This is a genomic window from Vibrio sp. VGrn 2, assembly GCF_009361695.1.
Taxonomy (GTDB): domain Bacteria; phylum Pseudomonadota; class Gammaproteobacteria; order Enterobacterales; family Vibrionaceae; genus Vibrio; species Vibrio diabolicus.
In genome coordinates this window covers 57,672-115,342 of the sequence record NZ_RBWD01000003.1, presented here as the reverse complement: position 1 = coordinate 115,342, position 57,671 = coordinate 57,672, and the positions used below count along the sequence as shown (strand labels likewise).

The following is a 57,671-nucleotide window of genomic DNA, read 5'->3' as shown; positions in this document are numbered from 1 at the left end:
AAAAACGACCCGCTTAACGCGGCTATGCAGTAAGGCTCCGGCACACATTGGGCATGGCTCAAGTGTTACATACAAAGTCGTATCCAGAAGGCGGTAATTTTCTATCTTTTGGCCTGCTTTACGCAGTGTTTGAATCTCAGCATGTGCGGTAGCGTCATTAGTACCAATAGAGCGATTCCACCCCTCAGCGATAATTTCACCACCTTTGACAAGCACTGCGCCGACAGGTACTTCCCCCTCAGCTTCTGCTTGCTCAGCAAGCACCATCGCTCTGCGCATAAACAATTCATCTTGAGGGGTAAACGGATGGTTAGACAAAGGAGGCTCCAAAGAAACAAAAAACGATTGAATTCAGGAATTTTAGCACCAACTTCGGTTTCACTACAGCAACACATCACGGGACAAAGTTTGCAACTCCAAAAAACCTAGTTACAAGACCTATCGATGTTCGTTTTGCGAGAACAAAAAAGCGCAGATCGAAGACCTGCGCTTTTTGGCTGCCAATTAGCGGCTTTCACACCCTACACGTTTTTACATTGTGTAAGTGTAAGGAGCTTGAATGCCTAGCGGGATACCTACCATCCAATAAGCAACTAGGAAGATAGACCAACCGATCAGCATTGCGATCGAGAATGGCATCATTAGTGACGCAAGCGTACCGATACCAGCCGACTTCACATAACGCTGACAGTAAACCACTACAAGAGGGAAAAATACCATTAGAGGTGAAATGATGTTCGATACTGAGTCACCCACACGGTAAGCCGCTTGAGAGAGCTCAGGCGAGATACCAACCGCCATTAACATTGGCACTAAGATTGGACCAATTAAAGCCCATTTTGCCGATGCCGAACCAATAAGTAGGTTTACAGACGCAGTTAGAAGGATCATACCAATGATGGTCACTTCACCTGGTAGGTTCATCGCTTTTAAGCCTTCTGCGCCATACAACGCTAGCATCGTACCGATGTTTGACTGAGCAAATGCAGATAGGAACTGAGCACAGAAGAACGACATTACAATGTATGCGCCCATGGTCGACATAGTATCAGCCATCGCTTTGATAATGTCGTTGCTGGTCTTGAACGTTCCAGACACTTTACCGTAAACGTAACCAGGAATGATAAACAGAATAAAGATCAACGGCACGATAGACTTCATGATCGGTGCTGAGAAGGCAGTAATTTCACCTTCAGGCGAGCGAAGTGCTGATGTTTCTGGAATTAACGCTGCAACAAGTAAAGCAATACCCGCCATCATTGCCCAACCTGCATAACGGAATGCTTTTGATTCCAGTTCAGTAAATGAACCTAGGTTTGGCGCGGTTTCCGCATCGTCATCAATTGGCATTTTTGACAAACGAGGCTCGATGATTTTCTCTGTCACGTACCAACCAATCGCTACAATAATGATGGAAGATAGGCCAGTAAAGAAGATGTTTGCTAATGGGTTAACCACGTATTCAGGATCAAGAACCTGCGCCGCGGTTTGCGTAAAGCCTGCAAGTAGTGGATCGATACCAGAAGGGATAAAGTTTGCAGAGAAGCCACCAGATACACCTGCAAATGCTGCCGCAATACCCGCTAGAGGGTGACGACCTGCCGCATGGAAGATAATACCGCCCAGAGGAATAACCAGAACATAGCCTGCATCTGCCGCAGTATGCGACACAATAGCAACCAAAATCAGCATTGGAGTAAGAAGCTTAGCTGGCGTGAAGTTCAGCATCTTCTTAAGACCCGTCGTAATAAAGCCCGAAGAATCTGCAACACCCACACCTAGCATTGCGACAAGTACGATACCCAGTGGCGCAAAACCAGTAAAGGTAGTCACCATGTTCGCAAGGAAACTTGCTAGCGCTTCGCCCGTAAGTAAGTTGGTGATAGTAAGAGCTTCGCCCGTTCGAGGGTTTGGAAGATCGAATGATACATTCGACAAAAGTGCTGACGCCGCCCAAGTAATGATCAATGCCCAGAAGAACAAAATCGCAGGATCAGGGATTTTGTTACCTGTCCTCTCGATAAAGTTTAAAAAGCGCTCCATCCCGCTCGGCTTCGATGATGGTGCCTTATTTACAGCTTGGTTACTCATGGTAACTCCATAGTGAATGATGTTGGTGCCAAGGCCTATTTGAGTAATTATGACGGCCTACTATCCAACGAGTATTCTAGTAAACACTAATGGAGAAAGCACAAGGTTCTATATTTTTTTTCATAATTGGAGACATATTTTGCAAAAACACCACTTCAATTAAACATAATAAAAACAGTAGCACATCAACTCAATTAACAGTTCAAAAACCATTTATTAACCGTGACAAATCCGGTATCAAACAGGAATTACACCCGCATTTGTCTCAGCCCATGTATGCAATTGAACTTAGTTTTCGAATTCACTGTATTGTGAGATCATCGTTTTAAGCTGAACTGATCGCGTCTCGCCGATTCTATCCTTCCAGCTAGAGGTAATAGTGATAGTTTTCAGTGTTCCTGAAACCGTGGCAGCTGGAACTTCCCACTCGACGACATAAGATCCAGTAACAGAAGAGCCTGTTGCAATAGAAGCAAAATTTGCAGGTGTGATGGTAGACATCGCCGCAGAAGCACCACGCGTCCGGAACCATTCGAGCTGGTTTTCTGCTAGACGCAGTGCTTCAATACTTTTTATGGCATATTCGGATTCGCGTTCGAGATACACGTTTAGCTTTGTTAAACCTAGAGCCCCAACACCGATAAGCAGAAAAGAAATTAGAACTTCAAGAAGGTTAAAACCTTTTTGTTTAGAGATCATTCCAAGAGCCCTTCTTCCATCTAGGAATTGCATGCGCATTCCTTGAATTGTCTATCACATCTTTATTGTATCTAAAGTCCAAAGAATCGAAGAAAACCGCTGCCTGATCTTCACTATCAAAATATTGACCACCAGATACCGTAAAAGAACCATGCTGATAATAAGAAGCTATTGTCCTGTATGAGTCTTCTACAACACTTGGCACATGATTTAGGTGAGCATTGGCTTCGAACCCAACCCAATCCGCTGTTGCCGGAGCATAGTCATGATTGAAATGAAACAAGACCCCTTTAAACTTATTTGATGTAGCGCCGGAGCTCGGTGATCCCATCACGGAGAAAAGACCATCATGAATGAGCACTGTTACGCCATTGGTCGATGACGTAGCATTCACCAAATCATTGTATTCCGATTGCTTGATTTCACAGCTCCCTTCAACCCATAAATGATGCTTCCCTGACTGAATTTCTGCTGTTAAAGCAGCACCACAATTAGGTATGCCACCAGCCACTGAGCCCGTCATAACATGAAATACACCATTATCTCGGACATCGTTATGCTCTTCAGCCTTTACTCCAAAGAAGGATTCAAATGGCTTTAAATCTGTATCTTGAGTAAAATCATCACCAGCACCAACCCCGCCAACACTAGATGAGAGATGACGGTTTGCCGTCGTGTTTGCACAATCTTTATTTGTAGGGTTGTTAAAATCGGCATAGGGAGACTCTCCATGAATTACGCCTTTATTATCAACTGAAGAGGAGTAAAAGCGCTTTTTATACCTTAACGCAATACACTCCCACCCATCGCTGCTCAATTCCCCTGGATCTGGAGTAGAAAACGTTGCACTAGAATGAAAATAAATGTCGGCACTAGACTGCATTGCACCATAGCTCAAGTTACCTCCCAAAATAATCTCCTTACTAATGCTTGTAAATCCAACATTAGAAGTAACCAAATACCCATTGGAAGTACTCGTAAAATTAGGAACCGTCCAAAGCCCTGAGCCACAATCTGTTATTAATGCAGGTACAATGTTACTAACTCTAAATTGCGCCCATGCACATTCAACACCTCCTTCAGCTAACCAATGTGCTTGTCGAGATTTTATTTCGTTTTGCGCAACTTTTATTTGAAAAAATACACCTTTGGATGATGCTAATGATGCAATTAAAGCAAGTAATAAAAGTATAGAAGTCACAAGCAAAGTGGTATAACCGGAATAGCTATATTTAGATGTCATTGCCAATTCCTTTGTTTGATAGAAAACTCCGCGACTTCACTAAAGACTCCATCAATCGTTTGCAAACCTAACTTAACGTTCGTGACCGAACTTACATTTCCTCCATTAGTCACTGTTTCTGAACTAACGATGAATTGGGTGACTTGGAAAATATCATCATCAAATAGAGAACGACAAAAATCTATACCATCAAAAGATAATATTTGTGTTTGAGACACAACGCCTTTTTCACATATAAAAAACCGAGTATCTCTCTTCTCATACTTAATATTTCGATAGTCTTCATTGGCAGCTGAGTCTTCTTTAAAATACACAAAACCAACAGAAGAGGCGCCGCTCAGCATTATGGTTCCTGTAGCTCCGGATAATTTGAGTGAACTACCGTTCCCACCATCATAACCTGCTCTTTGAATATCTTCTTTCATAACAGATAAAGTGATATTAAGACCTTGCAATAAATTTAGCTCTAAGCTTTTTTCTTTTGCTGTTTTTTGTAAAGTCAAGAATATAGAGCCCACTACACTAAGAACAATTAACCCAATTAAAGAACTAATCATTAATTCAATTAAAGAGCTACCTATTTGATAGCGTTTGTTAGCACTGATGGTAATCATATAACTTCGCTCCAGAATTACTACAAATCTTAATCCTCCCAGGAGGGTTTGAGAGCTTTGCTTGTAGTTTTATGTTTTGAGCATTGGTTGGGAAAAACTCTATATTTCCTCCTTGGGGCCGTCCACGGACCTCATCGAAGCTTATTTTTTGATTATCGTAACTGTGCTTCAAAGATAATTCAGAGTATGCGGAGCCGGAAAGGTTTAAGATTACTCCCCCTGAGCCGCTAGATGAGTCAGTTAACTGTAGAGACCATGCGCCTTGACTGACAACAACGTTTTTAGCCATGGAGAAATGTATATATAACTTTTGATTTCTCATTACCGCCTCGGACTTACTTTGGCTTAGAAAACCAGCTAATTCAGTTGCCAATCGCTGCATTTGCACAGTTTGTGAAACACGGCTAAAGCTTGGAGCTGCAAACGCCAATATAATACTCAGTACAGCCACAGTAATAAGAAGCTCCAACAACGTAAACCCGCGAGGCATTTCCCAAATTCCTATGTAAACGGCAAAAGGGCCGTAATTCATCTTGCACAGATGCTATCACCTGCCAAAAATAGGCGGAAAAGTGAAAAGGAAACTACTCGTGATGATTCGAATTTCTCGCTGTAACAGCTACAAAAAAAGATTGGGAGGGATGACATTGATCGAATTACTGATAGCCGTAGTGATTGTCGGGATCATTGCGGCTGTCGCCTACCCTTCTTACACCAATCATGTAATCAAGTCTCATAGGACGGTTGCCTTGAGCGATCTTAGTCGAATTCAGCTAGAGCTAGAGACAACTTATGATGGTGGGTACGACTGGAGTCATATTATCTCTGGAGGCACATGCACTCTATGTGATTCAGACACAGATAGATTTTCTTTCAATATTGCGAGCTCTGCAAGTACGGCCTATACCATTACAGCAACAGCAAAATCGGCTCTTGGACAAGACGACGACGAGTGCTTAACTGGCGCTAAAACGATTACTTTAACGTCAACAAATGTCGAAGAACCAAGTGATTGCTGGAATTAGAAAGAACACCGAGATGCAAAAAGGCCTGCATTTTAGCAGGCCTTTGTATTTGTGCTTTTCACTAACGTCTTAGCTGGTTAAATCATCAAAGAACTTTTTCACACCGTTGAAAAAGCCTTCTGATTTAGGCTTGTGCTTTGTCGCCGCTTCACCACCACAAGACTCTTCAAACTCTTTGAGCAGTTCTTTTTGGCGTGAGCTTAGGTTTACTGGTGTTTCAACAACCAACTTAACAATCAAGTCACCGATACCGCCACCGCGAACGCCTTTCACACCTTTACCACGCATGCGGAACATACGACCTGTTTGCGTTTCTGAAGGCACTTTTAGGCTTACGCGACCATCTAGAGTTGGAACTTCAACTTCACCACCTAGAGCCGCCATCGCAAAGCTTACAGGCACTTCACAGTATAGGTTGTTACCATCACGTTCGAAGATATGGTGCTCTTTCACGTGCACTTGTACATACAAGTCACCCGCTGGTGCTCCCATTTCTCCAGCTTCACCTTCACCAGATAGACGAATACGGTCGCCAGTATCAACACCTGCTGGGATCTTAACGTTAAGTGTTTTAGTTTTCTGCTTACGACCTTGACCATGACACTCATTACAAGGGTCTTTAATGATCTTGCCTTTACCGTGACAGGTTGGACAGGTTTGTTGCACTGCGAAGAAGCCTTGGCGCATCTGTACTTGACCATGACCATGACAGGTACCACATGTTTCAGCAGATGAGCCTTTCTTCGCGCCACTACCATCACAGGTATCACAGTGTACGAGTGTTGGTACTTCGATCTCTTTCGTTACACCACGAACCGCCTCTTCTAGCGTCAGTTCCATGTTGTAACGTAAGTCCGCACCACGTTGAGCACGGTGACCACCACCGCCACGACGACCACCACCAAAAATGTCGCCGAATACATCGCCAAAGATGTCGCCGAAATCAGCGCCGCCGCCGCCAAAGCCACCGCCACCGAAACCACCGCCGCCTTGTTCAAAAGCAGCATGACCGTACTGGTCGTACGCCGCTTTCTTCTGAGGGTCGGTCAGAACTTCGTACGCTTCTTTTACTTCTTTAAACTTGTCCGCCGCAGACTCATCACCCTGGTTTCGGTCTGGGTGGAATTTCATCGCTAGACGCTTATACGCCTTTTTGATATCGCGCTCTGAGGCATCACGGCTTACGCCTAATACTTCGTAAAAATCACGTTTTGACATGTTCTTCGTCACCAGTTAATTACTACAAACGGCATCGATTCACCGCTTGGTGTTTGTATCGTTCTAGGTAAGTGCACTTATCCGCAACATACTTAACTAGAAAGACAGCGTTTACAAACAGACGGGCGTAAGAGTTGCCCCAAACGCCCGCACACGAAGTCTTATCGACCCCAGATAGCTTTCAGCCATCTGGTTAAGAAATATTATTTCTTGTCGTCTTTAACTTCTTCGAACTCAGCATCTACAACGTCGTCTTCTTTAGACTGTGCACCGGCGTCAGCACCTTGTGCTTGCTGCGCTTGAGCTTGTTGTTGAGCGATTTCCATCAGTTTTTGAGAAGCTGTCATTAGTGCTTGAACTTTAGCATCGATAGCTTCTTTGTCTTCGCCTTTGCGCGCTGTTTCTAGCTCAGAAATTGCTGCTTCAATCTTCTCTTTCTCTTCTGCAGGCAGTGCTTCACCAGCTTCTTCTACTTGCTTACGAGTACCGTGAATCATTTGGTCAGCTTGGTTACGTGCAGTCGCTAGCTCTTCGAACTTTTTGTCCGCTTCTTTGTTAGCTTCTGCTTCTTGAACCATTTTCTCGATGTCTTCATCGCTTAGACCGCCAGAAGCTTGGATAGTGATCTTCTGCTCTTTACCAGTCTGCTTGTCTTTCGCTGACACGTGTAGGATACCGTCCGCATCAAGGTCAAAAGTAACCTCGATTTGTGGCATACCACGTGGTGCAGGCTGGATGCCTTCTAGGTTGAATTGACCTAGAGACTTGTTGTACATCGCTTGCTTACGCTCACCTTGTAGAACGTGGATAGTAACCGCGCTCTGGTTGTCTTCCGCTGTAGAGAAAACTTGGTTCGCTTTAGTTGGGATAGTTGTGTTCTTCTCAACTAACTTAGTCATTACGCCACCCATTGTCTCGATACCTAGAGACAGTGGAGTTACGTCTAGTAGTAGTACGTCTTTAACGTCACCAGCAAGTACACCACCTTGAACTGCAGCACCCATTGCTACTGCTTCGTCAGGGTTTACGTCACGGCGCGCTTCTTTACCAAAGAACTCAGCAACTTTCGCTTGAACCATTGGCATACGAGTCTGACCACCAACTAGGATTACGTCAGTGATGTCGTTTACTGATAGATCAGCGTCAGCTAGAGCTACTTTTAGTGGCTCAAGAGAGCGTTGTACTAGGTCTTCAACTAGAGATTCTAGTTTTGCACGAGTCACTTTAATGTTCATGTGCTTAGGACCAGTTGCATCTGCAGTAACGTAAGGTAGGTTTACGTCAGTTTGAGAAGTAGAAGAAAGCTCGATTTTCGCTTTTTCTGCTGCTTCTTTAACACGCTGCATTGCTAGTGGATCGTTCTTAAGATCGATACCTTGCTCTTTCTTAAACTCGTCTACTAAGTAGTTGATTAGGCGGTTATCAAAGTCTTCACCACCAAGGTGAGTATCACCGTTAGTCGCTAGAACTTCGAATGTTTTCTCGCCTTCAACTTCATCGATTTCGATGATAGAGATATCGAATGTACCACCACCAAGGTCGTATACCGCGATAGTGCGATCGCCGCCTTTCTTATCAAGACCGTAAGCTAGCGCTGCTGCTGTTGGTTCGTTGATGATACGTTTAACTTCTAGACCTGCGATACGACCAGCATCTTTTGTAGCTTGACGCTGAGCATCGTTAAAGTAAGCAGGTACTGTGATAACTGCGCCAGTTACTTCCTCACCAAGGAAATCTTCAGCAGTTTTCTTCATTTTCTTAAGAACTTCAGCAGAAACCTGAGGAGCCGCCATTTTTTGGCCTTTTGCTTCTACCCAAGCGTCACCGTTGTCAGCCTTAACAATTTTGTAAGGCATGATTTGGATGTCACGCTGAACTTCTTCGTCTTCAAAACGACGACCGATTAGACGCTTAATTGCAAATAGCGTGTTTTCTGGGTTAGTTACTGCTTGACGTTTCGCTGGTTGACCTACTAGCGTCTCACCGTCAGTGTAAGCTATAACCGATGCAGTAGTACGTTCGCCCTCTGCGTTTTCAATTACACGTGGTTTGTCGCCGTCTAATACAGCAACACATGAGTTAGTAGTACCTAAGTCAATACCAATGATTTTACCCATCTGGCTATCTCCGAATAAATTCTATTTTCGTTTGGTTATAACCCCAATGTGGGGGGAGGAGAATCGGGTTTCAACCCTTGCTCACAAACAAAAATAATCAATGTTTGCTTCTCTATGCCACATAGATAAGGGCGGCAAAATGCTTTTCAAGGGCAGAATTAAAAAAAAGCGTCTTTTTTCGAAATTTATGTGTTTCTTTCTGATTAGTTGGGAACTCGTCACACTGCTGTAGCGCAACAAAACACCATTTCTCAGGTAAATGTATTTATGCCCGACTCTTCCTAAACAAAAAAACGAGCTCATAAGAGCTCGTTTCAATATTAGGGTTAAAATAAATGATTCAAGGCATTATGCGTTCGCTTGAGCAGGCTCAGCGTCAACGCCTTCTTCTTTACCAATCTCACCTTCTGTTTTTGCCACAATGGTGTTTACCGCCGTATCACCGACAACGTTAGATGACGTACAGAACATATCATTAATACGGTCAACCGCAGCAATAATTGCCAAGCCTTCAGGTGGTAAGCCTAGTTGGTGAAGCAAAACGCCTACCATTACCACGCCGCCTCCAGGAACGCCACCAGCACCAATAGATAATAGAAGAATAGTTAAACCAAGCGTGAAGATGTCTGCGGTGTTAATTGGCTGGCCAAAAGCGTTCGCAACAAACATCGTTGCTAGAGCAATATAGATAGACACACCAGACATGTTCATCGTTGCGCCCAGTGGTACACCGAAGCCAGCAACCGATTTAGAGACCTGAAGCTTTTCTGTCAGTGTACGCATCGTTACCGGGATAGTCGCGTTTGAGCTCGCGGTAGATAGAGAGAACAGAATCTGCTCACGAGTTGCACGTAGGAAAGTCTTTGGAGAGGTCCCTGTCGCAAGACTTACTGCCATTGGATAGAAGAAGAAGATCCAGAACACCAACATCGCAACCACCAAGGCCACATAACCAGCCACGGACATCAATGTATTGGCGTTTAGTGTTGCACCCAATTGAATCATTAGCGCGAACACACCATATGGCGCAAGACTCATCACTAACCCAACCAGTTTCATCATGATTTCATTTGCCATTTTGAACGTGCGGATGGCAGGACCACCACGAGAATCCAAAGCTTGAATTGCAAGACCTGTCAGAATTGCCATGAAGATGATTTGCAGCATGTCGCCGTTAGCAAACGCTTGTACTGGGTTGCTAGGAACAATGTTAACAACTAGAGAGAAAATGTCCGGCGTTTCTGTCGTCGTCAGCTGTACGGCCTCAGATACCGTTCCTGCCAGATTAGCACCAGCTCCTGGCTGGAAAATCAAACCAACAGTCAAAGCCGCCGTAATCGCAATGATGGTGTTAAGAATGTAGAGGGTAAAAGTTTTTCCACCAAGACGACCAAATGCACTGATGTCTTTCAAGTCAACAATGCCGCATACGATTGAAACGTAAACTAAAGGAACAACAAGCAATTTGATCAGCGAGACAAACATGCCGCCAACGCCTTCTGCTGCTCCAAGTAGGTATGTATCAAAAATCGCAATACCGCTAAATAAGTACTGAATTGCTGTTCCGAGCACAAGGCCGGCAAACAAGCCTATAAAAATCTTACTAGAAAGCGATTTATCCATTATAAATCTCCGATATGTTGTGTTTGCTATTTACATCTTTGTAGTTATATATGCTTACTTTTAAAGCATTAGTCGCAAATCATACACACGAAGGTTACAAAATAAAGTGATAATTTACATTTTTGTTAACGAAACTATTGTAGAAAAAATGACTATCTTTACATTCCTATGCAGGACAAACATTCACACAACGAATAATTACAATTACTTATAGCCCTCTTCGTTCATAAACACGCAGTGAAATGAGAAGAAATCTCCTATAGGAAAATAATTAACCAATAAGAAAAAACATGAAGGGGATCAAACTTCCATTTTATCGATATACAATGAAGCTAATTACAACAACTTACGTTTAAAACAAAAAAGCGCCCATCAAAAAATGATGGGCGCTTTATATTTAAAAACAGGCAGTTAAGGTTATTTAGCAACCATTACCATTGCCGGACGAATCACACGGCCGTTTAGTTCGTAGCCTTTTTGCATAACAAACATAACTGTGTTTGATTCATGATCTGGGCTTTCCTGAATCGACATCGCTTGATGGAACTCTGGGTTGAATGCTTCACCTTCAGGGTTGATTGCTTTCAAGCCAAATTTCGCCACAACGTCGACAAACGTTTTGTGTGTTAACTCAACACCTTCTAGGAACGGCTTAACCGTTTCATTCTCTGTATCTGCCGCTTGAATTGCACGCTCTAGGTTATCAATAACAGGAAGCAACTCTTCGGCAAACTTGTTCAACGCAAACTTACGTGCTTTATCGATCTCTTGCTCAGTACGACGACGCATGTTTTCTACTTCAGCTTTAGAACGCAACACCGCATCTTGCTGCTCTTTTACTTTTGCCTCGCTAGACAGTAGTGCCGCTTCTAGTTGAGCAATCTTAGCGTCTGTCTCATCACCAATTTCTTCAAGCTCAGCTTCAACTTCTTGTGCTTCAGCTTCTACTTTTTCAGCCTCTTCGATGATTTGATCAAGCTCTTCTTCTGTAACTTTGTTTTCTTCGTTGCTCATGATATCTCCAGAATTCAACATAATGCCCTTAAAGCCATGCGCGTTTTTGCGGGCTTTAACCACATAAAAATTCGCATATTTAGGTGACTTGCCATTATTATGGGGATGAAGATTCCTGATTCAAGCCTCTTTAATGCGGAAATGCTATGAAAAATCCATGTAACGTGATCGCGATTATCGGAAAACCAAGAGATCAACAAGCAATTCAAACTCATAAAGAGTTGTACCAATGGCTGACCTCTGAAGGCTATAAAGTATTTATTGACGATCGCCTTGCCGCAATACTGGATGATATCCCGCAGAGTCAATTTGCCAGTTTAGTTGAACTAGGAAAAAATGCCGATCTAGCCATTGTGGTTGGTGGGGATGGCAACATGCTAGGCGCGGCAAGAATTTTATCCCGATTTGATGTACCAGTCATAGGGGTGAACCGTGGAAACCTGGGCTTCTTAACTGACTTAAACCCAGACGAGTTCCAAGCGTCTCTGCAAGCGGTACTCGACGGTGAGTATATTGAAGAAGAGCGCTTTCTCTTAGAAGCGGAAGTACACCGTCACGGGCAAATTAAAAGCCACAACGCTGCGCTAAATGAAGCTGTACTTCACCCAGGGCAAATTGCCCATATGATTGAATTTGAAGTGTACATTGATGAAAGCTTCGCCTTCTCTTTACGAGCCGATGGTTTGATTGTCTCCACACCAACGGGCTCGACCGCATATTCGCTTTCTGGCGGTGGTCCAATTCTTTCGCCTAGCTTGAATGCCATTTCACTCGTGCCAATGTTTCCTCATACCTTGTCGAGTCGACCTTTGGTGGTTGATGGAAAGCGTCGAATTAAATTGGTGGTGTCACCAGAGAACCGAGGAACACAAGAAGTTAGCTGTGATGGACAAGTGTCTCTCCCTGTTTCTCCAGGAGACGAAATCCACATCTATCAAAGTCCAAATGTGCTCAAACTCATCCATCCCAAAGACTACAGCTACTATCACGTTTTACGTAACAAGCTTGGTTGGTCTAGTAAATTGTTCTAACACTTGTTACTCAGGGCAATAACTTCAATAAAAAAGCCAGCAGCTTAATTGCCACTGGCTTTTGGCTTTCTTAGACAAGAAATAGACACAAAGTAGTGAGGCGACACGATATTTGCTGTCATTAAAGAGAAGTTTATAAATTTTGATCCTGTGGGCAAAGTTTACACAAAAGATAGAAAAGCAAATTCAATGATCTATGTCCGGTGATATTCTCACCATGAATAGAGTATTAACTCTATTTCATAAAATCAATAAAGGACATATTATGAAGAAAACCATCATTCTGTCTGTTCTCAGTACATTAGCACTTATTGGCTGCCAATCAGAGGAAACGCAAGTCAACAGTGTATCCAACGCAAAAGCGGAAGATATCACTAAGACGAAGCGTGCCCTCGCTCAACAATTGAGTGAGAACTATGCTGCCATTGAACCCATGTTGAGAAGAGATATTACTCCACAACAGACTAGCGTCTCTGTATCAGCATTTGTTCAACAAAACCCCAACTCCGAGTTTAGCCATCAGCTTGTACAAGCTGACACTCAAATTCGTAGCTGGAAAGGTATTTCTGAATACTCAGATCAGTTGCTGGAAGTTCGTTTAGCGAATGAGAGCATGATAACAGCATGGCAAAGTGGCGAGGTCGAGCCATTATTTGCATTTGAACCAAGTGGTGATGATGAGAATTGGCAATATATCGAAGCATTTGATGTGTATGGCAACATCCATCAACTCGATGTTTACCAACTCCCAGATGTACCTGTACTCGTTGTTGATAACAACAGCTCTGCTGAGCTAAAAGCAGGCTTGCAAGCTATGCAAGCTGAGATGAAAAAACTCGGTCAGCCAGCTTTAGTTCAACCATACGTTGCTGATGAACAACGCCAAAATGCACCGCTATTGTCAAGTAGCACAGTGGGCGAAGCGGCTCCAATTCAAACAACGCAGTTGAAAAAGATCCGTCTAGCCGATGACAAAGAACCTTGGATCTCTGGCAAGGCAGAAATCTACGCTATCGTAACGGGCGTCAATCCAAGTCGTGATGAACCGACTCTCGATTTAGTGGAGCTTCCATACTTAGACTACGATAACCAAGATTACTACCCAAATCAGATCATTATTCACTGGTCTCGTTACCGTTGGGGCGCTGCGGATATCGTGCTCATGGAACAAGATGATGGTACAGACTATAAACAGTTGGCAAAACTCCTCGTTCAAGTTGCTGGAGAAGTGCTGAAAGCGATTCCAGATCCAGAAGTTCAGGCTTACGCAATTATTCCGCAAATCACGAATAAGATCATCGACACGATCCCTGACGGCGTCCTAACGAATGATGATGACTTCGTCGACGTTTACTACACACTAATGCAAGACACATCATACGTGGATCATCCAGGTGCAGGTGTGAATGCAGTAGTCACATTAGAGCCGCTCACGATTAACCCAACTCGTCCGTAACCTGTTCAATTTTAATGAGTCGTTGTAATCACTTCGGCTCATTTTTCCCACTTCATCACAAAAAAGCACCCCACACAGAAATTTTTCCTCACCCGTCTTTACTGTATAAAGAAACAGTATATACTGTTCTCTTATACAGTGTTGTTCAGTTATACAGGTAAATAAAAAATGCTGGCTCATCTAAGTGTTAATAATTTTGCGATTGTTAAGTCTTTACAACTCGAGCTGTCTAAGGGCATGACCACCATCACAGGTGAAACAGGCGCGGGTAAATCCATTGCTATCGATGCTTTAGGGCTCTGCTTAGGCGGACGAGCCGATGCTGGCATGGTTCGACAAGGTGAAGAAAAAACCGAAGTTAGTGCCGCTTTTTTACTGGACAACAACCTACATGCAACGCGTTGGCTAGAAGATAACGATCTGCTTGATGGCAGTGAATGTATTTTGCGTCGCATCATCACAAAAGAAGGTCGCTCAAGAGCCTTCATTAATGGCAGTCCTGTCCCACTATCACAGCTCAAATCTTTAGGGCAACTGCTGATCAATATCCATGGGCAACACGCTCATCATCAATTGATGAAAAGCGAACACCAAATGGCTATGCTCGACCAATATGCAGGTCATCTAAACCTACTAAAAAGCACACGAAGTGCTTACCAGCATTGGCGTCAGGCAGACAATAACCTCAAGCAACTAAAAGAAAATAGCCAGCAAAACCAGGCGCAAAAACAGTTGCTTGAATACCAAATCAAAGAACTAAATGAGTTATCGCTAGGTGAAGAAGAATTTGCAGAGCTCGAGCAAGAGCACAAACGACTATCCAATAGTGGTGAACTCGCCACTACCTGTCAGCAAGCCATCGAACTTATTTACGAAGGTGAAGAAGTCAATGCGCTTGGTATTTTGCAATCGGCCAATCACTCCCTAATTCAACTAGCTGAGTTAGATGAAAAGCTATCTGAGCTACCCAACATGTTGTCAGAAGCGATGATTCAACTGGAAGAAACGAAGAATGAATTACGCAGTTATCTAGATGGCATAGATGTGGATCCTGCTCGTATGGCTTATGTAGAAGAACGTTTTTCTAAAGTGATGTCTGTTGCTCGCAAACACCACGTGATGCCAGAAGAACTATACCAACATCACCAAGATCTTCTGGCCCAAGTAGAAGCGTTAGATTGCTCTGATGAACGTTTAGATGAACTCGCGCAAGAAGTGGAACAAAAGTACCAAAGCTTCCTAAACCAAGCAGAAAAACTACACAAATCACGCAGCCGTTACGCAAAAGAACTGAACAAACTGATCACACAAAGCATGCACGAATTGAGCATGGAAAAAGCGGTATTCAATATCGATGTAAGCAATGAAAACACGCACCCATCACCACTTGGCATGGACAGTGTGTGCTTCTTAGTATCGACCAACCCAGGGCAACCATTGCAACCTATAGCAAAAGTTGCGTCAGGCGGTGAGCTATCACGCATCTCATTAGCTATCCAAGTGATTACCGCTCAGAAAGTGGATACACCAAGCTTGATCTTCGATGAGGTGGATGTCGGTATTAGTGGTCCAACAGCAGCTGTAGTCGGCAAAATGCTACGCAAGCTTGGCGAGTCTACTCAGGTATTGTGTGTCACTCACCTCCCTCAAGTTGCAGGTTGTGGCCATCAACAAATGTTCGTGGCTAAACAAACAAAAGCTGGCCAAACCGAAACACAAATGCACGCATTAGATGAACAACAACGTGTGGCAGAATTAGCTCGCCTACTTGGAGGTAGCCAAATTACAGATTCTACCCTTGCAAACGCCAAAGAGCTCCTCATCGCCGCTTAGCCATGCTCTTTCAAAGATAGAGTCACGAACACTACTCCGTGACTCTACCTCCCCCATCACCATATCAAAGTGCTTGGGTTCTGATTCCCTTTCGAAATAATGGTCAGTGCCACCCCATAGCTCAATAACTTGGCTATTTGTCATTAGTTACCGCTTAAACTGGATAGAAAATCGCTCATCGACATAAACATACATGTGAGAGAATCAATAAATGCAACTCAACTCAAAATTCGTTGTCAGATTTCCTATCATACGACGCATAGCTTTTTACATCTGCGTCGAGCTTGTTTATTATCAGCGCAGTATTTTAAAGGTTACTAAGAAATTATTATGCAATTAAAGAAGTGGTTAGTTGCCGTACCATTAGCAATGACATTGCTGACAGGATGTTCGGTATTGGAAAAACTGGTTTATCGCATTGATATCAACCAAGGCAACTATGTAGAACAAAGTGCGGTAGATAAATTAAAGTTTGGGATGACTAAAGCACAGGTTCGCTTCGTACTAGGGTCGCCAATGCTTATTGAAAACGGCTACCCAAACACTTGGTACTACATTTATCACCATACTCCTGGTCACGGAGATCCAGTGCAAAAAGACCTGATCGTTAACTTTAACGATCAAGGCACACTCGCAGATATCAGTGGTGACTTCCCAAAAAGTGACGCTTTTTACGAACAGATTCAGTAAACGACTTTTGCAAAAAACCTCTCACATGAGAGGTTTTTTATTATCTAGATATCGCGCAATCACACTTTGAATCAATGACGCCATCCATTGGGATTGATATCAAGTCTACTTATTCTTACGTACAGAGCTAGGCTTACCACCGGTGACTGGGTCTGCATTCCCCTCGGCTTTAGCCTGCTCCGCCCGCTTACGACGAATCTCTTTCGGGTCTGCGAGTAACGGACGATATATCTCTATTCGATCTCGATCTCGAACGGTCGCATCTAACTTCACATTACGACTAAACACACCCACTTTATTCTTAGATAAATCAATTTCAGGGTATAACTCTAACACGCCAGATTGTCGAATGATCTCTTCTACCGTTGCGTGATTATTCACCACTAAATTAAATACACGCTGTTCATGAGGAAGAGCATAGACAACCTCTACGTGAATCATATCTGACTCAATACTCATAACACTCGTAGACCTGTTTTGCGCGTTTAGTGAATGCATTTACCATGTTACTGGTAAGCTCGTTAAAAACCTTACCGAAGGCCATCTCAATCATTTTACTTGAGAATTCAAACTCAAGCTTTAGCTCAACCTTGCAAGCTTGCTCATCTAGCGCGGTAAAAATCCAACCACCACGCAATGTCTTAAACGGACCATCCACCAAGTTCATCATAATTGCTTGGCCTGGGATCAGCTCATTTGAAGTAGTAAACGTTTTGCTGATACCAGCCTTCGCCACATCGACAGAAGCCACCATACCATTACCCGAAGACTCAATGATTCTAGAGCCCGAGCAACCAGGCAGAAACTCAGGGTATTTAGCAACATCGTTAACCAGATTGAACATCTGTTCAGCACTAAAAGATACAAGCGCAGAACGGCTGACTTGCTTCATACATACTCCTATCGATACATGTACAGATTTAAAGCTCCTGCCAATTTTACTTTTATTCCACGATTGCGCAAATAAAAGGATTTCCTATCCGATATCCAACCCGTATAATGTCGCTATTATGGCAAAGAAAAAAACGAAACAAAAAGCGGGTAGCAATACTATCGCGCTGAATAAAAAAGCTCGCCACGAGTATTTCATCGATGATGAAATCGAAGCTGGCTTGGAGCTCCAAGGTTGGGAAGTGAAAGCCCTTCGCCAAGGTAAAGCCAATATTTCTGAAAGTTACGTATTTATGCGTGACGGTGAAGCCTTTGTGAGTGGCATGACAATCACTCCTTTAAATCAGGCATCGACACACGTTGTGGCGAACCCTACACGTGTGCGTAAACTACTAATGAGTCGTCGTGAACTAGACAACCTATTCGGACGTGTGAACCGTGAAGGTATGACATTAACGGCGCTCTCTCTGTACTGGTCTCGCTCTTGGGTGAAACTAAAAATTGGCGTAGCAAAAGGTAAAAAGCTGCACGATAAACGTACGGATTTAAAAGAAAAAGACTGGGCAAGAGAGAAAGCACGCGTAATGAAGAGTACACTGCGTTAATCTTGACCACTTAAACGCATAGTACTGGACAGCCAATGCTTTTCTGTTACTATGCGAATATTACCTGGGGCTGATTTAGGATTCGACGGGAATTCAGAAGTCTGAGGTGCATGCCGAGGTGCGGTAGGCCTCGTTAACAAACCGCAAAAAAATAGTCGCAAACGACGAAAACTACGCACTAGCAGCTTAATAACCTGCTCAGAGCTCTCTCGCCCTAGCTTCCGCACGTAAGACGGGGAATAACGAGGGATCAAACCCAAACGCGCTAGCCCGGATTCTCCCGCCTGAGAGATGAACGGCGAATTTTAATTCAGGCTAGTCATTCATTAGCGTGTCGGTTCGCAGGTGGGTGGCGAAATTAAAGATCGACTAAGCATGTAGTACCAATGATGAACGGTTTTCGGACGCGGGTTCAACTCCCGCCAGCTCCACCAAACGTTTGGGAAAGGCCACCTTCGGGTGGCCTTTTTTGTATCTGCTATCCGTACTTATGTTGCAACAGTACACGATCTACTTTTACGATGTTACTTGCTATTAGTGCACGGCTTCTTTTATAGCCTATAGAAAATAAGCAGATGATCTCTAATAATCAACACTTCCAACTTTATAAATATTTTATTCATTAGTAATTTTATGCAGATAATTAAATCTCTTAAAAAATAAAAATGCGAAGCCATTTAGCTTCGCATTTTTATTTGGGTTAAACATGGTTAACAATATTAGAAACGATATTCCACACCTAGCGATGCTTGGTTAAAATCAGTTTTTGTGTTTGCACCATTCGCTACGTTCTCTGCATTAAGTTCTACGTCGTACCACATATATTCTGCGTTAACTAAGAAGTTATCAGTAACTTTAAAACCAACACCGGCACCAGCGAATACACCTTCGTCATCTTTGTTGCCTTGGAAGCCCGCAACGTTGTAATCCGTCGAGTACCACATTTGACCGCCTTTTGCGTAAAGATCGACACGATCAGCAATAGGGGCTGTAACTTTTAGTGCTGCGGTGTAACCGTCCGTTTCGGCATTTGCTAAGTTATTACCATAGCTACCAAAATCAATGTAACCGCCCTCTAACGCTAAGTAAGGGTTAAAACGGTAACCAACCAAACCTTGAATAGCATCACTGTCATCATCAAAGTCATCTTGTCCATCAACTTTTAAGTAACCATAATTGGCGCCGACATAAACACCATGATCTTTGGAGTCCGCTGCGTGAGATAAAGTACTAAACGTTGCTAAAGAAAAAAGGCCAATCAAAGTAACAACATTGCTTTTCATTTCGTTCTCCTAATATAAGTGCCATTGAAAGTTCGAATTATATAAAGCAAATGCAATGCCAATTTTAATTTAATGAAAAACATTTTCTACTTTATAAAAAATTGACATTATTTTGAAATTAGAACAACAAAACTAAAAGTTATACCGTTTTATTTACCTTGAGAAAACAATATTAGATTTGTGTAAATACTAATGATGTAAAACATTCTATTTTATTTGTAGTTTTTTCAAAAGATAGGAGAAATCAATAAACAAACCCCAATCATCAATTATTTACATACCCATTATATTTAGGATTCTTAATTTTTGGTCTGGATTCTTTATGAACGAGTAAGGAAGGTAATCACACATCGGCTTTTTCTCTCTTTGCTTCAATAGGTAAATCTCCTACTCTGTGAAGAGGCTATCTCCATGGGACTGAAGTATGTTAAAAGGCAGTGAGTACCCTTCTATCCGAGCATTGAGGACGTTTGTCGCGGTTGCAAATTACCTCAGCTTCTCTAAAGCGGCGGATGCCCTATGCATTACACAAAGCGCAGTAAGCAAACAAATCGCCGCGCTTGAACAACTAGTGGGCTTACCTTTAATACAAAGAGGCTCGAATGGTATTGAGTTAACTGAGGAAGGAAAACGCTACCTACCGCAAGTCACAGAAGCACTAGAACTTATTCAGAATGCAACCGCTAACTTAATCCAATCAGATTCAAAGCAAGAATTGCTCACCGTGGATGTTACTCCTTCTTTCGCTAGCCTTTGGTTGGTGCCTCATATTGATGACTTCCACCAGCGACATCCCAATATCCGTGTAAGAATCTGTACCGGAGATGGGAACGTCAAAGGTTCAAGCGGTGAAAGCGACTTGCATATTCGTTGTCTTCCATTGTCCACGCATTATGAATACAGCCACTTACTATGCGAAGAAATACTACTATTGGTCGGTTGTACTAACGCTCCTGCACTCAAGAATGTGCACGCTGTTAGCGACTATCCGCTGATACCTCAAATCACTCGTCCTCAGTTGTGGGAGCAATTTAAGGCGGCACATGCAGTAGAATCAACCGTTACCTATCACTCTGTAGGCTTTGAACATTTTTACCTAGCTTACGAAGCCGTCAAAATGGGAAAAGGACTCGCCTTACTTCCTGATTTTATGGCGCAGAATACTATTTTAAGAGGGGATATCCAACGTATTCTTAACCTATCTTTACAGAGTGGTTATGGTTATTACGTGATGATCCCGAATTATCGCCTATCGGCTAAGAAAGTGGCGGCGTTTTACGAATGGTTGAAGAGCAAACTAAGCTAATATTGTTTTCTTGAAATGCTTTTGGTAACCCAAAACAACTCAAAGACTTCAGTATCTGTCTGCTCCAAATTGTGGCATTCTCATTAACACTGTTTCAAAAGGATAAATGGATTGAAAGATATGGACAGCAATTCGCCCAAACTCTCATTACGTACCATTGAGCCAACGGATTACCCTGAGCTTGCAGAACTAATGGACTTAGTGTTTCCTGATGTTGGCGGCTCATGGCCACGGCTGACGATTATGGATCTCATTCATCAGTTTCCTGATGGCCAAATCTGTATTGAGGATAACGGCAAAATAGTCGGTGCAGCATTAACCATTAAAGTGGACTACAACCGCTTTTCTCTTCCTCACCTGTATACCGACATCATTACCGAAAACAACGTCATACAGAATCAAGTAACCGGTGATGCAATGTATGGTCTCGATGTATTTGTCCACCCAGACTATCGAGGGCTACGTTTAGGTCGACGTTTATATGATGCACGTAAAGAGCTTTGCCGTAGTAAGAACTTCAAAGCCATTTTAGCCGGTGGTCGCATTCCTAATTACCACCAATACGCAGATGAACTGAGCGTTGCAGAGTACATCGACAAAGTAAAACGCCGTGAGCTTCATGACCCTATTTTGTCTTTTCAGCTTGCTAACGACTTCGATGTAAAACGAATCATGCGCGGCTACTTACCAGAGGATAGCGCTTCTAAAGGTTACGCGACACTGCTGGAGTGGGATAACTTTTTCTACGAAGAGGATATTCAATCCGTACACGATGTAGAAAAAACGCTGATTCGGATTGGTGTCGTCCAGTGGCAAATGCGCGCGATGAATGACCTGGAGGATTTGCTCGATCAAGCTGAGTTCTTCATCTCTTCTCTTGCGAACTATAAAGCCGATTTCGCCCTATTCCCTGAGTTCTTTAACGCACCGCTGATGGGCTTGCAAAACGACAAAAATTCCGTTGAAGCAATCCGCTTTTTGGCTAGCTTTACAGAAGAGATCAAAAACCGTTTCTCGCAGATGGCGGTCACCTACAACATCAACATTATTGCGGGCAGTATGCCCGTTATCGAAGATGGCAAACTGTATAATGTGGCCTACTTGCTGCAACGAGATGGTGAAATTAACGCTCAATATAAAATCCACATCACACCTCATGAACAAAGAGACTGGGTGATCGACGGTGGTGACAATGTTCAAGTGTTCGAAACCGATGCGGGCAAAGTCGGCATACTTATTTGTTATGACAGCGAATTCCCTGAATTGGGAAGAATGTTAGCAGAACAAGGCGCACAAATTGTATTCGTTCCTTTCTGGACGGACACAAAAAATGGCTACCAACGAGTACGAATTTGTTCCCAATCGCGTGCCATTGAAAACGAATGCTATGTTGCAATTGGTGGCAGTGTTGGTAACTTACCTCGTGTTGATAACGTGGACATCCAGTACGCGCAATCTGCCGTATTCTCACCGTCGGATATCTACTTCCCGCACGATGCGACCTTGACAGAAGCAAGCGCCAACACCGAAATGATGATCTTCGCCGATGTTGATTTGACTAAGTTGAAGCAACTTAATACCGAGGGTTCAGTAACCAACTTACGTCACCGACGCCTTGATTTGTATGGCGCATTTACTAAAGCTAAAGAGTCATAATGGTGTGCCTTATTCGCCGCCACACGGGAGCGTGGCGGCGAATAAAACAAGCAGCAGATTGATTCCGCACAATAATCAGAGGCATGTCAGTTTTTCTCAGCGGTGAGAAACAAGAATTGACCCAGTAGGACATTCGGAGTATCACTCCAACTTCGTTCCGCTTTTATTAGGGGAAAGCTTTTGGAACACATTAACGAACTTCTCATGTCAATGAAGCCTTTGCTCGAGCAATACGGCTACTTGGCGCTGATTGTCAGTATATTTCTAGAAGGGATAGGTGTACCGATGCCTGGTCAATCGCTGATGATCGCGGCATCTTTGCTCTCTTCAGAACAAGTCATGAACCTAAGTATGGTTATGATGGTATCGTGGCTAAGCTGCTTTTTTGGGAATACCTGTGGTTACCTAATCGGGTATTACTTTGAAGGCTGGTTGGATAAAAAAGGCTATATCTCTGGCCCGAAGATGCAAACACTTCAACTGACTATCCAGAAATACGGCCCTACGTGCTTGGTCGTCAGTCGCTTTATTGAAGGAATGAAGCAATTTATGCCTCTTGCGTGCGGTATCGCGAAAATGCCACGTAGAGAGTTTTTGTTCGGTAACGCCCTCGCGGCGACGGTTTGGGTATTGGTATTCAGCTTGTTAACTCACTTTGCATTTGAACATTTAAGCGTGTTGAGCAACCTGTACACCGAATACAAATATCTGGTATGGGCATTTGCTGCTGTCTTATTTACGTGGATGGTTTTAGGTATTGTTAAACGCAAAAAAGCCAAATCAATGCAATAACGACAGCCTCTTCATTGGCGCATAACTAAAGCTCGTGGTATCAGTGAGATACGTAATACGAGCTTTTATCTTTTTCTTTACGTGCAAAAATTAAACAGCCATTTAGACGTCTAGACGTTGACAATGCGTAAATGTGATATTAGTCTGCTCTTCTCTCTTATTATTAACATTGTCGTTTACATGTCCGGTTCCCAACAAACAACTAAAACAGTTGCACCTTCTGCGGTCGCACTGATCCCATTGATTGTATTCCTTGCGCTGTTTATTGGCGTAGGCACTTACTTATCTTTGCAAGGCGTTGAATTTGCCTTCTACCAGCTGCCTGCACCCATCGCGGTATTACCAGCCATCATCATTGCGTTTCTTTTAAGTAAAGAGAAACTTAACCGCTCAATCGAACACTTCATGCGTGGTGTTGGCCACCCAGACATCATCGCAATGTGTATGATCTATCTGCTTGCTGGTGCCTTTGCTGCGGTAGCAAAAGCCTCTGGCGGTGTTGATGCAACGGTGAACCTTGGTTTATCCGCAATTCCAACCAGTATGATTTTACCGGGCATTTTTCTGATTTCTGCTTTTATCGCAACAGCAATGGGCACTTCGATGGGTACCATCGCAGCCGTTGCACCCGTAGCGTTAGGCATTGCTGAATCAGCCGGGATGAGCTTACCGTTAACCGCAGGCGTTGTGCTGAGCGGCGCTATGTTTGGTGACAACCTTTCTATCATCTCTGACACCACGATCGCGGCGACACGCTCTCAAGGTTGTGAGATGAAAGACAAGTTTAAAGAGAACATTCGTATTGCTTTGCCTGCGGCGTTGATCGCGATTGCAGTGTTCGCTTTCAACAGTACAGCGACTCAAGTGCCTGCAACTGGCGATATTGAGTGGCTAAAAGTCTTGCCGTACATCACTATTTTGATCCTAGCGGTATCTGGTGTGAATGTGTTTGTGGTTCTGTCGATTGGTATCCTTTTGGCTGGCGGCGTGAGCTTGGCATCGATTGACAATTACGGACTGACTAATCTAGCCCAAGACGTTTATAAAGGCTTTGGTAACATGCAAGAGATCTTCTTGTTATCCATGCTAATTGGTGGTTTGAGTGAACTGATGCGTCGTCAAGGCGGCCTTGCTTTCCTAACCAATTTCGTTAGCAGCCTTATCCACGCGTTTGGCTCTAGCCACTCTAAGCATGCCAACAGCCGCGCGAGTGAGCTAGGTATCGCAGGCTTGGTGTCGATGGTCAATGGCTGTACGGCAAACAACACCGTAGCCATCATTGTATCGGGCAGCGTTGCTCGCCAACTGGCGGAAGAGAATAATGTCTCTCCTCGCCGCTCAGCAAGCTTGTTAGACATTTTCTCATGCGTGGTGCAAGGCGTGTTGCCTTACGGCGCTCAAGTGTTGCTGCTAGGTTCCGTATTCAACCTATCGCCAATTGAAGTGGTTGCTAATTCTTACTACTGCTTTGCATTAGCGATAGCTGCTGTTGTTGCGGTGTTTATCAAACATCCCGCACGTCAACCTGTAGTGCAAACTGAGAACTAGCGACAAATACCGAAAAGGCTCCGATGGAGCCTTTTTGCTTTCCGTTCTTCTTTATTTTCCTTGCTTCAAACAGATTCACTTTAAAACTGAACGCAAATTTTGCGCACTGTGTAAAGGAATCGCGAAGCGATGCGCCACATCGCGTAGAGCCTCCACCAGAGCCGCGTTACTGATTGCTAATTCGCCTGTCGTATCAAAGTGATTGTTCTCAAAACCAACTCTCACATCAAACCCAAGTAACATCGCACTCGCTAAACAGTCTTGCTCTCGCGCGCCAAAAGCACAAATGGCACATCGAATTTCTTCCTCGACAAAACGCGCCAAATTCAAACCTCGTAAATCCCATGGTGAAGACTGCTGAGCTTGGTGATAACGCCCTAACACCACTAATGCATGCTGATGCGTTTTAGGTAACACGCCCGTATCACGCAGTTGAAAATAACGTTCAATGTCGGTTGTATCGTAGAGAATAATTTGGATCACGATGCTGTTCTCTGCCAACCAATGGAAAAAGGCATTCCCTTCTTTCTCACTTGCGCGATCGGGGATTAACTCCCTCAATGCGAAAGAAGCCGCTTCTGGTTTCACAGCTTTAACTAACGCCATCTGTTGTGACGGAGAATATAAACCCACCGCCTCTGTGGTGAGCTGAACCATCATGTTTTCTCCCACCGCTTCTTTCACGGCATGGTAAATTGCCATGTTGTCGTCGATGTCTAGTGAATGACGTCCGTTAGCGTCCCTAGCATGCAAATGGATCATGGCAGCCCCTGCTGTTTGACAAGCGGTAGCCTCTGCAACCAGTTCGTCTGTTGTCATAGGTAAGTTGGCGTGATCATGCTTGGTTTTTCTTGCGCCGTTTGGAGCCACGATTATAGCGATAGGTTCTCGCAAATATTGGTTTGCTACTTCCATGTCTCCGCCACCTCTTTTAACGTCAGTGAGAGTTTGCCAACTAGCTCATCAATATGGTGAGGCTGAACAATGAAAGGCGGTGCGAGCAAAATATGGTGCCCATTAACACCATCAATCGTTCCGCCCATTGGGTAGCACATTAAGCCATTTTCCATTGCTCGATGTTTGATGCGTTTGTCTGCCAATGTGGTTTTACTCAGCGGCGCCTTGCTTTCTTTATCCGCCACCAGCTCAATGCCAAAAAACAAGCCTTTACCACGAATGTCGCCAATGTACGGTAAATGGGCCAATGCAGAAGTAAGCTCATTACGCAGCAAAACACTTTGCCGATTCACCGCCGTTAATAAGTCATCTTGGAAGATGGTTTCAATTGTTGCCACGGCGGCAGCGCACGCCACAGGGTGTGCCATAAAGGTATGACCGTGTTGGAAAAAACCGCTTCCATCAGCAATAGCTTGATAGACTCGATCATTCGCAACCACCGCGCCAATAGGTTGATAACCCGCACCAAGCCCTTTAGCCATACAAACCAGATCGGGCTCTGCCTCTTCTTGCTCAAACGCAAAAAAACTGCCACTTCGCCCAACGCCACACATGACTTCATCCAAGATCAATAACACATCGTATTGGTCGCATATTTCGCGAATACGTTTGAAGTAACCTTGAGTCGCTGGCACAGCTCCAGCGGTGGCTCCCACAATAGGCTCGGCGACAAAAGCCATTACATTCTCAGCCCCCAACTCAAGAATTTTTGCCTCAAGTTCATTCGCCGTTCGCAATGAGTAATCCAATTCCGACTCATGAGTCTGCTGATACCGATAAGCATAGCAAGGGGCAATGTGATGGCTCGGATGCAAGATAGGCTTGAACGGTTCACGTCGCCATTCATTACCACCGACCGCCAGGGCTCCCAACGTATTGCCGTGATAACTTTGCTGACGCGCGATGAATTGCTTCTTCTCTGGCTTACCTGATTCCACAAAATACTGCCGCGCCATTTTTAGTGCCGACTCCACCGCTTCTGACCCGCCACTTACTAAATACACATGGTTGAACTGCTCAGACATATACTGACAAATCAATTCCGCTAGTCGCTCACTGCTGTCACTAGTAAAAAATCCAGTATGAGCAAACGTCACTCGCTCGATCTGTTCCAACATGGCTTTTTTAACGGCGTGATGACTGTGGCCAAGGTTTGATACCGCAGCACCACCACAAGCATCGAGATACTGTTTCCCTTGTTTATCGAATAGATAAACACCTTCACCTTTATCGATGATTGGCAGCGTGGCATGGCAATGACGGTGAAATAGGTAAGACATTTGAGTCCCTTCCAATGTATAAGGTTTGCACACATCATCAGAAACAAACCCAAACGCGACAAGGGAATAAATTTCACCCACCATGAGCTTTTGGAATACCACAACCCAAAAACACTAAAGATTTTGATATTTAAACAATAAAAAAAAACGGGCCAGCTTTTTTAAAGGCTGGCCTATAGGTAACCAAAAGCTAAAAAAGAGTCGTTTTACGCGTTTAGTGCCTGTTCTAAATCGGCTAGAATATCGTCAATATGCTCAATACCCACAGATAAACGAATCATCTCTGGTGACACTCCAGCTTGTTTTTGTTCTGCTTCGCTCAACTGACGATGAGTCGTCGATGCTGGATGGCAAGCCAATGATTTTGCATCGCCAATATTCACCAAACGCTTAAAGATTTTCAGAGCGTCATAAAAGCGCACTCCGGCTTCATAACCGTCTTTTAAACCAAACGACAAAATCGCAGAAGGCTTACCTTTCATGTATTTTTCGGCGAGGTTGAAGTGTGCTGAACTTGGCAAGCCGGCGTAACTCACCCAGCTGACTTTGTCATGCTGTTCCAAGAATTCAGCCACTTTGAGAGCATTCTCAGTATGGCGTTCCATACGCAGCGGTAACGTTTCTAGCCCTTGCATAAGCATAAATGCATTCATCGGTGATAATGCCGAACCGGTATTACGCAATGGTACGGTACGCGCGCGCCCGATAAATGCTGCCTCACCAAACGCTTCGGTATACACGACTCCGTGGTAAGAAGGTTCTGGTTGGTTGAAAACGGGAAAACGGCCTTTGTGCTGCGCCCAAGGGAATTTACCGGAATCTACAATCACGCCACCCAATGTGGTGCCATGCCCACCAACGTATTTAGTGAGGGAGTGAACGACGATATCCGCACCGAACTCGATGGGTTTGCACAGCACTGGTGTCGCGACGGTGTTATCCACAATCACAGGTACGCCTTGTGCGTGAGCAAGCTCCGCTACGCGTTCTAAATCAATGATATTACCGGCTGGGTTGCCAATGCTCTCGCAGTACACCGCTTTGGTATTTTCATCAATTAACTCGGCCAAACTTTCTGGCTTATCATCTTTGGCAAACTTCACTTGAATACCTTGATTTGGCAGCATGTGCGCAAACAAGGTGTAAGTACCGCCATAAAGTTGCGGCGTAGAAACGATGTTATCGCCTGCTTGCGCTAAGGTCAGAATCGCATAGTTAATCGCTGCACTCCCCGCACTCACGACCAATCCAGCAATGCCGCCTTCTAACGCCGCCATGCGTTTTTCCAGAACATCGTTAGTCGGATTCATGATGCGAGTGTAGATATTACCCGGCACTTCCAAGTTAAACAGATCAGCGCCGTGCTGCGCGTTATCAAACTCGTACGCGACCGTTTGATAAATCGGTGTCGCGACAGATTTAGTGGTAGGGTCAGTTTCGTAACCAAAATGGATGGATAGCGTTTCGTCTTTCATGTTCTTCCTTGAGCGTCATCGAGATAAATCGTGGACTTATCATGCCGACTTTTTAACCACAGAACCTCGTTATGGGTCACATTGCCCAAGTCCAGAAACGTTTATGAAATGGGAAAAGGTAACATTTTTGATATTCATCGATAGGTATAACTTGCGCTTGATTGAAAGTCTTTAATCTTGTTGATAATCCTCCTTCAATATGAACTAAAGTGAATTTGACCTATTGAGTTCTCAAACTCATTGAGATGGGGGCAATAGGCAAAAACCTTACTCTGTATGGAGATGACCGATGAACAAAAACTGGATCCCTATTGCCCTCTCTGGGCTTGCTTTAACGGGGTGTTTTTCTGAAGAAGCGAAAGAAGCAGAAGCCGTCGCCGAGCCGCTAAAAGTAACCGCCGCAGACAAAATTTATTATGGTGGCGAAATCCTAACCATGGCTAGCGATAAGCCAGAGTACGCCGAAGCCGTCGCGACATTAGGCGAGAAAATCATTTATGTCGGCAGCAAAGATGGAGCGATGGAACACAAGTTCGGTAAAACACAGTTGGTCGACTTAAAAGGCAAAACTATGTTGCCTGGCTTTGTTGATCCGCACAGTCATGTGTATGGTGTTGGTCTGCAAGCCATGGTCGCAAACGTGCTGCCATCTCCTGATGGCGAAGCCGATACCGTAGCGAAAATCATCGAAACTCTAAAAAATGCCGAGAACAATAATACGCAACGCCTATTCATTGAGAAAACGGGTTGGATTTTAGGTTTTGGTTACGACGACGCCCAACTGGATTACTACCCTACCAAAGCGGATCTCGATAAAGTCAGTACAGATAAGCCTGTATTGATCATCCACACTTCGGGGCATTTGAGTGTCGCGAACAGTAAAGCGTTAGAGCTCGCAGGCATCACATCAGAATCGGAAGATCCAAAAGGTGGCATTATCCGCCGAATGGAAAACAGCCAAGAACCAAATGGTGTTCTAGAAGAAAACGCGCACTTTGCAATGCTGTTCAACCTCAATAAGTTGATTGATTCTGAGCTTCAAGATCGCATGTTAGAAGCCTCGCAAGGTATGTACGCGAAATATGGCTATACCACGGCTCAAGAAGGACGAGCAACATCAGAAGGTTATGAAGCGATGAAACGCGCGTCGAAAAACGACAAGTTGATGATCGACTTGGTTGCGTACGCCGATATGGTATCGAGCAGTGATTTTATGGACTCGGAATACAACACGCCAGAGTACACCAACCATTTCCGCATCGGTGGCGTAAAGCTGAACTTTGATGGCTCTCCACAAGGTAAAACGGCATGGCTAAGTCAGCCTTACTTCCACCCACCACATGGACAAGATAAAGACTACGCCGGCTACCCAACTTTCGAAGATCAACAAGCTTACGATTACGTAGAAACAGCCTTTAAAAATGAATGGCAAGTGCTGACGCATGCCAATGGTGACGCGGCGATCGAGCAATTTATCAATGCGGTAACCAAAGCAAATGAAAAGCTAGGAAAGCAAGACCGCCGACCTGTTCTCATTCACGGCCAAACCATGCGCCAAGACCAAGTGGATCGCTTAGCTGCGCAAGGCATCTTTCCGTCTCTATTCCCAATGCATACTTTTTATTGGGGTGACTGGCATGTGGACTCGGTACTCGGCCATCCTCGTGCCGATTTCATTTCACCAACTCAAGCGGTGAGAAAGGCGGGGTTAAAATTCAGTACACACCATGACGCACCTGTGGCGCTGCCAAGTTCATTCCGAGTATTGGATGCGACCGTCAATCGCACCACCAGAACTGATAAAATACTGGGTGCAGATCAGCGTGTTGACACTTATACCGCACTGCAAGCCATGACGATTTGGCCAGCTTACCAACACTTTGAGGAGTCGTATAAAGGTTCTATCGAAGTGGGTAAGAATGCGGATTTAATCATCCTCGATAACAACCCGATGAAGATTGAACCTAAGGCGCTAAAAGATCTCAACGTGGAAGAAACCATCAGCAGAGGTGAATCGGTTTATCAACGACAGTAATCCAAAATAAAACACCGCCGTTATCGAGGCGGTGTTTTCTATCTGACTCACCAGGCACTTTATCTATTTGCTCGCCACTTGCTGTAATAACCAAGTACGAAACTTGTTTGTGGACTGGCTTCGTGTGTTCATGATTAAGTAGTATCCTGCATTGGCTGGAACCGGCTGAAAGGGAGAAACTAAACGCTCTGTTGTCAATTCATCCTCAATCAGTGCCATTCGTGCCATCGCAATCCCAACTCCTGCTTCCGCCGCAGACATCGCCATATCCGTTCGATTAAAAAAGTGTCCAACATCGGTTTTAAAGTCTAATCCCATTGCTGACGCCCAATATAGCCACTCATAGTCACGCGTCGCTTTTTCCCATGGCATCGCATCGTGTAGTAGCGTCGCCTCCTGCCATTTCTTCACTGACATTAAGGATTCTTGTTCATAGAAAGGCGCTTTTAGCCAACCATGATCCTCAAGGTACTTCGGACTCATTACGGGCAGCAGTTGCTCATCCAAAATCAACTCCGCGTTAGCATTTCGGTAAGGATGAAGACCATAGTCTATCGCGACGTCATAGTCTTTTATCTCACTATTCACTAACGCACCTTCCGCGAAGATTTGCACTTGGATATCCGGGTTCTCGTGATGAAAACTTTCCAGCTTTGGGACTAACCATTTAAAAGCAAAAGAAGGCGTTAATTTTAAGCGAATCTCATTGGTGTGCTTTTCTACTTTGAGCTCATCAAGCAGTTTGCTCAGCTCGGAAAAGTGAAACTGCGTCGCTTGGTGTAACTGAGTGCCTTTAGCGGTTAAACGAATACCGCGGGAATGGCGTTCAAATAAAGTAAAACCTAATAACACTTCCAAATGAATAATTTGTTGGCTCACGGCTCCCGTAGTGAGGTGCAAAAACCTAGCCGCGCCAGTAAAGCTGCTGTGTTCCGCGACTTGGCTAAACAGACACAAGCCACTTATTAAATTACTTCTCATCCTTGAGCCTATAGTTTTTCTAAACGCTGTATGTAATTTATATCGATTGTTAACAAAAGGTAAAGAAAAGAAACTAACCACTCAGATAAATGTGTGGAGTACATCAATGGAAGTCATCGTATTAGGCAGCGGCGTCATCGGCTTAACCTCTGCTTGGTATTTATCTCAAGCAGGCTATCAAGTTACCGTTATTGACCGTCAACCAAGCAGTGCAATGGAAACAAGTTTCGCCAATGCTGGGCAGATCTCGTACGGCTATTCTTCGCCTTGGGCTGCGCCTGGTGTTCCTGTTAAAGCCATAAAGTGGTTAATGGAAGAGCATGCTCCACTCAAAATCAAGCCAACCCTCAATGCCGATATGATCAGTTGGGCAAGTAAGATGGTGGCCAATTGCACCCTGTCTCGCTATCAAGTCAACAAAGCTCGCATGCTTTCTATTGCTAACCACAGCCGCATGTGTCTGGAACAATTACGTCAAGAACATGCCATTGAATATCAAGGTCGCCAGTTCGGCACCTTGCAAGTATTTCGAACGCCTCAACAGCTGCAAGCCATTGAAAAGGATATGCAGCTTCTAGAGCAAAGCGGGACTCGGTTTGAGTTGATGGACGTAGAACGCTGCATTGAACAAGAACCTGGACTGGATCTTGTGAAAGATAAGCTGGTTGGTGGCTTGCACCTGCCAGATGACGAAACAGGCGATTGCTATCAGTTTTGCCAACAACTCACAGAGCTCGCTAAGGCCCATGGCGTCAGGTTCGAGTTCGATACCGAAGTAAGCAATTGGGTTACAGTAGGTAAAAAGATCATGGGTGTCCAAACGAACCGAGGACAGTTTAAAGCGGACCAATATGTAGTTGCCTCTGGCAGCTATTCTACAGCGCTACTCAAGCAAATCGACATTGAGATTCCTGTCTATCCAGTAAAAGGCTATTCGCTCACCATCCCAATGGAAGATGAGCACTTCTCTCCTCGCTCTACTGTGATGGATGAAACCTATAAAGTCGCCATGACTCGGTTTGATGACAGAATTCGCGTAGCGGGCACCGCAGAATTAGCAGGGTTTGATGCCTCCCTTCCGCAAAAACGAAAAAATACCATCGAAATGGTCATCCGTGATCTTTTCCCTCGCTGCGGCGACTTTAACCAAGCCGAGTTTTGGAGTGGCTTTAGACCAATGACGCCTGATGGCACACCGATTATTGGCGCAACTAAATACGATAACCTTTTTACTAACACCGGACACGGCACTCTGGGTTGGACTATGGCTTGTGGTTCTGGTCAATTACTAGCGAGCATTATGACTGGTGAAAAAGCGAAAGTGATGGATGACACAGAGCTTAACCTTTGCCGTTATGCATAAGGACATATCTGCATAAAAAACAAACAGGCCTTTACTCCACAAAATGCATATTATTTGGCATTTTTAACTCATCAAATGTGCAGCACATTTTAATGACAATGTGCTGCATATTTAATCATCAGACAAATCTTCTACCTCAAAGGAGCAAATAAGCAACAAGAACTAAATTTTAACAATCACTCTCCATTCTGTGTTCACCATCACGCTACAAAGGATTTATAGCCAAAAAAGTTAACAATTGCATTACATAAAGGGTAATGTATTGTGTGAAAAACAACCACAAACACAACTAACAGGGAAAATACTCATGCAGTCATTAGTTGATTTTCTGAATGGAATTATTTGGAGCCCGGTACTGATCTATCTGTGCCTTGGTGCAGGTTTGTTCTATTCAATCATGACGCGTTTTGTACAAATTCGTCACTTCTTTGAGATGTGGCGCTTATTACTTTCAGGGAAGAGTTCAACAAAAGGGATATCATCATTTCAGGCACTTGCCGTTTCACTATCTGGCCGTGTAGGTACAGGTAACATTGCTGGTGTTGCTGCCGCTATCGGTTTTGGTGGACCAGGCGCCGTATTCTGGATGTGGGTCGTTGCCTTCTTTGGCGCTGCAACCGCATACGCAGAGTCGACACTTGCGCAAATCTATAAAGAAGAAGACGAAGGTGAATTCCGTGGTGGTCCTGCTTACTACATTGAAAAAGCAATGGGACAAAAATGGTACGCTTGGATCTTCGCTATCGCAACCATCTTTGCATGTGGTGTTCTACTTCCTGGCGTTCAATCGAACAGCATCGGTAACGCAGTAGAAGCAGCATTTGGCTCAGGTGACATGATTGAAACCGCTATTGGTACCTTCAGTTTTGCTAAAATTTTCACTGGTACGGTTGTCTGTGTCATTCTGGCCTTCATCATCTTCGGTGGCGTAAAACGTATTGCGAACTTTACCCAAATCGTTGTGCCATTTATGGCGCTGGCTTACATCATCACTGCATTTGTCATCATCCTTCTAAACATTGGTGAGGTTCCACGCATTTTCGGCATGATCATTGGTGACGCGTTCACACCAATGGCAGGTGTTGGTGCGGCAATCGGTTGGGGTGTAAAACGTGGCGTTTACTCCAACGAAGCAGGTCAAGGTACTGGTCCTCACGCTGCAGCTGCAGCGAGTGTTGATCACCCAGCTCAGCAAGGTCTTGTTCAATCTTTCTCTATTTACATCGATACACTACTTGTGTGTTCAGCAACCGCGTTTATGATTCTTATCACTGGCGCGTACAACGTAAATGGTGCAGTTGAAGGTACGTTCCTAATTCAAAACCTACCAGCTGATATTGGTGCGAATGGTCCTGTATTTACGCAAATGGCGATCGAAAGTGCACTACCTGGCGTGGGTAAGCCATTCATCGCAATCGCACTCTTCTTCTTTGCGTTTACGACCATTCTGGCTTACTACTACATTGCAGAAACGAACATTGCTTACATTCGTCGTACATTCAAAGTAAATGGGCTGATGTTTATTCTGAAAGTCATCATTATTTCATCCGTGTTCTACGGAACCGTGAAAACCGCCAACTTAGCCTGGGCGATGGGTGATGTAGGTGTAGGTCTAATGGCATGGCTTAACATCGTCGGTATTTTGATCATCTTCTTTATGTCGAAACCAGCTCTCAAAGCATTGAACGATTACGAAGAACAACAAAAACGTGGTGTGACCGACTTTACATTCAACCCTGTAGCGCTAGGCATTAAAGGCGCAGATTACTGGGAAGATAAGTACAAGCGTAAAACGGGTAAGGCACCAACGGCAGACAACAGTACTACAGAAACTGTTGAACAACCATCAACATAGCCTTAACGCATAAACAAGAAAAAGCAGTGGTCCGTTTAAGGGCATAAAAAAGGGGATTAACCATTGGTTAATCCCCTTTTCTGCATTATGTGTAAAAGATTAAGCAGCGACAGCTTCAACTTTACGAGCGATTTTTGCTTTACCTACAGGTAGAACTTCACGACCAAATTCGTTGTTTAGTACTTGTGCCATTGCGAAGTAAATCGCGCTTGCACCACAGAAGATACCTTCGAAACCAGCGATAGCACCGATCACTTCGCTACCAGTGAAATCACGAGCAGCAAGCAAGAAGAACAGGATAGTTAGAGAACCAAATACCACTTGCTTCGCTGTTGGGTAGCATAGAGAACCAATGAACATGAAACCAGTGAAGATGCCCCAAAGCGCTAGGTACCAACCCATAAAGCTTGCTGGGCTTGCAGGAAGACCCATGTGAGGCATTACGATCAAGCCTACTAGTGTTAGCCAAAATAGACCGTAAGAAGTAAACGCAGTTGTGCCGAACGTGTCGCCGCGTTTAAAGCACATGATGCCAACGATTACTTGGCTAAGGCCACCGTAAAAGATGCCCATCGCTAGAATCATAGAGTCAATTGGGAAAAATCCTGCATTATGAATATTGAGCAGAATAGTGGTCATACCGAAACCCATTAGACCTAGCGGTGCTGGGTTAGCCAGTTTTGTCGACATGTACAAATACCTTTTTTCAAAAATGTTGATAAAAAATGCGCGCGAATTTTAATGGGCGCCAGAACAAAAGAGAAAAACTGTTATTGAAAACTTAGATTCCATAAATAAGCAACCGCTCAAATAAAAAAAGACCCCGCTAAAAAGCAGAGTCTTTATAGATGGTTAGACTACTTTTCAATCAACTACAGGCAAGAGATCTCGTCCCAGAACCAGTTACTTTGCGTTGGGCTTTCCCACACTCCTGGGCCGTTTTTTGCGACAAAGCATTTGTTTTGGTACGTCACTTTATCGCCGTTAGCGACTTGCGTTACGCCCGGCTCCCACTGAATAAAATTACCTGTCACTGGTGGTTCTGGCTCGGTTACTGGTGGCTCCGGTTCTGTGACGGGCGGCTCTGGCTCAGTCACTGGTGGTTCAGGTTCCGTTGTAGGCGGCTCTGTCGGAGTGCCTGAGACCAGCTTCCATGGGTCGCCTTTCGTTGGCTCATTACCTTGTGACCACCATTTCGCTTCGTAAACAGCACCTTGGTAAGAGACTTGATCACCAGTGTTGTACACTTTGCTTGCATCCCAAGCTGCCACGCCACCTACAGGCGGATCGACCGGATCTACAGGATCTAACTTGTCAACCACACGAACTTCAGGCCAACCCGCATGAGATTGGTAGAAGTTAGTTACGCACTTCTCGTAATCACCCGCAACTAGCGCAGAGTAAGCCGTTTGGAAACCAACCAACTCACATTCAAACGAATGGCCTCCAGGGCGATCTGAGTAGTATTTCCAGTTACCATCCCAGTTGGTGTAAAGCACGTCTGTCGCACCATTTAGGTTCAGACTGCCGTAAGGCGTCTGCTGCCAACAAGTGTTTGTTTCATCAGCTTCAATTGGAATTTGATAATGGGCGGCAAGACCTTCCCAATAACGAATACGGTTAACAGGTTGACCTTTATCCTTGTTTTGCTCACCACACTCAATACCACCATTGATCACGTTGATGGTGGTACCAAAGCCGTAACCAATGCCAGCATCAAGCTCACGCTGTGAAGGCACCCAAGTACGGTCAATCACATGCAGCATTGCAGGTTTCGGGGCTTGTGGGGTTAGGAAGAACCAGATAGCCGATGCCAAGTTCAGCCATGAATCCGCAACCAAGCCTGGATTTTTTAGCAATACAGATGCATCACCATCAAACATCACTTCAGAGAACGCGCCATAGTTAAAATGGTAAGAAAGCTGTTTAGCACCACGTCCAAAGTAACCTTGTCCTGGTTCACATGGCCAACGCTTGTTTTGCCAGTCATTCTGACCACAACCTGTCGTGTAACCTTCTTGACCTTCTGACCAGCCCATTTCACGCACATGAACCAAAGCTTGCTGCCACTCTTCCAATCCAAGAGGGTTATCCGATACGTTATCAATCGAAATATGACCACCAGTTTCCTGCGCAAAGTGAGCAAAGGCTGTCACGATCGATTTTTTACAAATCGCATCCGAATCTCGACCATCCGTGTACTCACCACAGAATGCAGGGAACTTACCAATTGCACGTAGGAAACGCGTGTAAGTGTATTCAGGTGCCGCCATTTGAGTTAGGAAGTCCCACTCACTTTCAGGGAACACACGCTCTACACGCTTCACGTTTTCTGGATTGGTTGCCGCTCCTGGAACAATCGCCTCCACCACTGAGTTCGGGCGCGTCTCTAATGCTTGTGACCAAATGGCATACATAGGGTCAGAGGTTTTGCTTTGCTCTACGGCTTGAACGTCACCACGAGCAATGACATAACCGTTTGGATTCTGCGGATCGGGCTGGATATTCATACTCGCATTCGCTTGTGCAGCTAGGACACAACTCAATGCAAGAGGAAGATGTTTGAGTGCAAACATGTCTAGTCTCCGGATTTTAACAAAAAAATATACAAGGAATAACTAGACATATAGTGGATCATATATACAAAACGCCGAGCTAAGTGCTTTGATTCTGCGAGACAAAATGAATAAATAAGTCCTCGCACACATTTTGTCACAAGAAAAATGTTACCTTGACTCAAAAGAAAAGCGGAGACCCAATGAGCCTCCGCTTTATGATATTTCTATCTTTATTGTTCTGCCGAAACCATGTCTAGCTTCGCGGTTGATTTTTGTTTAGACAACACAAAATAAACCACACACTGAGCAACAATAGCGGCAAGCACAATCACTGGCGAGGCGTTGATTCCAGCTAAAAGGAAACACCCTAATGCAATCATTCCATTGAGTAATGCGTAAGGCAACTGTGTACGGAAGTGCTCATACTGCTCACACCCTGCCCCTGTCGACGACAAAATCGTCGTTTCAGAGATTGGAGAACAGTGGTCGCCAAACAGACCACCAGATAACACCGCACCAATACAAACCAACAAAGGAGCGTCAATCGCAACAGCGGTTGGGATCACTAATGGCATCATGATGGCGAACGTTCCCCACGACGATCCCGTCGCGAACGAGATAATACCAGCAAGCAAAAAGGCAACCGCTGGCAATAGCCAATAAGGGAAACCGGCTTGAGCTTGTCAGCAATGTATGCTGCCGCGCCCAGCTCTTTTCCAACCGAGCTAAGCGCCCAAGCCAATACCAAAATCACCGCCACTGACATCATGTTTGACATCCCTTTCAGATAAACCTGAATACCATCCGAAAGCTTTCTTACGCCATAAAACGCCATCAGCGCAATTAAAGTGAAGGCCGCGAAGAAGTATGCAGAAGAAAGTGCAGCCCTAAACGTTGAGCCTGCCACTTTTTGAAATGGAAAACCGTGCGGTACGAGGATGGTGCATAGAACCACCAGCATAACGAGCAAAGGCGCCCAGACAAAATTGGATTTTGCATTTTTATGCGTAAACACATTCATCGATTCCTGAACTTTTCCAAAGTCGGAACCTTGTTCAGCTAGCTGTTCGGCCTTTGCCATCGGGCCGAAGTCCAACTTGAAGAAAGAGACAATCGGTACAATCGCAATCGCTAGAAAGGCGTAAAACTGGTACGGAATGGCACCTATGAAAGCATCCCAATCACTCATCGTGACATTTAGAGCCGTAAACTCCTTTTGAATCAAACCCATGATGTAAACGCCCCACCCGATAAAAGGGATCAAGATTGCGACGGGAGAGGAAGTAGAATCGATAATAAAAGCTAATTTTTGGCGTGATACTTTTAACTTATCAAATAAAGGGCGAAAAACAGGACCAACAATCAACGGTGTACCAAGGTCAGAGAAGAAAATAACCACACCACCGAACCATGCGGACAGTTGAGCTTGGCATTTACTCGCCACCCATTGAGTAACCTTTTTAGCAAACGCTACACCACCGCCAGATTTCTCCATCAAGGCAACAAAGCCACCAATAAAGACCAAGAGCAAAATGACGCCCGCATTGTAGCTGTCAGTTAATTGCGGCAGTAGATAGCTTTTCATCAACGCACTAAACGAGTCTAGTGGCCCTTTTTCGACAAATGTCCCTTCGAGCATAGCGACACCACTAACCACACCGGCGAACAAACCAACAACGACATTTCTCGTGGTCAGCGCGAGGAAAAGAGTAATAAGGATGGGAATTAGAGAGGTAACTTCAGCCTGTTCCATAGCAATACCATTTATAATATTCAAACAATTAAAGTGAATATATATTTAATTTTAACGCATGTATATATCCCCTGTAAAAAAGTTGAGTCTCCTATTCACAAATTTGAAGCACAAAAAACCAGCCCGGAGGCTGGTTCTTATAAACTCAACAGTCTAGAGGAAAATTATTCCCACTCGAATATCAACGGGTAAAAAATACATCGAAATAACAGCTAGTTAGAAATGCCACCTTTCTCGATACCATCATCTATACCATACGCAGAATTTTTTTGATTTTTTGCGTCTCGTCGGCGTTTTAGTTCGGCTTTGGCCCAAGCTGAGGATTCTGCCATATCACGACGAAGCTCTTGTATCTCTTCAACACTAAGCCGTCGCGGACCCGAGGTAATTCTATCCATCTTGTGCCTCCAACTTGTCACAGTACATTTGTAAAACGCATCATAAAATGATGAATAATGCTCTAAACCCACTAACCTAAAATGGTCTAGCGTTATTGCTCCTCAAGTATTGCTTTTGACTCTTCCATAAAATTTACACGAGAGTGTGTAAAGCCGAACTTTTCAAACTTATACCTGAAATAAGTAGACATACGGTCTTCATGAGTTGAGATGATTATTTGGTTATCGTTAAAATCAGTACGTAATAAATCAATAAAACCAGCAACATTAATCTCATCAAGAGTTTGTACGGGGTCATCTATTAGAAGCAGGCCATGTTTGGCATAGCGCTTATTTAACGCCAGCTTGAACGACAAAACAAGCGCTGCTAATTGACCTGAACTCATCGAAAAAAGAGCATCATGTACTTGTTCTGGTGTTTCTCTGAAAGCAATAGATTTACCATCATTCTCAATGAAAACGCCCAATCCTTGCTGATTATTTTGCATTAGTCTTCCAGAGTATATGTGAAAGTGAATTTCAATTTCTTTGACAACTTTATCCAAGTAATCCTTTATCTCATTTTCGTAACTAGTCCTCAACTTATTAAGGTGACGTTTGAGCTTTTTAGCTCGATCAAACTTCGATTTCTCTTTAGTATAAGTAGAATGTCTTTCTGAAACTAACACTGACACCGACTCGGATCTAAGCTGTCTGAGGTAAAGAATTTTTTGCTTTACTTCGTCTGGGGTGATCTTCTGAAGCTCTTTAAGGTTGTCATTAAATATTTGCGAAAATATTGTGTCGAAATCACTTTCGATGTTTTCTTGATTTACTGGCTTTTTGAGGGGCTTAATACGTTCGACATACATGGCTGTATCAGGAGATATCTCAATGTTATAGCTATCTAAGAATAAATCTTGATATACCACTCCTTGATTATCTAGTTTAGTCCTCAGGTTACTAAAAACTGCGAGTTGCTCCTCTGATAGATTAACCATCGCTTTCTTGTATAGTATCGATTCCCTATTACTCGTCATAAAGTTGCGCAAAACTTCTTCAATGGGCTCTACGAAGTTTGTCTTAAGTGAAACTAAACCACTAGTGATATTACCATTTGTTTGAGAAGCCATGTGCTCAAAAATTTGAGTTTGTTGCTCAATACTTTCAAGTAATTCTTTGTTTGATTCCCAATCATGTCCACATGTCGGGCAATAAGAATTGGGTTCAGAATTAGACTGATGCTCTATGAAATTACGTAAGTATAGGTCTCTACTAGCTGACAATTGAGCAAGGCTAGATTGATATTGATCAGCGCTTAATAATAATTTTTTGATCAGATCAACTTGACTGTCAAATGCAGCAATAGAAATCTCTTTTGGGAAGACATCTTTGAGCTCAAGAGGAAGTTTCAGCTTATCATTCTTGATCGAAGAAATTAAATCTATGAACAATTCAGAAAGCACATAATGTGCGGCATTGTACTTTTGTACATCGAGTTTGAAAGCTTGATAACTATCAACCCTATGACCAAACTTTAAAAAGAGTTCTAAGACATTAGTATTGGGAATAAGCTGTTTTTTCAACTGCTTGTTGAACAGGTGATTTTCAAAATCTTGTCGGTTGGAGACCAAACTAAGTATACGAGATAATACTCCTTGGTCGTTAAGCCATTGATCGTACTGTTCAGGAGGATGAACACAACTCTCTTCATCCCAAGCATTATTTGAGACACTGAGCAATCTGGCATACGGAACTCTAGTTGCCTCTGGCTGCAGCAACTTCTTGGCTTCTTCCCAGTTGTGGTGAAGTTCCTGCAGTCGGGTGTTCTGTGTTTTATCACAGAGTTTTCCCACCTTACCTTCTAACGCTCTCAAAGTAGATGATTTTTCTTGAATATTACCTATATCAAAAAGATGCGCTATCTGACTTTGTCGTTCAGCACCTTTCTGTTTCAGAAGTGCAGTATTCTCTTCTTGTTCAACGTAGTGAAATAGTTCAAAGTTACGACGATAATCTTCCCCCAGGAGTGAAGACATGAATTGTATATCATTTTCTACAGGCTCCCCTCGCTCAGAGTCTAAACTAGCTAAAGAATATAAGTTGAATGTAGCGTTAGATAAACCCTTTATTTGATCTAAATCTTCTTTAACAGCAGCCCTTTCTAAAAAGAGAGTCTCGTCACCAACTTTTATCTTGGCTCGGACTGATAGCCAATCACCTGGCATAGCTTCATTGTTGAGCAGAGAACATCCTTGACAGAGACTCCTTCGGTCAATAATAGTATTCTCTATATCTTGGTATCTACGCACACCTCCCATGAACAGTAGTTCTAATGCATCGAAAAGAGATGTTTTACCAAAGCCATTAGGTCCATCTAATACCGTTAACTGTGCACCATCAATACGTAAATGTAATGACTTAAATACCTTGAAGTTTTTGATTATCAGCTCCACAATAATCATAACTCATACCCCTCTTGGTCAAGTTTATGAACTAGTGAACTGAATATTTCATCATTTGAAAGTTCGTTTAGCTTAGTTTTTGTATCTACAATTCTATCTAGTGCTTTCAGAAGGTGAGAATCAGGACTGTTTGATATTCGATGTTCTATCTTTTCTTCTAAGTCTGACAGAGAAGCAGTTGATAAGTCACCGATTGATATTAAGGGTAATTTAATAGCTAATCTATAAATCAAACTCTCCCAGCCACCTAAAGATACGTTTGATTTGTATTGAGAAAATATATGCCTGTCGGTCGCTAGTTGAGAGAAAACATTACTAATTCCCTCTTTTTGAATAATCTTACTGAGATCTTCAAATTCTGACCATGTATATGGTAATACGTGCTTTTTAAAGAAATATCTATCTTCTTCTGCAAGTCGAACTTTTTCAAATACATCATTAGAAAACTCAGGGACCTGCCATAAATAGAGAATACTGATGTTCTTTGAAAGCGCTGAATCTTGAGTACTTGAAATACAAGTATTTAGCCATTTACTTTGTACTTCAGCACTGAGATCGGGAGCCTGATTTACTATTAGCCAATATGCAGTTTGATTAGTTTGTTTAGTTTTGCCAAAAAGCTCAAAATTTTCACACTCGATCTTAAATAGACCATGAATTTCAAGTAATTGTCTGATGAATTCAATCATCTTTTAACTCCATAGGCACATCGTCAAGAGCGACTAGACTCATGCGCGTGTAATTGAGGATATTATTTTGTTGTTGAGTACTTATTGTTTGCTCTACAGCATCAGGACCAAACTGAACGTTTGCAATTGAAGCTATATTCATACCACGTGTTACTAGTGACCCGTTTTCATACAAGAACTCAACATCGTTAGAAATTGCTTGACTAAGGATTTCGTAACACACCGCTTCACTCTCTTCCTGAGCGGTATGAATCCCTGTCGGATAATAAAAATTACTTTCATGTAACCAATATATTGATGGCGATGTAAGCTGAGTGTTAAAATCAGCAGTAATTAATGTATTAAAGATGGTCAGAAGACTTTTTTTCATTGAATCAGCATTAAGAGCCTGATCTTTGTAATCTCTAAGCGTTCTGAAGGAACCTTTACGGTGTGGCATTACACTTTTGACAAAGTGCTCCATCTCCACCACTGTTAATTTAGTTAAATGGGATACGTATTGATCTAATTTCGCTTGCTTTTCGGCTGAAAGATTGACTTGTTGTTCACAGAATTGCTGATAATAGTAACCAATGTCGGACTGAAGACGATTAAGAAAAAAATCATTTGTTTCAAAAACTTCGAAGTCATCAGCTTCTAGTATTTCATATAACCTGTCAAAGTTTATAAACTCACGTTGAGCAATTACCCTATCACCATCTTGAGTAGTATGAATCATCTGATGAATTGCGATCACCTTTTGGTTAATCTCTGCCTCTAGAAACTCTCGTATGAGCTTAGATAGATTACCTTTCCAATTAGGCAGAGAGGCTTCGCTACTGATTATTGACTTTAGCAACGTCTCTATTAATGTATCGAGCTCTTCTAGTGAACAATATTTTTTCGAAGCTTGTTGATTCCCATAATCATATAACTTTACTGGATGGTAGATAGTTTCGTATTCATCCGGCAAGTCTGTAATTTCTCGTGCGACATGGAAAAAGGCACTGGATACGCCGTCGCTGTTAGCTTTGTCCCTCTGAGCGGTAAACCCACTCTGATAACTTGAGAATTTTTTACTCTTATAGGCTTTCACTTGGTGCATTGAAATACAAGTTTGCCCATTATAGATTGCAAAATCATCTTGGCTTTCCAACTGTAGTTTAAGACTTCTATTACTTGAATAATCATCATCAATGAGTTTCAGACAATAATAGAGTGCAATTTTCCCTTGGTATACAAATCCGCTCCAAGTTGATATTGCTGTGTGAGGGGCTGCATTTTGTTGATCGCACATACTTTTATTTTGACTCAAGACTCAGAACTGCGACATATGATATAACACTTATTGAGTATAGTTATTGATGTGCTTCGAAAAAATGGGGCGCAAGTTAGCCATAACTCTCTAGTTTGCCAGTGCGATATTACATCCCAATCCTGATAATAATCAGCGTACATGCGATTTTTTATGCTCTTCTATCAATTGCAACTATGCCCCCCTACACATGATATGCAGAAATAAGAGCCGGAGATCCATCACCGGCCTGTGTGCTTTCTAACTACTTGCGTCGGCCAAACGGCCAGCGTCTCATTTTGTCGATTTGATCGACCGCTCTCGCCATGTCCTTATAGGCACGCCCGGCCAGCTTGTTTTGGAATACCTCCATTTTGTCGGCAATGGCTTCCATCTTCGAACCGTGTCCGGTGTTGTACAGCCACTGGCCCCAAAAATAGAAGGCCAGCATCACAATGAACATCACTGCGAAGAAACCAATTACCTCTGCAAGGTTTTGAGGTGGAAAGTTAAACTCCATAATCAGTAATCCTTATCTAGTTAGGTCAAGCGACCCTTTTTAACAAAACTGGCAACCTCTTCGCTGCGCTCCTGCTGACGTTCCTGGGCATACGACACGTACTCCTCAACGTCGAAGGTGTGCTTTTCCGGATCGCGCTCTTGCCATTCTGTGTGTGCTTTGCGGGCCTCTTCCTGGTCCTCACTGGATAATCCATCAAAGCCGCCAGTTTGATTCATCCAGCCAGTGCCGCCACCGCCTAAGCTATCGTTGTCAAATGCAGGGGAAGCATCGTCAGTCGCCCTCCTTATCGTCATCATCCCCGTTATCTTTCGTACTGTTTCGGATCGAACTAGCTAGCCGACCTCCGGTAGTGCCAGTGATTCTATCCCCGGCCATATCACCCATTCCCTTCATCAAATTCGCACCGGTATCCGCTGCAATACGCCCCGCTTTTACTGCGCTACCTTTAAAACCGCCAGAGGATTCGCCACCGCGAGAAGATTGACCGGAAGCTTGGGAGAAGGAGCCAGCCTCGTCAGAATCACCACCGCCACTAAATGCACCGCCCAGGCTCGACATAACGTCAGTATTGTTCGCTACGTTCTCGCCTGCTTTTGCAAATGCAGCCTGAATAGCAGACGCTCCGCCGGCGATAGCCATTGCGGCACCGGCAGCCATACCACCAGTGGCAACAGCCGCTCCGGCCATCGCTCCGGCACTAATACTGCCAGCACCTGTCGCCGCACCGCCTCCAGGGACTAGACTAGCGATCACATTGGGAACCGAGTGAATGAGCATCACGAGAACCAATGAAACGACAAAGATCACCAGCAGTTCACGCATCGGGGCATCATTGGATAGATCGGCATAAAAACCGTCCATGATCGACATGGCAATGCCAATAAGCAACGTCATTGTCATCAACTTCAAAGCAACGCCTAATACGCTTTTGAAGTAGTTGATTGCTATATCTGAAGTCCAACGCGAACCACCAAACCCCAGCACGAAAACACCGGCATAGACTAATATCCAAGCCGTCACCAAGGCCAACAACACATTGGCCGCCACTACCGCCATACACGCCAAAATTGCCAGCGTGATTAAGAAGATAGACAAGTTATCTATCGGACTTGTGATGCTGTAGGACTTATCAGTTTTCACAATAATGTCGAACGCAATACTAATAGGCTCTGACGGAGTTAGGTCTCTCGAAAGGCCACCGGCTTGAGCACCGATCGTTCTCAATGAGTCGATGATTGACGTGGCAAAATCTGGGCCGTTTCTGAGTAGCCAGAGAAAGAAACCAAACGTCAAAATGAAGCGCACGAACTCGGCAAAAAACTCTCTTATATCCGCTTGCTTAAGGATTAAAGTTCCGCCAGTCCAAACAAGGGATATCGTGCCCAGCGTCCAGAATAGCCAGGCGGCATAGTTTGTAATTACCGAGCCCCAAGTAGCACTTGCTGTCATGAAACGTACGGCCACTTCATCTAAGACACCATTAGGCTCAATAGCCGCTGATGCTGTTTGCGAAGTCAGTACAACTGCCAGGAGCATCACAAGTCGAATAAATACCTTGTTCATGATTAGAACCCCTTGTTCTTGGACCGATCAGTGGGTTCGCCCATATCCCAAAGACAGTGCCCTTCTTCTCTCTGCTCTTTCGTCAGGTTTGGGTTGTCACAGTTGATCGTTGCAGGCTTAGGCCCGTCATCTTCACCGCATCCCACCAGAACGAAGGAGGCCAACGCACTAACGATAAAAACTCGGGTAATATTCTTCATAATTAAAACCCCCTGTTTTCTGAACGGTCGGTTGGTTCACCCATATCGAACAACCTTTCACGGGACGCTTGATATTGCGCTTCGCGATCAGCATCTGCCTGCATTCGCGTGCCAACGGCACTCTGCTGAGCAATCAGCAGGCTACGGATTTGCAGGAGCTGATTGGCCTGATTACTAGCGAGCTGGTTGGCGTAGCCAATGGCCGCCAGTTGGCCGTCCGCACTCTGAGCACCAGATTGCAGGCGATTGAGCTGGCGGGCATCAGCTTCCAGGTTATCTTGCTGCTGTTCCAGACTCTTAAACAGTGCGTCGTTAGCCTTTTTCTGCGATTCAGACGCAAGGCGTCGGTTCTCGGTCATTGCGGCCCATTCGGCATCGCTGCACCCCACCGACGAGAAGCAAGGCGAACTGCGGTAATAGGCCACGTCCTGAAACTTGCCTAGGTACGCATCGAGACTACCAAGCTGGTTTTGATAATAGGCGAGTGTGTTGGTCGCCTGATTCAGATCGTTGATGGTGCGCTGTGCCTGGTCCCAAATATAAGAAGCCGGGGCCATCGAGTTTTGCAGCATATTTTCATACTGCTGCAACTGGGTTTGATACTGCTGAATTTGTTTAGCAGTCTGTGTAACAGCTTCCATTGCTGACATAATGTTCTGAACTAGATTCGTACCATCAGCAACCGGAATCCCCGCATATACAGGATTAGAAAGGTTTAACGCCAAGGAGATGGCAAGCACGGGAATTTTAGCCGCTAAAATTTTTCGTTTTAGCATCGTTAATTACTCTTAATTGTTATGACTAAAAGTTGCATTCACCAACCTGTAGGCTCGTCTCCTACTCCTGCCGTTGCCAGCGGTGAATGTGGGCCTTTTCAGAGATAGCTCGCCACTTACTATCCCGGCGCCCGACCTGCGCGACACCGTAAACGCGCGGCCAAATAAGGTTAAACATCGGTGTTATTACCAACCGAAGCGGTTAGGGCTTCCGTCTATTCCTTTGCCATCACATCAACGTGATCGGCTCTTATGTTGTCGTTTCGCCTTTTTAGCTGCCTGCTCAGCTTGGAGCTTAGCTTTACGCTGCTCTAGTGCTGGCATGACCGCCGCTTTTTCAGGTACAGGACCCGACTGTACCGCTAAGACCTCTAACTGAGATAGGTTTTGCAACCAGCCACGGCGTGAAGGTGGCACTTTGCCAATCGGTAACACGCCAGGCTTATCAGACCGCTTGGCCCTTTTATTCTGGGCCATTAATGTCTGACGACGGCGTTCTAGTCCTTGATCGACAAATTTGATAGACAGATTGCCATCTACTGTCGCCTTGATTACTCGCGCCTTAAACTCAGGCGAACCATTCACGGTAATACGATTACCGTAACGCTCCATTGCTACCTTTAGCGCAGCTAAGACACTGGTTTGGTTGGAAGCCGTCGACACTTGTAGACGCTCACCATCATCACGCACGGCGCTGTTACCTGCTCGATAAATAATGGTGCCTTTTTTCGTTATCGTATCGACCGTTGCTTTGGGCTCGGCCTGAACTGCATCCCCGTTCAGTGTGTTGCCTTTAAGCTTTTGTGCAGTCTCTCGGCTACGTAGCGCTTTGAGGGCTTCGCTATCTCCCTGCAATGCTTGGCTTTTTAACCAATCCGCCCAGGCTTGGCGTTTATTGTTTTGATATATCGTTTGCCGTTGCTCTTGGTAACGCTTGTGAATGCGCTCAAGCTCGCTTTTCAATGCATTGCTGGCCTGTTTATACAAAAGCTTCTTAGTCAGCTTATTGCTACCGGTTAACTTAATCGCTGCGCGACGGCCACGCCCTTTCCTCTTGGCGTTATCAACCTGTCGATCTTTATCACGACGAGCCTGTTCAAGGGCTTGCGTTTTACTCTCTGCGGCATGTTTCTGCTCTGCTTGATAACGGGCATATAGCTCGGTGGTATTCACCTTCAAGCGAACAGGTCGGTGCGTATATTGGCGGCTCGGCTTGACAGAATCCGATGCAGTCGCTTCAAAGGGACCAAGGCGCGCTTCGAGTTTGGGTTTAGAAAACTCACGTCCCAAGGTGCTCGCTTTGATGATCGCTTCACCATCGGCAACGATCACTAGACCATTTCCTCTGGTTCTTAACTGCAAACCATTGTCCTGCATGACCTGGTGCAACGCCTGCCAGCTATTGGCTGATTTAATCTCGTCCATGCATTCGCGCTTCACCCACCCCACTAAGCTTTCAATACCCGAATGCCGCTCCATATCCATCGCACGTGATTCCGCCCCGCACTTGCGCGGTATGTGATTATCCGGCTGCAAACCAAAATCCTGCTCTATGGCCTCGCACATTTCCGCTAGCTTTTTATGTGGGTAATAAGGCTCATAGATTGTATTGCGCGTGGGATGGATTTTATTGATCGCGATATGGATATGTTGGTTGTCCGTATCGTTGTGCACAGCACTGACACGCTGATGTTCTCCATAACCCAAGCCTTGGCAAATGCGCTCTTCTATCGCGGCCAAAGTATGCGCTTCTAACTGTTCACCATTAGGGAAGCTCACTATGAGGTGGTAGGTTTTATCACTCTTCGCTCGGGTGTTAGCGAATTGAGTTGCTAACACTTCGCTGATCGCATCGCGCACGGTTTTCGCTTCACAGTTATTTAAACGAACGTTACCAAGTCGATGCTCTTTGCTCTGGTGATCGGTGATGTAATTCACCAAGCCCGCAAAGTCAGACTTACCTTGCGAACGCATCGGTACGTGCTTGACTATCATTGATCGACCCTCGGCCGAAGAATGGATTCCATAAGCGAGCTCATTTGATCTTGCGTCGCTTCAATACGATTAAGCACCGCTAAGATTGTATTGACCCCCACATTCGCTACCTTGGCATCATTACTAAGCCATAACTTAAGCAAACCACCCAAACGCCCTAAGTCACCATTCACTCTTACCAGTTCGCGTACCTGTTCTACATCGGTAATACCTTGAATGCGATAACCTTGGCCGACTTCACGTAGATAAGTAGAAGTACTAAGACCTGCTTGCACAGACAGCGACTCGATCAACTCACGCTCCTCTGGCAGACAGTAAACCTTAATCGGTGGGCTATTCTTTCGAGTGATCTTGTTCGTGCTGTTCCCCATGCTTTGACTCCTCTCTCTGGCCCCGCAGGGCAGGATTAACGTTGAGCTCCGAAGGTGCGAATAAGTCCAAAGTGAAGAGGCTTCGCCATGCTTGCATGGTGTGCCTACTTCACACATCCTGCCCGCTTTTCAACTTTGGTTTTATCACGGAAAGTTATGCATGCCCGTGTGCATTTCTCTGCATTTAACTGTTTATTCCTGTGTAAACTATGTTTACTCAATAAGTCCGACACTTATAGCGGTATGACAGCGCACTTATAGCGACTGAATAGCGCTAAATTAGCGGTCTTACAGCGATTTATGTGTGTTGGCTTTACTCAATATCACGACACCGAAAAACACAGTTTTCCTAACACTTTCCGCTCTAGGCTAAGTTCAGAGCGTTCGTATTTTACCGCCCCTCAAGTGTCAATGAATGTTTAAATATCCAGATAACAAAAAGAAAAATCATTTTATTTTCATATATTTAAAAACCAATCAATTTACAAAAATTGATTTTATTGACAGTTTTAAGCAATTTATTTTTATCAATCTTATCCACAATATCTGTATGCTTAACTACAGGTTAATTTTTATATAGGTATACCTACAGGAAAGTACTATAGGGGGATCTACAACCACATGTTATTAAAAGGCTTTTTGGCACTTCGCGGGACAGAACATGCGCACTCCGGGACAAAACATGCGTAAGCCGGGACAGAACATGCGCAAAATCCCCCCTTTAAAGCGGGACAGAACATGCGTGGATAACTTTCTAAATACCCAGGCTTAATAACATCAAGAATGGTGCGTACATACTGTTTCATGCCGCTCACTCTATCGCTTTGTCTGTCGAGGTACTTGCGGAGCACTTGGTTTCAAAAGCAATCCTTTTTCGGTTGAAGTAGCATCTAGCTCTGGCCATGCATATTGAACCTTTTTAAGCCCATCGAGAAACCGTTTTCTGAAATCTCGATGCCCCTGAGAAGTATTAGGATAATTGGCTCCTATTTGGTCCATTAGCCCTTCCCAAGGAATGACTGTTGAACGTTTTAAATAGCTGACTCGGTATGTTGCCCAGCAATATATATCGAGAGCCATAGGAGAGCGCTTAATCAACCGCAAAACCCTCATATCTAGAGGAACTGGTTTATCTGTTATCAGTTGAAAAAACTTTGGCGACAGATCTACCCAAGAGCCCCATAATGAATTTTGATCTGGATGCTTTGTGCTCCACCATATATGTGAAACATCCGCTACTCTGGCGCCAATCTCATCCTCAGAAATATATTCATCATCTTCATTATGCTCCGTAAACATAACGCTGATGGTGGTTTTAAAAAGTTTGCCCATCTGCTCACGCAAACGCGGAATAGAACCATCTTTCCCCCCAGTTCCCGATAACCCTAGTTCGGCCATAAAACTTCTCTGAGAATTCCCTAATTCAAGCCTGCGTGCCTCTGTCTCATCGATATAACCTTTATCCAATCTGGACTTGTTTCTTACTGCTTGAGTGGTCATCCAAACCAGAAGCAAACGTGCATAGCAACCGTAAGGCAAACCTACCGATGAGGGGGCCATCATGTGCATTGTGAAATTACCATTCTTGCGACTCCACTCATTCGATTTGGGTTTGCTATGCGGTATGGTTGCTTGAATCAAAAGCCGAGCGATAAAACCGAGTTCATTAGCCTCCTGAGCACTGCACTCCTGGATTGCTATGATGTTGTCGATATATTTCGTGCTTAGCTCTAGCTTCCCGCTGGCACCCGAGGCATTTTTTTGCCAAGTGGTTCCCCTAGCCTGAACATCCGTTACATCTTTAAGCGTCATGTGAACTCAGACTTACCAACTAAAACCAGGTCTTGCGGCTTTTAACGCAGATCTGCGCTTTTCTTCTATCCAGTTCTCCACTTCAGACAGGTCCCAAGCAACACTTCGGCTGGTCAGAACAATACGACGAGGAAACTCACCACGTTGTTCCAGGTTATAGATAGTTCGATCAGATAGCTCGGAACCATACGTAGTAACGTTTTTCTATTAAAGTGTCTTATGTGCTAGTTCATGCATGGTAATACCTCTACTTGCTGTAAGAGGTTTAATCATGCCAAACACGATTAAAGTTTAATCTTAGATTCAGGACAAAAAGGTTGAATATGAATGCTAGCCTTAACATACCACTACAAGCAATTTCCTATTATTGCCAATTAAGAGATAAATTCTTATAGTAAAACTTTATAAAAATCGAATGTGAGTCTGGATAATGATATGAATAGTATTGAGTCAGAAAAAGATGCAGCAAAGCGTTTAGGCTTATACAATTTTTTAATCATAGATAAAGGCTGTGATCAGCTTGTAGCTCAGGCTATCAAAAGATTCCGGAATGAATGGGGGCCATATTCTCAGTACTCTACGCGTAAGAATATTATCAACTTAGTTCAAAAATCATTAGATAATAGCATTTCAAAGTTTATATATAGTCTTCCGGAAAAGTATCAATACTTCTTCCCAAAACAAGACAAATATATATCTCTAAGCTTATTGATTAAAGAACTAGGTTTTCAATAAACCTATAAGGAAATAAAGAAATATCTCGCATTTTTCATCGAATACAATAGTTCAGGTACTGAGACGGATAGGAGATTCATCGCTACTTTAGAAACGATAATAAATCTAATCTGGATGTGTTATCTAAGACGGCCGAAATTCCAAGAGTACTCAACTGATGTAAAAATTAATACTACTAGAAAGCAGATTTTATGTGAGTTCTGTGGCGAAAAAACAGAATTAACGTCATTTATAGAATCATTAGATAAGAATACCATTCAAGATAAAGATCTAGACGATATAAAATTGATGGTTCTAAGCCATAATTTTTGCTCACTCCATAAACAAAAGAAAAATAATACTTCGGCTTATAAACGAGCAAAGCGTTCTCAAAATCAGTTTGAAACCGAAGTATTAAGATTACGCCGACAAGTAGCCAAACCAGATAAACATAATGCTATGTCAGGTGATGAACTCATAGACGAATATTTCTATCTCTACCTTCAGGGGAAAATGGTCACGTCAGAACAAGCTGAAGCTTATATGAACTATGTACGCAAAACATTTGGCAATCAAATAAAAGTCGATACAACTATGCTCCATCGCTTACATGAGATTTCGGATTCTCTGACTAATGAAGGAACTATGATTTCTTCCGGTGATATTGACAAGATTCGAAACATCGCTCGAAGAATGGTCGATTCGAGGATCACTGATAACAAGAAAAGAATGCTCGTTTTGAAGCAACGAGGGCTTAGTCAAAAAGAGATAGCACAAAGACTAACTGAACTTGGTGGCAAGAACATCACTCATCAAGCAGTGTCTAAAGCTCTGTCATCAGTTCGAGATGAGTTCCTACTATGAACACTACTAAAACCGAAGACACATTTTAGCGGCTAAAATACATCCATAATGATCACGTTTCACATACATGAACTTTGCCGTAATTATTTGTACGAACTATGTTAAGAGCCTACTAAGAAAGCTCGCCAATAGCTTGTTATATAGACTTGGTTCGGTGACTTATGTTCCTCTGTAGGATAAGATACGGACCATATGTAATGAATACAGGTTTTGTTTAAATAATGAGCGCCAAGGCATTTCAAATCATCCAAGAAAAGCGTCTAAATCCTTGGAAAGGAGAAGAAGAAGTTCGTTACAGTTGGATGATGGCTATTGAGTCAGAAACCGGTCTTAGTCTTAACGCTGAGAGAGGGAGAAAAGATTCTAGCCTTAACCATGTTATCATCGAGTTTAAAGCCCCTGGCTTGTTCAAAGGGAAGAAAGATAGTTCCGCATTTAAAAATGCGACAGAAGCGCGCCTACTCCCATACATACAACGTGAAGCTAGAAATACAGGCATTCCAGAATCAGACTTTATTGGTATAGCTATCGATGGTGAACATATTTGTTTTGCCCAAGTAAAAAATGGAATAATATCAACCCAACACTTAATTCCATTTTCTGAATATGCTGTTGAGCTTGTTGTTGATGCTTTTAATTCTGACACTCGAAGAGCTTTTACCACTGAAAATTTACTAGCTGATTTCGGCCATGGTTCTTTAATGGCAAGAAACTTCATGCAAGCAATGTCTGATGGCCTGTTATGTTATCTCAACGCATCAGGAAATAATAAAGTAAAAATGCTTTTTGAAGAGTGGCGAACTCTTTATGGCCAGGTGGCAGATATGTCCATTCTCCAAGCAGATGCTATTAATAAAGAAATAGCATTCAATTGGAATGGAGAAAATAAAGATTCACTTCCGGCCCGATTGTTTATCATACATACTTATAATTCAATTCTAATTAAGTTAATAGCAGCAGAAATTGTATCAGCTCATGGGTTAACTTCGATAAAACACCCAGCGCAAAGTATGTCTGCTCTTTGTGGCGATATTGAGCTCGTGACTATGATGGAAGCTTCTATAGAACGTTCGGAGATTTTTGAACAAGCAGGATTAAGCGGATTTATCGAAGAGGTTATTTTTAGCTGGTATATACAACTTGCTAAAGACAACTTATCCCCTAATTTATTACTAGCTTTAAGACAAATCCTATCTCGTTTATCTTTATACCGGTTAGATTATTTAGAAAAAACAAGAGATATATTAAGAGATCTATATCAAGGATTAGTTCCAGGAAAACTGCGTCAAAGCTTGGGCGAATTTTATACTCCAGATTGGTTGGTCGACTTTACAGTAGATAAAATATCTAATGAAGAAATAGTCAGTAAAAAAATATTAGACCCGACTTGTGGTTCTGGAGCATTCCTTCTTGCAATTTTACGAAAAAAAAGGGCACTGGCTGAGGAACAAAGTCTAAACCATAAAGACACACTAAAAATGCTTTGTGATACTGTTTGGGGATTCGATTTAAATCCTCTCGCGGTTCAGACTGCTAGAGTAAACTTTTTGATTGAAATAGCAGACTTATTAGAAAAATGCCCAGGTACGGAAGTCGAAGTCCCAATATTACTAGCTGATGCCATATATTCACCTGCATCCTCACCAGAAACTGATGATGAAATTGTCGAATATAATATTGGAAGTCAGGTAGCAAAACTTAATATTCTATTACCATCAAAGTTAGCAATTGACAGAGAACGGCTAGATCTTGTGTTCAAAAGAATGGCGCATGATGTTGAATCAGGCGCCGAATTTGACATAGCTAGTGCACAGCTAATTAAATCTGGGATACTTACTAGCAAAGAAATTGAACGTTGGGAAGAACCACTTAAACATACTTATGATCAAGTTTTAAATCTACACAAGCAGCAATGGAATGGCATTTGGTTCCGTATAGTTAGAAATTTTTTCTGGTCAGCTACCGCTGGTAGTTTTGATATTATTGTTGGTAATCCACCTTGGGTGAGGTGGTCTAAGCTTCCAGAACTCTATAGATCTCGAGTTAAACCGACTTGCGAGCACTATGGGATTTTTTCCAAAACAAAAAGACATGGCGGTAATGAGTTAGACATATCAGCGATGATAACTTATACCGTTACAGATAAATGGTTAAAAGAGAACGGAAAACTAGCATTTGTTCTAACTGGTACTTTGTTTAAGAATCCATCATCTGCTGGATTTAGAACGTTTAAGATCGAACCTAATAATCAAAGCTCTTTCTATTTACAGCCAATAGAAGTAGACGATATGAAACCATTGAAGCCATTTGAAGACGCTTCAAATCATACATCTATTGCCATATTTGAAAAAATCTCTACTTCTCCTAAATACCCTGTACCATATTTCGTTTGGACTCCAAAAAAGGGATATAAAAAAGCAATCCCTGCAACTAATTCAATCCAAAGCGTTATGGCAACACTAGATTCTAGTAGAAATGAGGCATTTCCTGTTGCGGATGAAGGCTCACCATGGGCAATTCTCCCACCAGGTCGATTCTCCGCTATAAAGCACCTATCCAAGACATGTGAGTGGACTAAAGGCCGTAAAGGGATTACTACTGATTTAAATGGTGTTTACTTTATACCTGTAATACAGAGTAACGATGAGCTAGTCCAAATTGAAAGTAGACCAGAAGCAGGTAAAAAGGATATAGGTCCCAAACGAGCTTTATGGGTTGAACCTGATTTACTATACCCATTAATTAAAGGTGCTGGCGACTTCGAAACCTGTTATCTAAAGATAACAGGACCAACATACAACAAAGATAAACTTTATACATTTGTTCCTAATACTGGTATATCAAATGATGATTACCAACTTGCTGAGAATGACATTTTCTCCCCTAGATTAAAGAGAACTCTGTCTTGGTTTAGAAATTTTGAAAGTGTGTTACTTGAGAGATCAACATATAGACGTCAAATGAAAGGCGCGCCTTTCCACGCTATATATAATATTGGAGATTATACGTTTAAGCCTTGGAAAGTTATCTGGCCTGAAATGTCATCATCATTTTATGCAGCTGTAGCAGGTTCAGCTGATGTTCCAATTATTGGAGAAAGAGTTTTTATACCTGACCATAAAGTTTATTATGCTTCTTTTGAGGACAAAGACACAGCGTATTATTTATGCGGATTATTAAACTCAAACACAGTCAAAGAATGGATAGAAAGCCACAACGTATCTATTCAGGTTGCGGATGTATTTAAGCATCTGAACTTACCAGCTTTTGATATTGAGAACATGCTTCACATTAAACTTTGTGGTTTAGTTGAAACAGCACACCAAACGCATGATCCAAAGCAACGAAAGGTAATTATAGATAATATCAAAAATGCTGCAGAATCTATCCTTGAGCAATGGGCAGAAGACTGTAGATCCTAGTTTTTAAGAGGGGCGATAAATAACTGCCCCTCTTAAAAAGAATTTAAAATCATAAAATACAAATAGACATTTGCATTCATACAACTTATTCAGTCCATTCATCTATCATATCAGCCCAGTCCTGTAGCATTGATGCACGTTGCTCTCGATATTCAGCTTTGTTGTAAACAGCCCTCACCCCTTTCTGTTCATGCGCCAGGCATTTTTCTATCCAATCAGTGTTGTATCCAGCTTCATGCAGCAATGTACTTGCTGTTCTACGTAGGTCATGCGGCCCAAACTTACTTAGTGACTGACCTTCCTTTTGCGCGGCCTTGTATGTCAAATCCATGACTCGGTTCATCGTCGCACTACTCATTGGAGCATCAGAGTCATAACGGGAAGGAAGAATGTAATCAGAACCACCGGCAAATGTCTTTAAGGCGATGAGAATGTCCATAGCCTGGCGTGATAAAAATACCAGGTGCGGGTTACGTCGTTTCATTCTCTCCTTAGGGATCGTCCACAACGCTTCACTAAAGTTTATCTCATTCCAGGTTGCATTGGTTAACTCGCTTTTGCGCACCATAGTCAGCAAAAGCAACTTTACCGCAGCACGAATCGAAGGCGTGGTTCCTACCTTTTCCATATAGCGGTACATCAAACCGATCTCAGCAGGTGATAATGTTCGGTCTCTTGGCTCAAACCGAGCGATACTTGCAGGCCTCACCAAATCTGCCGGGTTCTCAACTTTCTGCCCTCTCTCAATTGCCCACCGATACACCTGGAGTACAATATCACGCGTGTGTACAGCCGTTGCGGGCGCGCCACGCTCTACTATCGCATCAGTCAGTGCTCGCAGATCTTCATGGGTGATTTCAGTCAGCTTCTGATTGCCAAATTTGCCTTCTAACTCTCGGGCATAGACTGAGCGACGCATGTCCCGGGTAGAATCGGCCATCTGATAGCCACGAAGCCATTTCTGAGCCCAGGCACCAAAGGTTTCAGCATCTTTCGTTCTCGCCTTAGCACGTGCTTTCTCTTTGGCCGGTGACTTTCCATCAATAACCATTCTCTTCGCTTCATTGAGACGCTCACGCGCTTCTGCTAGCGTGATGCCTCCTACTCCGTAGCGGCCAAAGGTAATGGTTTCTTGCCTGCCATTGATCGAGTAGTTGTAACGAAATGAGATAGAACCCGCAGTGGTCACAGCAACATAAAGGCCATCACGGTCATTGACTTTGTATAGTTTACCTTTGGGTTTGAGATTGCGTAGCTTGGTATCAGTCAGCATGTTTCGACCTATTATTCTTATTTAATACCATGCTGAAACACCTCTAAAAAACTAGAGATTAATACTTATAAAACAGATAGATATAAAAATTTAATACCATGCCCCATCAAAAACACTCAGCATGGTATCGGGCGTAATCCATGGCATTACCGATGAATCATACCCATCAAAATACCACGGTCAAACCGTGCTTGGCGTTGCCAGACATTGCCAAAAATGACTAGGCCAAAAACAAAAAAAGTCCGCAATTACGCGGACTTAAGTATGATTTAGTGCCTGTTAATGCCAGACCTTTCTTAAAGGAAGATTATTCCCACTCGATAGTAGCTGGTGGCTTACCTGAAATGTCATAAACAACACGA

The 57,671-nt window shown here is 43.6% G+C and carries 48 protein-coding genes, 1 other RNA gene and 2 pseudogenes (2 of these 51 cut by a window edge); 17 read left to right on the top strand and 34 right to left on the bottom strand.

Annotated features, from left to right (window positions below; translation table 11 throughout):
• The 6 genes from tadA to D8S93_RS06965 all read right to left on the bottom strand — a co-directional run.
• Positions 1-279 carry the 5' portion of a tRNA adenosine(34) deaminase TadA gene (tadA, locus tag D8S93_RS06995; protein WP_413743274.1) on the bottom strand. 231 nt of this gene lie to the left of the window's left edge, so 279 of the gene's 510 nt are visible here — the first part of the coding sequence; the start codon lies at positions 277-279; the stop codon falls past the left edge of the window.
• A gap of 252 nt (positions 280-531) precedes the next feature.
• The gene (locus D8S93_RS06990) at positions 532-2,091 is read right to left on the bottom strand and encodes an AbgT family transporter (RefSeq protein ID WP_005383758.1); all 1,560 of its coding nucleotides are present in this window, start codon (positions 2,089-2,091) and stop codon (positions 532-534) included.
• 288 nt (positions 2,092-2,379) lie between these two features.
• The gene (locus D8S93_RS06980; RefSeq protein ID WP_005381606.1) at positions 2,380-2,790 is read right to left on the bottom strand and encodes a prepilin-type N-terminal cleavage/methylation domain-containing protein; all 411 of its coding nucleotides are present in this window, start codon (positions 2,788-2,790) and stop codon (positions 2,380-2,382) included.
• Positions 2,780-4,033, bottom strand: a complete 1,254-nt coding sequence (locus D8S93_RS06975) for a hypothetical protein (RefSeq protein WP_152812610.1) — start codon at positions 4,031-4,033, stop codon at positions 2,780-2,782. Before D8S93_RS06975 ends, D8S93_RS06980 begins: the two co-directional genes overlap by 11 nt.
• Positions 4,030-4,647 carry a PilW family protein gene (locus D8S93_RS06970; protein WP_134647897.1) on the bottom strand — a complete coding sequence of 206 codons (618 nt, stop codon included), beginning with the start codon at positions 4,645-4,647 and terminating at the stop codon, positions 4,030-4,032. Before D8S93_RS06970 ends, D8S93_RS06975 begins: the two co-directional genes overlap by 4 nt.
• On the bottom strand, positions 4,628-5,137 hold the full coding sequence (locus tag D8S93_RS06965) for a GspH/FimT family pseudopilin (RefSeq protein WP_047010169.1): 510 nt from the start codon (positions 5,135-5,137) through the stop codon (positions 4,628-4,630). Before D8S93_RS06965 ends, D8S93_RS06970 begins: the two co-directional genes overlap by 20 nt.
• Before the next feature lie 103 nt (positions 5,138-5,240).
• On the opposite strand from D8S93_RS06965, the gene D8S93_RS06960 reads away from it, so the two are divergent.
• A complete protein-coding gene (locus D8S93_RS06960; protein ID WP_152812775.1) occupies positions 5,241-5,672 on the top strand; it encodes a type IV pilin protein in 432 nt (143 codons plus the stop codon).
• Positions 5,673-5,741: 69 nt separating this feature from the next.
• Here the strand turns inward: D8S93_RS06960 and dnaJ are convergent, their stop codons facing one another.
• The 4 genes from dnaJ to grpE all read right to left on the bottom strand — a co-directional run bounded on the left by dnaJ (position 5,742) and on the right by grpE (position 11,644).
• Positions 5,742-6,890, bottom strand: a complete 1,149-nt coding sequence (gene dnaJ, locus D8S93_RS06955) for a molecular chaperone DnaJ (protein WP_005391453.1) — start codon at positions 6,888-6,890, stop codon at positions 5,742-5,744.
• A gap of 203 nt (positions 6,891-7,093) precedes the next feature.
• Positions 7,094-9,007: a molecular chaperone DnaK gene (gene dnaK / locus D8S93_RS06950; protein ID WP_048626076.1), complete on the bottom strand. Its 1,914-nt coding sequence runs from the start codon at positions 9,005-9,007 to the stop codon at positions 7,094-7,096.
• Positions 9,008-9,355: 348 nt separating this feature from the next.
• Positions 9,356-10,630: a dicarboxylate/amino acid:cation symporter gene (locus D8S93_RS06945; RefSeq protein WP_012842090.1), complete on the bottom strand. Its 1,275-nt coding sequence runs from the start codon at positions 10,628-10,630 to the stop codon at positions 9,356-9,358.
• 417 nt (positions 10,631-11,047) lie between these two features.
• Positions 11,048-11,644 (bottom strand): nucleotide exchange factor GrpE, encoded by a 597-nt coding sequence (gene grpE / locus D8S93_RS06940; protein ID WP_012842091.1) that lies wholly within the window; start codon positions 11,642-11,644, stop codon positions 11,048-11,050.
• 146 nt (positions 11,645-11,790) lie between these two features.
• On the opposite strand from grpE, the gene nadK reads away from it, so the two are divergent.
• From nadK to bamE, 4 genes are all read left to right on the top strand, one after another.
• A complete protein-coding gene (nadK, locus tag D8S93_RS06935) occupies positions 11,791-12,675 on the top strand; it encodes an NAD(+) kinase (RefSeq protein ID WP_005391462.1) in 885 nt (294 codons plus the stop codon).
• A gap of 265 nt (positions 12,676-12,940) precedes the next feature.
• Positions 12,941-14,131, top strand: coding sequence for a DUF3103 domain-containing protein (locus D8S93_RS06930; RefSeq protein WP_084742357.1), 1,191 nt, complete (start codon positions 12,941-12,943; stop codon positions 14,129-14,131).
• 168 nt (positions 14,132-14,299) lie between these two features.
• Positions 14,300-15,964 carry a DNA repair protein RecN gene (gene recN, locus D8S93_RS06925; protein WP_152812609.1) on the top strand — a complete coding sequence of 555 codons (1,665 nt, stop codon included), beginning with the start codon at positions 14,300-14,302 and terminating at the stop codon, positions 15,962-15,964.
• A 330-nt stretch (positions 15,965-16,294) separates the two neighbouring features.
• The gene (gene bamE / locus D8S93_RS06920; RefSeq protein WP_005391468.1) at positions 16,295-16,654 is read left to right on the top strand and encodes an outer membrane protein assembly factor BamE; all 360 of its coding nucleotides are present in this window, start codon (positions 16,295-16,297) and stop codon (positions 16,652-16,654) included.
• 105 nt (positions 16,655-16,759) lie between these two features.
• Here the strand turns inward: bamE and D8S93_RS06915 are convergent, their stop codons facing one another.
• Positions 16,760-17,113, bottom strand: coding sequence for an RnfH family protein (locus D8S93_RS06915; RefSeq protein WP_005391471.1), 354 nt, complete (start codon positions 17,111-17,113; stop codon positions 16,760-16,762).
• Positions 17,103-17,546: an SRPBCC family protein gene (locus tag D8S93_RS06910; protein WP_005391473.1), complete on the bottom strand. Its 444-nt coding sequence runs from the start codon at positions 17,544-17,546 to the stop codon at positions 17,103-17,105. The genes D8S93_RS06915 and D8S93_RS06910 overlap by 11 nt, the downstream gene beginning before the upstream one ends.
• Positions 17,547-17,664: 118 nt before the next feature.
• Here D8S93_RS06910 and smpB point away from each other — a divergent pair, with 118 nt between their 5' ends.
• Together smpB and ssrA are read left to right on the top strand one after the other, a co-directional pair.
• The gene (gene smpB / locus D8S93_RS06905; RefSeq protein WP_005391476.1) at positions 17,665-18,150 is read left to right on the top strand and encodes an SsrA-binding protein SmpB; all 486 of its coding nucleotides are present in this window, start codon (positions 17,665-17,667) and stop codon (positions 18,148-18,150) included.
• A 66-nt stretch (positions 18,151-18,216) separates the two neighbouring features.
• Positions 18,217-18,584, top strand: a transfer-messenger RNA (tmRNA) gene (gene ssrA, locus D8S93_RS06900).
• A 285-nt stretch (positions 18,585-18,869) separates the two neighbouring features.
• Here ssrA and D8S93_RS06895 read toward each other — a convergent pair.
• Positions 18,870-19,433: a porin family protein gene (locus tag D8S93_RS06895; protein ID WP_005391484.1), complete on the bottom strand. Its 564-nt coding sequence runs from the start codon at positions 19,431-19,433 to the stop codon at positions 18,870-18,872.
• 424 nt (positions 19,434-19,857) lie between these two features.
• Here D8S93_RS06895 and D8S93_RS06890 point away from each other — a divergent pair, with 424 nt between their 5' ends.
• The 4 genes from D8S93_RS06890 (at position 19,858) to D8S93_RS06875 (ending at position 24,735) form a co-directional block, all read left to right on the top strand.
• Complete coding sequence (locus tag D8S93_RS06890) at positions 19,858-20,739, top strand: LysR family transcriptional regulator (RefSeq protein WP_152812607.1); 882 nt, start codon at positions 19,858-19,860, stop codon at positions 20,737-20,739.
• A 120-nt stretch (positions 20,740-20,859) separates the two neighbouring features.
• On the top strand, positions 20,860-22,395 hold the full coding sequence (locus tag D8S93_RS06885) for a bifunctional GNAT family N-acetyltransferase/carbon-nitrogen hydrolase family protein (RefSeq protein WP_005391488.1): 1,536 nt from the start codon (positions 20,860-20,862) through the stop codon (positions 22,393-22,395).
• A gap of 204 nt (positions 22,396-22,599) precedes the next feature.
• Positions 22,600-23,187 carry a DedA family protein gene (locus tag D8S93_RS06880; protein ID WP_193621589.1) on the top strand — a complete coding sequence of 196 codons (588 nt, stop codon included), beginning with the start codon at positions 22,600-22,602 and terminating at the stop codon, positions 23,185-23,187.
• A gap of 180 nt (positions 23,188-23,367) precedes the next feature.
• Positions 23,368-24,735: a Na+/H+ antiporter NhaC family protein gene (locus D8S93_RS06875; RefSeq protein WP_186437868.1), complete on the top strand. Its 1,368-nt coding sequence runs from the start codon at positions 23,368-23,370 to the stop codon at positions 24,733-24,735.
• Between the two features lie 75 nt (positions 24,736-24,810).
• On the opposite strand, the gene D8S93_RS06870 is transcribed toward D8S93_RS06875, so the two are convergent.
• The 3 genes from D8S93_RS06870 to D8S93_RS06860 all read right to left on the bottom strand — a co-directional run bounded on the left by D8S93_RS06870 (position 24,811) and on the right by D8S93_RS06860 (position 28,447).
• Positions 24,811-25,650, bottom strand: coding sequence for a 3-keto-5-aminohexanoate cleavage protein (locus D8S93_RS06870; RefSeq protein WP_152812603.1), 840 nt, complete (start codon positions 25,648-25,650; stop codon positions 24,811-24,813).
• Positions 25,641-26,972, bottom strand: coding sequence for an aspartate aminotransferase family protein (locus D8S93_RS06865; protein WP_152812601.1), 1,332 nt, complete (start codon positions 26,970-26,972; stop codon positions 25,641-25,643). Before D8S93_RS06865 ends, D8S93_RS06870 begins: the two co-directional genes overlap by 10 nt.
• Before the next feature lie 206 nt (positions 26,973-27,178).
• Positions 27,179-28,447, bottom strand: a complete 1,269-nt coding sequence (locus D8S93_RS06860; protein ID WP_005496305.1) for an O-acetylhomoserine aminocarboxypropyltransferase/cysteine synthase family protein — start codon at positions 28,445-28,447, stop codon at positions 27,179-27,181.
• Positions 28,448-28,736: 289 nt separating this feature from the next.
• Between D8S93_RS06860 and D8S93_RS06850 the strand changes: the two genes are divergently transcribed.
• Complete coding sequence (locus D8S93_RS06850) at positions 28,737-30,482, top strand: amidohydrolase (RefSeq protein WP_152812599.1); 1,746 nt, start codon at positions 28,737-28,739, stop codon at positions 30,480-30,482.
• Positions 30,483-30,545: 63 nt separating this feature from the next.
• Here D8S93_RS06850 and D8S93_RS06840 read toward each other — a convergent pair whose 3' ends face one another.
• The gene (locus D8S93_RS06840) at positions 30,546-31,463 is read right to left on the bottom strand and encodes a LysR substrate-binding domain-containing protein (RefSeq protein ID WP_152812597.1); all 918 of its coding nucleotides are present in this window, start codon (positions 31,461-31,463) and stop codon (positions 30,546-30,548) included.
• A gap of 106 nt (positions 31,464-31,569) precedes the next feature.
• Between D8S93_RS06840 and D8S93_RS06835 the strand changes: the two genes are divergently transcribed.
• Both D8S93_RS06835 and D8S93_RS06830 read left to right on the top strand, forming a co-directional pair.
• Positions 31,570-32,826 (top strand): D-amino acid dehydrogenase, encoded by a 1,257-nt coding sequence (locus D8S93_RS06835; RefSeq protein WP_152812595.1) that lies wholly within the window; start codon positions 31,570-31,572, stop codon positions 32,824-32,826.
• A gap of 307 nt (positions 32,827-33,133) precedes the next feature.
• Positions 33,134-34,681 carry an alanine/glycine:cation symporter family protein gene (locus tag D8S93_RS06830; protein WP_012842106.1) on the top strand — a complete coding sequence of 516 codons (1,548 nt, stop codon included), beginning with the start codon at positions 33,134-33,136 and terminating at the stop codon, positions 34,679-34,681.
• 99 nt (positions 34,682-34,780) lie between these two features.
• On the opposite strand, the gene D8S93_RS06825 is transcribed toward D8S93_RS06830, so the two are convergent.
• The 15 genes and pseudogenes from D8S93_RS06825 to D8S93_RS06750 all read right to left on the bottom strand — a co-directional run bounded on the left by D8S93_RS06825 (position 34,781) and on the right by D8S93_RS06750 (position 51,273).
• Entirely contained in the window at positions 34,781-35,371 is a 591-nt protein-coding gene (locus D8S93_RS06825) for an acetate uptake transporter (RefSeq protein WP_005391518.1), read from the bottom strand.
• A 182-nt stretch (positions 35,372-35,553) separates the two neighbouring features.
• Positions 35,554-37,257, bottom strand: a complete 1,704-nt coding sequence (locus tag D8S93_RS06820; RefSeq protein WP_046874333.1) for a chitinase — start codon at positions 37,255-37,257, stop codon at positions 35,554-35,556.
• Positions 37,258-37,469: 212 nt separating this feature from the next.
• A pseudogene (locus D8S93_RS06815) lies at positions 37,470-38,992 on the bottom strand (Na+/H+ antiporter NhaC family protein).
• A gap of 212 nt (positions 38,993-39,204) precedes the next feature.
• Positions 39,205-39,390: a hypothetical protein gene (locus D8S93_RS06810; protein ID WP_152812593.1), complete on the bottom strand. Its 186-nt coding sequence runs from the start codon at positions 39,388-39,390 to the stop codon at positions 39,205-39,207.
• 92 nt (positions 39,391-39,482) lie between these two features.
• Positions 39,483-41,834: an AAA family ATPase gene (locus D8S93_RS06805; RefSeq protein ID WP_152812591.1), complete on the bottom strand. Its 2,352-nt coding sequence runs from the start codon at positions 41,832-41,834 to the stop codon at positions 39,483-39,485.
• Positions 41,831-42,523 carry an ABC-three component system middle component 1 gene (locus tag D8S93_RS06800; protein ID WP_152812589.1) on the bottom strand — a complete coding sequence of 231 codons (693 nt, stop codon included), beginning with the start codon at positions 42,521-42,523 and terminating at the stop codon, positions 41,831-41,833. Before D8S93_RS06800 ends, D8S93_RS06805 begins: the two co-directional genes overlap by 4 nt.
• Positions 42,516-43,799: an ABC-three component system protein gene (locus tag D8S93_RS06795; RefSeq protein WP_193621588.1), complete on the bottom strand. Its 1,284-nt coding sequence runs from the start codon at positions 43,797-43,799 to the stop codon at positions 42,516-42,518. The genes D8S93_RS06800 and D8S93_RS06795 overlap by 8 nt, the downstream gene beginning before the upstream one ends.
• Before the next feature lie 262 nt (positions 43,800-44,061).
• Complete coding sequence (locus D8S93_RS06790) at positions 44,062-44,316, bottom strand: hypothetical protein (RefSeq protein ID WP_152812585.1); 255 nt, start codon at positions 44,314-44,316, stop codon at positions 44,062-44,064.
• Positions 44,317-44,336: 20 nt separating this feature from the next.
• Positions 44,337-44,612: a conjugal transfer protein TrbL gene (locus D8S93_RS06785; RefSeq protein WP_152812773.1), complete on the bottom strand. Its 276-nt coding sequence runs from the start codon at positions 44,610-44,612 to the stop codon at positions 44,337-44,339.
• Positions 44,590-45,882 (bottom strand): P-type conjugative transfer protein TrbL, encoded by a 1,293-nt coding sequence (trbL, locus tag D8S93_RS06780; protein WP_152812583.1) that lies wholly within the window; start codon positions 45,880-45,882, stop codon positions 44,590-44,592. Before trbL ends, D8S93_RS06785 begins: the two co-directional genes overlap by 23 nt.
• Before the next feature lie 202 nt (positions 45,883-46,084).
• Positions 46,085-46,858, bottom strand: coding sequence for a P-type conjugative transfer protein TrbJ (gene trbJ / locus D8S93_RS06770; RefSeq protein WP_152812579.1), 774 nt, complete (start codon positions 46,856-46,858; stop codon positions 46,085-46,087).
• A gap of 234 nt (positions 46,859-47,092) precedes the next feature.
• A complete protein-coding gene (traI, locus tag D8S93_RS06765) occupies positions 47,093-48,853 on the bottom strand; it encodes a TraI/MobA(P) family conjugative relaxase (RefSeq protein ID WP_152812577.1) in 1,761 nt (586 codons plus the stop codon).
• Entirely contained in the window at positions 48,850-49,224 is a 375-nt protein-coding gene (traJ, locus tag D8S93_RS06760; RefSeq protein ID WP_102138709.1) for a conjugal transfer transcriptional regulator TraJ, read from the bottom strand. Before traJ ends, traI begins: the two co-directional genes overlap by 4 nt.
• A gap of 816 nt (positions 49,225-50,040) precedes the next feature.
• Positions 50,041-51,036: a replication protein RepA gene (locus D8S93_RS06755; protein WP_152812575.1), complete on the bottom strand. Its 996-nt coding sequence runs from the start codon at positions 51,034-51,036 to the stop codon at positions 50,041-50,043.
• Between the two features lie 12 nt (positions 51,037-51,048).
• Positions 51,049-51,273: pseudogene (locus D8S93_RS06750) on the bottom strand (helix-turn-helix transcriptional regulator).
• Between the two features lie 198 nt (positions 51,274-51,471).
• Here D8S93_RS06750 and D8S93_RS06745 point away from each other — a divergent pair.
• The 3 genes from D8S93_RS06745 (at position 51,472) to D8S93_RS06735 (ending at position 56,036) form a co-directional block, all read left to right on the top strand.
• Positions 51,472-51,771, top strand: a complete 300-nt coding sequence (locus D8S93_RS06745) for a hypothetical protein (RefSeq protein ID WP_152812573.1) — start codon at positions 51,472-51,474, stop codon at positions 51,769-51,771.
• A 114-nt stretch (positions 51,772-51,885) separates the two neighbouring features.
• Positions 51,886-52,614, top strand: coding sequence for a hypothetical protein (locus D8S93_RS06740; RefSeq protein WP_152812571.1), 729 nt, complete (start codon positions 51,886-51,888; stop codon positions 52,612-52,614).
• 221 nt (positions 52,615-52,835) lie between these two features.
• Entirely contained in the window at positions 52,836-56,036 is a 3,201-nt protein-coding gene (locus D8S93_RS06735) for an Eco57I restriction-modification methylase domain-containing protein (RefSeq protein ID WP_152812569.1), read from the top strand.
• A gap of 85 nt (positions 56,037-56,121) precedes the next feature.
• Here the strand turns inward: D8S93_RS06735 and D8S93_RS06730 are convergent, their stop codons facing one another.
• Both D8S93_RS06730 and guaA read right to left on the bottom strand, forming a co-directional pair.
• On the bottom strand, positions 56,122-57,309 hold the full coding sequence (locus D8S93_RS06730; protein WP_152812567.1) for a tyrosine-type recombinase/integrase: 1,188 nt from the start codon (positions 57,307-57,309) through the stop codon (positions 56,122-56,124).
• 307 nt (positions 57,310-57,616) lie between these two features.
• On the bottom strand, positions 57,617-57,671 hold the end of the coding sequence (guaA, locus tag D8S93_RS06725; protein ID WP_152812566.1) for a glutamine-hydrolyzing GMP synthase. Its footprint extends 1,499 nt past the window's final position; only the last 55 of its 1,554 coding nucleotides appear in the window; its start codon lies off the right edge, out of view; its stop codon occupies positions 57,617-57,619.

Excerpts from the sequence above, each read along its gene's own strand:
- D8S93_RS06890 (WP_152812607.1), top strand. The coding sequence starts at position 19,858 with ATGTTAAAAGGCAGTGAGTACCCTTCTATCCGAGCATTGAGGACGTTT.
- D8S93_RS06740 (WP_152812571.1), top strand. The coding sequence starts at position 51,886 with ATGTGTTATCTAAGACGGCCGAAATTCCAAGAGTACTCAACTGATGTA.
- D8S93_RS06820 (WP_046874333.1), bottom strand. The coding sequence starts at position 37,257 with ATGTTTGCACTCAAACATCTTCCTCTTGCATTGAGTTGTGTCCTAGCT.
- D8S93_RS06795 (WP_193621588.1), bottom strand. The coding sequence starts at position 43,799 with ATGTGCGATCAACAAAATGCAGCCCCTCACACAGCAATATCAACTTGG.
- trbL (WP_152812583.1), bottom strand. The coding sequence starts at position 45,882 with ATGAACAAGGTATTTATTCGACTTGTGATGCTCCTGGCAGTTGTACTG.
- grpE (WP_012842091.1), bottom strand. The coding sequence starts at position 11,644 with ATGAGCAACGAAGAAAACAAAGTTACAGAAGAAGAGCTTGATCAAATC.
- D8S93_RS06730 (WP_152812567.1), bottom strand. The coding sequence starts at position 57,309 with ATGCTGACTGATACCAAGCTACGCAATCTCAAACCCAAAGGTAAACTA.
- D8S93_RS06980 (WP_005381606.1), bottom strand. The coding sequence starts at position 2,790 with ATGATCTCTAAACAAAAAGGTTTTAACCTTCTTGAAGTTCTAATTTCT.
- trbJ (WP_152812579.1), bottom strand. The coding sequence starts at position 46,858 with ATGCTAAAACGAAAAATTTTAGCGGCTAAAATTCCCGTGCTTGCCATC.
- dnaK (WP_048626076.1), bottom strand. The coding sequence starts at position 9,007 with ATGGGTAAAATCATTGGTATTGACTTAGGTACTACTAACTCATGTGTT.
- D8S93_RS06805 (WP_152812591.1), bottom strand. The coding sequence starts at position 41,834 with ATGATTATTGTGGAGCTGATAATCAAAAACTTCAAGGTATTTAAGTCA.
- traI (WP_152812577.1), bottom strand. The coding sequence starts at position 48,853 with ATGATAGTCAAGCACGTACCGATGCGTTCGCAAGGTAAGTCTGACTTT.
- D8S93_RS06945 (WP_012842090.1), bottom strand. The coding sequence starts at position 10,630 with ATGGATAAATCGCTTTCTAGTAAGATTTTTATAGGCTTGTTTGCCGGC.
- D8S93_RS06865 (WP_152812601.1), bottom strand. The coding sequence starts at position 26,972 with ATGTCTTACCTATTTCACCGTCATTGCCATGCCACGCTGCCAATCATC.
- D8S93_RS06810 (WP_152812593.1), bottom strand. The coding sequence starts at position 39,390 with ATGGATAGAATTACCTCGGGTCCGCGACGGCTTAGTGTTGAAGAGATA.
- D8S93_RS06840 (WP_152812597.1), bottom strand. The coding sequence starts at position 31,463 with ATGAGAAGTAATTTAATAAGTGGCTTGTGTCTGTTTAGCCAAGTCGCG.
- D8S93_RS06875 (WP_186437868.1), top strand. The coding sequence starts at position 23,368 with ATGTCCGGTTCCCAACAAACAACTAAAACAGTTGCACCTTCTGCGGTC.
- D8S93_RS06825 (WP_005391518.1), bottom strand. The coding sequence starts at position 35,371 with ATGTCGACAAAACTGGCTAACCCAGCACCGCTAGGTCTAATGGGTTTC.
- D8S93_RS06850 (WP_152812599.1), top strand. The coding sequence starts at position 28,737 with ATGAACAAAAACTGGATCCCTATTGCCCTCTCTGGGCTTGCTTTAACG.
- dnaJ (WP_005391453.1), bottom strand. The coding sequence starts at position 6,890 with ATGTCAAAACGTGATTTTTACGAAGTATTAGGCGTAAGCCGTGATGCC.
- D8S93_RS06835 (WP_152812595.1), top strand. The coding sequence starts at position 31,570 with ATGGAAGTCATCGTATTAGGCAGCGGCGTCATCGGCTTAACCTCTGCT.
- recN (WP_152812609.1), top strand. The coding sequence starts at position 14,300 with ATGCTGGCTCATCTAAGTGTTAATAATTTTGCGATTGTTAAGTCTTTA.
- D8S93_RS06915 (WP_005391471.1), bottom strand. The coding sequence starts at position 17,113 with ATGAGTATTGAGTCAGATATGATTCACGTAGAGGTTGTCTATGCTCTT.
- D8S93_RS06880 (WP_193621589.1), top strand. The coding sequence starts at position 22,600 with ATGTCAATGAAGCCTTTGCTCGAGCAATACGGCTACTTGGCGCTGATT.
- D8S93_RS06885 (WP_005391488.1), top strand. The coding sequence starts at position 20,860 with ATGGACAGCAATTCGCCCAAACTCTCATTACGTACCATTGAGCCAACG.
- smpB (WP_005391476.1), top strand. The coding sequence starts at position 17,665 with ATGGCAAAGAAAAAAACGAAACAAAAAGCGGGTAGCAATACTATCGCG.
- D8S93_RS06800 (WP_152812589.1), bottom strand. The coding sequence starts at position 42,523 with ATGATTGAATTCATCAGACAATTACTTGAAATTCATGGTCTATTTAAG.
- D8S93_RS06860 (WP_005496305.1), bottom strand. The coding sequence starts at position 28,447 with ATGAAAGACGAAACGCTATCCATCCATTTTGGTTACGAAACTGACCCT.
- D8S93_RS06975 (WP_152812610.1), bottom strand. The coding sequence starts at position 4,033 with ATGACATCTAAATATAGCTATTCCGGTTATACCACTTTGCTTGTGACT.
- D8S93_RS06895 (WP_005391484.1), bottom strand. The coding sequence starts at position 19,433 with ATGAAAAGCAATGTTGTTACTTTGATTGGCCTTTTTTCTTTAGCAACG.
- D8S93_RS06830 (WP_012842106.1), top strand. The coding sequence starts at position 33,134 with ATGCAGTCATTAGTTGATTTTCTGAATGGAATTATTTGGAGCCCGGTA.
- D8S93_RS06970 (WP_134647897.1), bottom strand. The coding sequence starts at position 4,647 with ATGATTACCATCAGTGCTAACAAACGCTATCAAATAGGTAGCTCTTTA.
- bamE (WP_005391468.1), top strand. The coding sequence starts at position 16,295 with ATGCAATTAAAGAAGTGGTTAGTTGCCGTACCATTAGCAATGACATTG.
- D8S93_RS06910 (WP_005391473.1), bottom strand. The coding sequence starts at position 17,546 with ATGAAGCAAGTCAGCCGTTCTGCGCTTGTATCTTTTAGTGCTGAACAG.
- D8S93_RS06755 (WP_152812575.1), bottom strand. The coding sequence starts at position 51,036 with ATGACGCTTAAAGATGTAACGGATGTTCAGGCTAGGGGAACCACTTGG.
- D8S93_RS06790 (WP_152812585.1), bottom strand. The coding sequence starts at position 44,316 with ATGGAGTTTAACTTTCCACCTCAAAACCTTGCAGAGGTAATTGGTTTC.
- D8S93_RS06735 (WP_152812569.1), top strand. The coding sequence starts at position 52,836 with ATGAGCGCCAAGGCATTTCAAATCATCCAAGAAAAGCGTCTAAATCCT.
- traJ (WP_102138709.1), bottom strand. The coding sequence starts at position 49,224 with ATGGGGAACAGCACGAACAAGATCACTCGAAAGAATAGCCCACCGATT.
- D8S93_RS06870 (WP_152812603.1), bottom strand. The coding sequence starts at position 25,650 with ATGGAAGTAGCAAACCAATATTTGCGAGAACCTATCGCTATAATCGTG.
- D8S93_RS06785 (WP_152812773.1), bottom strand. The coding sequence starts at position 44,612 with ATGACGATAAGGAGGGCGACTGACGATGCTTCCCCTGCATTTGACAAC.
- D8S93_RS06965 (WP_047010169.1), bottom strand. The coding sequence starts at position 5,137 with ATGCCTCGCGGGTTTACGTTGTTGGAGCTTCTTATTACTGTGGCTGTA.
- D8S93_RS06930 (WP_084742357.1), top strand. The coding sequence starts at position 12,941 with ATGAAGAAAACCATCATTCTGTCTGTTCTCAGTACATTAGCACTTATT.
- nadK (WP_005391462.1), top strand. The coding sequence starts at position 11,791 with ATGAAAAATCCATGTAACGTGATCGCGATTATCGGAAAACCAAGAGAT.
- D8S93_RS06960 (WP_152812775.1), top strand. The coding sequence starts at position 5,241 with ATGATTCGAATTTCTCGCTGTAACAGCTACAAAAAAAGATTGGGAGGG.
- D8S93_RS06745 (WP_152812573.1), top strand. The coding sequence starts at position 51,472 with ATGAATAGTATTGAGTCAGAAAAAGATGCAGCAAAGCGTTTAGGCTTA.
- D8S93_RS06990 (WP_005383758.1), bottom strand. The coding sequence starts at position 2,091 with ATGAGTAACCAAGCTGTAAATAAGGCACCATCATCGAAGCCGAGCGGG.